This window comes from Mesorhizobium sp. M1D.F.Ca.ET.231.01.1.1, assembly GCF_003999155.2.
Taxonomy (GTDB): Bacteria; Pseudomonadota; Alphaproteobacteria; order Rhizobiales; family Rhizobiaceae; genus Mesorhizobium.
In genome coordinates this window covers 828,813-883,330 of record NZ_RZOZ02000001.1, presented here as the reverse complement: position 1 = coordinate 883,330, position 54,518 = coordinate 828,813, and the positions used below count along the sequence as shown (strand labels likewise).

General features: G+C 63.3%; 60 protein-coding genes, 3 tRNA genes and 3 pseudogenes (1 of these 66 only partly in view). 38 read left to right on the top strand and 28 right to left on the bottom strand.

The features are described 5' to 3' along the window. From rpsI to EN874_RS04480, 3 genes and pseudogenes are all read right to left on the bottom strand, one after another. Positions 1 to 73: the 5' portion of a 30S ribosomal protein S9 gene (gene rpsI, locus EN874_RS04490; protein ID WP_040969232.1), read on the bottom strand. It extends 404 nt beyond the left edge of the window; the window shows 73 of its 477 coding nt (coding positions 1-73); its start codon is at positions 71 to 73; its stop codon lies beyond the left edge, outside the window. Beyond that, positions 73 to 537 carry a 50S ribosomal protein L13 gene (gene rplM, locus EN874_RS04485; RefSeq protein ID WP_059184834.1) on the bottom strand — a complete coding sequence of 155 codons (465 nt, stop codon included), beginning with the start codon at positions 535 to 537 and terminating at the stop codon, positions 73 to 75. Before rplM ends, rpsI begins: the two co-directional genes overlap by 1 nt. 234 nt (positions 538 to 771) lie before the next feature. Then, positions 772 to 1,229: pseudogene (locus EN874_RS04480) on the bottom strand (PaaI family thioesterase). 154 nt (positions 1,230 to 1,383) lie between these two features. Between EN874_RS04480 and EN874_RS04475 the strand changes: the two are divergent. The 5 genes from EN874_RS04475 to EN874_RS04455 all read left to right on the top strand — a co-directional run bounded on the left by EN874_RS04475 (position 1,384) and on the right by EN874_RS04455 (position 5,333). Continuing rightward, positions 1,384 to 2,205 carry an enoyl-CoA hydratase gene (locus EN874_RS04475; protein WP_127424194.1) on the top strand — a complete coding sequence of 274 codons (822 nt, stop codon included), beginning with the start codon at positions 1,384 to 1,386 and terminating at the stop codon, positions 2,203 to 2,205. Between the two features lie 44 nt (positions 2,206 to 2,249). Beyond that, on the top strand, positions 2,250 to 3,026 hold the full coding sequence (locus EN874_RS04470; protein WP_127424193.1) for an AAA family ATPase: 777 nt from the start codon (positions 2,250 to 2,252) through the stop codon (positions 3,024 to 3,026). After that, positions 3,023 to 3,544: a CoA-binding protein gene (locus tag EN874_RS04465; RefSeq protein ID WP_127424192.1), complete on the top strand. Its 522-nt coding sequence runs from the start codon at positions 3,023 to 3,025 to the stop codon at positions 3,542 to 3,544. Before EN874_RS04470 ends, EN874_RS04465 begins: the two co-directional genes overlap by 4 nt. Positions 3,545 to 3,703: 159 nt before the next feature. Further along, positions 3,704 to 4,984, top strand: a complete 1,281-nt coding sequence (locus EN874_RS04460; protein ID WP_127424191.1) for an O-acetylhomoserine aminocarboxypropyltransferase — start codon at positions 3,704 to 3,706, stop codon at positions 4,982 to 4,984. A 4-nt stretch (positions 4,985 to 4,988) separates the two neighbouring features. Further along, positions 4,989 to 5,333 (top strand): cupin domain-containing protein, encoded by a 345-nt coding sequence (locus EN874_RS04455; protein ID WP_127424190.1) that lies wholly within the window; start codon positions 4,989 to 4,991, stop codon positions 5,331 to 5,333. A 254-nt stretch (positions 5,334 to 5,587) separates the two neighbouring features. On the opposite strand, the gene EN874_RS04450 is transcribed toward EN874_RS04455, so the two are convergent. Together EN874_RS04450 and EN874_RS04440 are read right to left on the bottom strand one after the other, a co-directional pair. Continuing rightward, entirely contained in the window at positions 5,588 to 6,826 is a 1,239-nt protein-coding gene (locus tag EN874_RS04450) for a cytochrome P450 (RefSeq protein WP_127424189.1), read from the bottom strand. A gap of 222 nt (positions 6,827 to 7,048) precedes the next feature. Next, on the bottom strand, positions 7,049 to 7,774 hold the full coding sequence (locus EN874_RS04440; protein ID WP_127424187.1) for a hypothetical protein: 726 nt from the start codon (positions 7,772 to 7,774) through the stop codon (positions 7,049 to 7,051). Between the two features lie 108 nt (positions 7,775 to 7,882). On the opposite strand from EN874_RS04440, the gene EN874_RS04435 reads away from it, so the two are divergent. After that, a complete protein-coding gene (locus EN874_RS04435) occupies positions 7,883 to 8,203 on the top strand; it encodes a hypothetical protein (protein WP_127424186.1) in 321 nt (106 codons plus the stop codon). 103 nt (positions 8,204 to 8,306) lie between these two features. Continuing rightward, entirely contained in the window at positions 8,307 to 8,834 is a 528-nt protein-coding gene (locus EN874_RS04430; protein WP_127424185.1) for a gamma carbonic anhydrase family protein, read from the top strand. Between the two features lie 34 nt (positions 8,835 to 8,868). Here the strand turns inward: EN874_RS04430 and EN874_RS04425 are convergent, their stop codons facing one another. The 4 genes from EN874_RS04425 to EN874_RS04410 all read right to left on the bottom strand — a co-directional run bounded on the left by EN874_RS04425 (position 8,869) and on the right by EN874_RS04410 (position 11,950). Continuing rightward, positions 8,869 to 9,444: an ankyrin repeat domain-containing protein gene (locus EN874_RS04425; RefSeq protein WP_245513451.1), complete on the bottom strand. Its 576-nt coding sequence runs from the start codon at positions 9,442 to 9,444 to the stop codon at positions 8,869 to 8,871. Between the two features lie 232 nt (positions 9,445 to 9,676). Next, the gene (locus EN874_RS04420) at positions 9,677 to 10,282 is read right to left on the bottom strand and encodes a transglutaminase-like cysteine peptidase (RefSeq protein WP_127424184.1); all 606 of its coding nucleotides are present in this window, start codon (positions 10,280 to 10,282) and stop codon (positions 9,677 to 9,679) included. Between the two features lie 234 nt (positions 10,283 to 10,516). Further along, on the bottom strand, positions 10,517 to 11,134 hold the full coding sequence (locus EN874_RS04415) for a PilZ domain-containing protein (RefSeq protein WP_126084181.1): 618 nt from the start codon (positions 11,132 to 11,134) through the stop codon (positions 10,517 to 10,519). 177 nt (positions 11,135 to 11,311) lie between these two features. Next, positions 11,312 to 11,950 carry a PAS domain-containing protein gene (locus EN874_RS04410; RefSeq protein ID WP_127424183.1) on the bottom strand — a complete coding sequence of 213 codons (639 nt, stop codon included), beginning with the start codon at positions 11,948 to 11,950 and terminating at the stop codon, positions 11,312 to 11,314. Between the two features lie 412 nt (positions 11,951 to 12,362). On the opposite strand from EN874_RS04410, the gene EN874_RS04405 reads away from it, so the two are divergent. Together EN874_RS04405 and EN874_RS04400 are read left to right on the top strand one after the other, a co-directional pair. Then, positions 12,363 to 13,100: a rhomboid family intramembrane serine protease gene (locus EN874_RS04405; RefSeq protein WP_127424182.1), complete on the top strand. Its 738-nt coding sequence runs from the start codon at positions 12,363 to 12,365 to the stop codon at positions 13,098 to 13,100. Positions 13,101 to 13,311: 211 nt separating this feature from the next. After that, positions 13,312 to 13,743, top strand: a complete 432-nt coding sequence (locus EN874_RS04400; RefSeq protein WP_126084178.1) for a CBS domain-containing protein — start codon at positions 13,312 to 13,314, stop codon at positions 13,741 to 13,743. Positions 13,744 to 13,769: 26 nt separating this feature from the next. On the opposite strand, the gene EN874_RS04395 is transcribed toward EN874_RS04400, so the two are convergent. Further along, positions 13,770 to 14,108 carry a DUF6455 family protein gene (locus tag EN874_RS04395; protein ID WP_245513450.1) on the bottom strand — a complete coding sequence of 113 codons (339 nt, stop codon included), beginning with the start codon at positions 14,106 to 14,108 and terminating at the stop codon, positions 13,770 to 13,772. 102 nt (positions 14,109 to 14,210) lie between these two features. On the opposite strand from EN874_RS04395, the gene gatB reads away from it, so the two are divergent. Then, positions 14,211 to 15,713: an Asp-tRNA(Asn)/Glu-tRNA(Gln) amidotransferase subunit GatB gene (gene gatB, locus EN874_RS04390; RefSeq protein ID WP_126084177.1), complete on the top strand. Its 1,503-nt coding sequence runs from the start codon at positions 14,211 to 14,213 to the stop codon at positions 15,711 to 15,713. Between the two features lies 1 nt (position 15,714). Then, a complete protein-coding gene (locus EN874_RS04385; RefSeq protein ID WP_127424181.1) occupies positions 15,715 to 16,203 on the top strand; it encodes a GNAT family N-acetyltransferase in 489 nt (162 codons plus the stop codon). Positions 16,204 to 16,226: 23 nt separating this feature from the next. On the opposite strand, the gene panC is transcribed toward EN874_RS04385, so the two are convergent. Both panC and panB read right to left on the bottom strand, forming a co-directional pair. Further along, on the bottom strand, positions 16,227 to 17,078 hold the full coding sequence (gene panC, locus EN874_RS04380) for a pantoate--beta-alanine ligase (protein WP_127424180.1): 852 nt from the start codon (positions 17,076 to 17,078) through the stop codon (positions 16,227 to 16,229). Further along, positions 17,075 to 17,914 carry a 3-methyl-2-oxobutanoate hydroxymethyltransferase gene (gene panB, locus EN874_RS04375; protein WP_127424179.1) on the bottom strand — a complete coding sequence of 280 codons (840 nt, stop codon included), beginning with the start codon at positions 17,912 to 17,914 and terminating at the stop codon, positions 17,075 to 17,077. The genes panC and panB overlap by 4 nt, the downstream gene beginning before the upstream one ends. A 224-nt stretch (positions 17,915 to 18,138) precedes the next feature. On the opposite strand from panB, the gene EN874_RS04370 reads away from it, so the two are divergent. From EN874_RS04370 to EN874_RS04360, 3 genes are all read left to right on the top strand, one after another. Continuing rightward, positions 18,139 to 18,537: an NADH:ubiquinone oxidoreductase subunit NDUFA12 gene (locus tag EN874_RS04370; protein ID WP_127424178.1), complete on the top strand. Its 399-nt coding sequence runs from the start codon at positions 18,139 to 18,141 to the stop codon at positions 18,535 to 18,537. Between the two features lie 118 nt (positions 18,538 to 18,655). Further along, a complete protein-coding gene (locus EN874_RS04365) occupies positions 18,656 to 19,216 on the top strand; it encodes a DUF2155 domain-containing protein (RefSeq protein ID WP_127424177.1) in 561 nt (186 codons plus the stop codon). Between the two features lie 56 nt (positions 19,217 to 19,272). Further along, positions 19,273 to 19,659 (top strand): hypothetical protein, encoded by a 387-nt coding sequence (locus EN874_RS04360; RefSeq protein WP_127424176.1) that lies wholly within the window; start codon positions 19,273 to 19,275, stop codon positions 19,657 to 19,659. A gap of 9 nt (positions 19,660 to 19,668) precedes the next feature. On the opposite strand, the gene aat is transcribed toward EN874_RS04360, so the two are convergent. From aat to EN874_RS04330, 6 genes are all read right to left on the bottom strand, one after another. After that, the gene (aat, locus tag EN874_RS04355; RefSeq protein WP_127424175.1) at positions 19,669 to 20,286 is read right to left on the bottom strand and encodes a leucyl/phenylalanyl-tRNA--protein transferase; all 618 of its coding nucleotides are present in this window, start codon (positions 20,284 to 20,286) and stop codon (positions 19,669 to 19,671) included. A 26-nt stretch (positions 20,287 to 20,312) separates the two neighbouring features. Further along, the gene (accC, locus tag EN874_RS04350; RefSeq protein ID WP_127424174.1) at positions 20,313 to 21,656 is read right to left on the bottom strand and encodes an acetyl-CoA carboxylase biotin carboxylase subunit; all 1,344 of its coding nucleotides are present in this window, start codon (positions 21,654 to 21,656) and stop codon (positions 20,313 to 20,315) included. Between the two features lie 19 nt (positions 21,657 to 21,675). Beyond that, the gene (gene accB / locus EN874_RS04345; RefSeq protein ID WP_127424173.1) at positions 21,676 to 22,143 is read right to left on the bottom strand and encodes an acetyl-CoA carboxylase biotin carboxyl carrier protein; all 468 of its coding nucleotides are present in this window, start codon (positions 22,141 to 22,143) and stop codon (positions 21,676 to 21,678) included. 26 nt (positions 22,144 to 22,169) lie between these two features. Beyond that, positions 22,170 to 22,604 carry a type II 3-dehydroquinate dehydratase gene (gene aroQ, locus EN874_RS04340; protein ID WP_127300631.1) on the bottom strand — a complete coding sequence of 145 codons (435 nt, stop codon included), beginning with the start codon at positions 22,602 to 22,604 and terminating at the stop codon, positions 22,170 to 22,172. Positions 22,605 to 22,748: 144 nt separating this feature from the next. After that, positions 22,749 to 23,552 carry a DsbA family protein gene (locus EN874_RS04335; RefSeq protein ID WP_126084166.1) on the bottom strand — a complete coding sequence of 268 codons (804 nt, stop codon included), beginning with the start codon at positions 23,550 to 23,552 and terminating at the stop codon, positions 22,749 to 22,751. A 57-nt stretch (positions 23,553 to 23,609) separates the two neighbouring features. Further along, positions 23,610 to 25,022 (bottom strand): M48 family metalloprotease, encoded by a 1,413-nt coding sequence (locus tag EN874_RS04330; RefSeq protein ID WP_127424172.1) that lies wholly within the window; start codon positions 25,020 to 25,022, stop codon positions 23,610 to 23,612. A 193-nt stretch (positions 25,023 to 25,215) separates the two neighbouring features. Here EN874_RS04330 and EN874_RS04325 point away from each other — a divergent pair, with 193 nt between their 5' ends. Together EN874_RS04325 and EN874_RS04320 are read left to right on the top strand one after the other, a co-directional pair. Next, positions 25,216 to 26,364, top strand: coding sequence for an aminotransferase class I/II-fold pyridoxal phosphate-dependent enzyme (locus EN874_RS04325; RefSeq protein ID WP_127424171.1), 1,149 nt, complete (start codon positions 25,216 to 25,218; stop codon positions 26,362 to 26,364). Between the two features lie 6 nt (positions 26,365 to 26,370). Continuing rightward, the gene (locus EN874_RS04320; RefSeq protein ID WP_127424170.1) at positions 26,371 to 27,300 is read left to right on the top strand and encodes a glutaminase; all 930 of its coding nucleotides are present in this window, start codon (positions 26,371 to 26,373) and stop codon (positions 27,298 to 27,300) included. Positions 27,301 to 27,506: 206 nt separating this feature from the next. On the opposite strand, the gene EN874_RS04315 is transcribed toward EN874_RS04320, so the two are convergent. Then, positions 27,507 to 30,458 (bottom strand): Rne/Rng family ribonuclease, encoded by a 2,952-nt coding sequence (locus EN874_RS04315; protein WP_127424169.1) that lies wholly within the window; start codon positions 30,456 to 30,458, stop codon positions 27,507 to 27,509. Positions 30,459 to 30,550: 92 nt separating this feature from the next. On the opposite strand from EN874_RS04315, the gene EN874_RS04310 reads away from it, so the two are divergent. The 9 genes from EN874_RS04310 to EN874_RS04270 all read left to right on the top strand — a co-directional run bounded on the left by EN874_RS04310 (position 30,551) and on the right by EN874_RS04270 (position 39,609). Further along, positions 30,551 to 30,805, top strand: coding sequence for a hypothetical protein (locus EN874_RS04310; protein ID WP_127424168.1), 255 nt, complete (start codon positions 30,551 to 30,553; stop codon positions 30,803 to 30,805). A gap of 350 nt (positions 30,806 to 31,155) precedes the next feature. Next, complete coding sequence (locus EN874_RS04305; protein ID WP_245513448.1) at positions 31,156 to 32,355, top strand: N-acetylmuramoyl-L-alanine amidase; 1,200 nt, start codon at positions 31,156 to 31,158, stop codon at positions 32,353 to 32,355. A 233-nt stretch (positions 32,356 to 32,588) separates the two neighbouring features. Next, positions 32,589 to 35,045 carry a penicillin-binding protein 1A gene (locus EN874_RS04300; RefSeq protein WP_127424166.1) on the top strand — a complete coding sequence of 819 codons (2,457 nt, stop codon included), beginning with the start codon at positions 32,589 to 32,591 and terminating at the stop codon, positions 35,043 to 35,045. A 129-nt stretch (positions 35,046 to 35,174) separates the two neighbouring features. Next, positions 35,175 to 36,306, top strand: a protein-coding gene (gene prfB / locus EN874_RS04295; protein ID WP_126084158.1) for a peptide chain release factor 2 whose coding sequence is annotated in 2 segments (ribosomal slippage) — positions 35,175 to 35,240 and positions 35,242 to 36,306 — 1,131 coding nt in all. Because the reading frame shifts where the segments join, the coding sequence is not laid out codon by codon here. Positions 36,307 to 36,344: 38 nt separating this feature from the next. Next, positions 36,345 to 36,770, top strand: a complete 426-nt coding sequence (locus EN874_RS04290) for a GFA family protein (RefSeq protein WP_127424165.1) — start codon at positions 36,345 to 36,347, stop codon at positions 36,768 to 36,770. Between the two features lie 298 nt (positions 36,771 to 37,068). After that, positions 37,069 to 37,446 (top strand): hypothetical protein, encoded by a 378-nt coding sequence (locus EN874_RS04285; RefSeq protein WP_127424164.1) that lies wholly within the window; start codon positions 37,069 to 37,071, stop codon positions 37,444 to 37,446. A gap of 137 nt (positions 37,447 to 37,583) precedes the next feature. Further along, positions 37,584 to 37,952, top strand: coding sequence for a GFA family protein (locus EN874_RS04280; RefSeq protein WP_127424163.1), 369 nt, complete (start codon positions 37,584 to 37,586; stop codon positions 37,950 to 37,952). Positions 37,953 to 38,110: 158 nt separating this feature from the next. Beyond that, entirely contained in the window at positions 38,111 to 38,761 is a 651-nt protein-coding gene (locus tag EN874_RS04275) for an OmpA family protein (RefSeq protein ID WP_127424162.1), read from the top strand. A 239-nt stretch (positions 38,762 to 39,000) separates the two neighbouring features. Beyond that, positions 39,001 to 39,609 carry a hypothetical protein gene (locus tag EN874_RS04270; protein WP_126084153.1) on the top strand — a complete coding sequence of 203 codons (609 nt, stop codon included), beginning with the start codon at positions 39,001 to 39,003 and terminating at the stop codon, positions 39,607 to 39,609. Between the two features lie 113 nt (positions 39,610 to 39,722). On the opposite strand, the gene EN874_RS04265 is transcribed toward EN874_RS04270, so the two are convergent. The 3 genes and pseudogenes from EN874_RS04265 to EN874_RS04255 all read right to left on the bottom strand — a co-directional run. Further along, entirely contained in the window at positions 39,723 to 41,282 is a 1,560-nt protein-coding gene (locus EN874_RS04265; RefSeq protein ID WP_168247352.1) for a DEAD/DEAH box helicase, read from the bottom strand. Positions 41,283 to 41,474: 192 nt separating this feature from the next. Continuing rightward, positions 41,475 to 42,248: an NAD kinase gene (locus tag EN874_RS04260; protein ID WP_127424160.1), complete on the bottom strand. Its 774-nt coding sequence runs from the start codon at positions 42,246 to 42,248 to the stop codon at positions 41,475 to 41,477. 433 nt (positions 42,249 to 42,681) lie between these two features. Further along, positions 42,682 to 42,828: pseudogene (locus EN874_RS04255) on the bottom strand (MBL fold metallo-hydrolase); the annotation flags it as partial. Between the two features lie 24 nt (positions 42,829 to 42,852). Between EN874_RS04255 and EN874_RS04250 the strand changes: the two are divergent. Continuing rightward, complete coding sequence (locus tag EN874_RS04250) at positions 42,853 to 43,014, top strand: hypothetical protein (RefSeq protein ID WP_245513488.1); 162 nt, start codon at positions 42,853 to 42,855, stop codon at positions 43,012 to 43,014. A 29-nt stretch (positions 43,015 to 43,043) separates the two neighbouring features. On the opposite strand, the gene EN874_RS04245 is transcribed toward EN874_RS04250, so the two are convergent. Continuing rightward, a complete protein-coding gene (locus EN874_RS04245) occupies positions 43,044 to 43,244 on the bottom strand; it encodes a DUF2905 domain-containing protein (protein WP_127424159.1) in 201 nt (66 codons plus the stop codon). A 185-nt stretch (positions 43,245 to 43,429) separates the two neighbouring features. Between EN874_RS04245 and EN874_RS04240 the strand changes: the two genes are divergently transcribed. The 4 genes from EN874_RS04240 to EN874_RS04225 all read left to right on the top strand — a co-directional run bounded on the left by EN874_RS04240 (position 43,430) and on the right by EN874_RS04225 (position 44,912). Further along, complete coding sequence (locus EN874_RS04240; protein ID WP_127424158.1) at positions 43,430 to 43,741, top strand: DUF3303 family protein; 312 nt, start codon at positions 43,430 to 43,432, stop codon at positions 43,739 to 43,741. 201 nt (positions 43,742 to 43,942) lie between these two features. Next, positions 43,943 to 44,018 (top strand) — tRNA-Thr (locus EN874_RS04235). A 75-nt stretch (positions 44,019 to 44,093) separates the two neighbouring features. Beyond that, positions 44,094 to 44,261 (top strand): hypothetical protein, encoded by a 168-nt coding sequence (locus tag EN874_RS04230; protein ID WP_127424157.1) that lies wholly within the window; start codon positions 44,094 to 44,096, stop codon positions 44,259 to 44,261. A gap of 339 nt (positions 44,262 to 44,600) precedes the next feature. Continuing rightward, entirely contained in the window at positions 44,601 to 44,912 is a 312-nt protein-coding gene (locus EN874_RS04225) for a BA14K family protein (protein ID WP_127424156.1), read from the top strand. Between the two features lie 250 nt (positions 44,913 to 45,162). On the opposite strand, the gene EN874_RS04220 is transcribed toward EN874_RS04225, so the two are convergent. Further along, a complete protein-coding gene (locus EN874_RS04220; protein ID WP_245513447.1) occupies positions 45,163 to 45,522 on the bottom strand; it encodes a hypothetical protein in 360 nt (119 codons plus the stop codon). A gap of 171 nt (positions 45,523 to 45,693) precedes the next feature. On the opposite strand from EN874_RS04220, the gene EN874_RS04215 reads away from it, so the two are divergent. Then, on the top strand, positions 45,694 to 46,053 hold the full coding sequence (locus EN874_RS04215) for a hypothetical protein (protein ID WP_126084140.1): 360 nt from the start codon (positions 45,694 to 45,696) through the stop codon (positions 46,051 to 46,053). Here EN874_RS04215 and bhcR read toward each other — a convergent pair whose 3' ends face one another. Beyond that, complete coding sequence (gene bhcR / locus EN874_RS04210; RefSeq protein WP_127424154.1) at positions 46,054 to 46,875, bottom strand: HTH-type transcriptional regulator BhcR; 822 nt, start codon at positions 46,873 to 46,875, stop codon at positions 46,054 to 46,056. It lies immediately after the preceding gene. 207 nt (positions 46,876 to 47,082) lie between these two features. Here bhcR and gcl point away from each other — a divergent pair, with 207 nt between their 5' ends. The 3 genes from gcl (at position 47,083) to EN874_RS04195 (ending at position 50,825) form a co-directional block, all read left to right on the top strand. Next, on the top strand, positions 47,083 to 48,864 hold the full coding sequence (gene gcl / locus EN874_RS04205) for a glyoxylate carboligase (protein ID WP_127424153.1): 1,782 nt from the start codon (positions 47,083 to 47,085) through the stop codon (positions 48,862 to 48,864). A 168-nt stretch (positions 48,865 to 49,032) separates the two neighbouring features. Then, on the top strand, positions 49,033 to 49,830 hold the full coding sequence (gene otnI, locus EN874_RS04200) for a 2-oxo-tetronate isomerase (protein WP_127424152.1): 798 nt from the start codon (positions 49,033 to 49,035) through the stop codon (positions 49,828 to 49,830). 107 nt (positions 49,831 to 49,937) lie between these two features. Next, positions 49,938 to 50,825 (top strand): 2-hydroxy-3-oxopropionate reductase, encoded by an 888-nt coding sequence (locus EN874_RS04195; RefSeq protein WP_127424151.1) that lies wholly within the window; start codon positions 49,938 to 49,940, stop codon positions 50,823 to 50,825. Between the two features lie 61 nt (positions 50,826 to 50,886). Here the strand turns inward: EN874_RS04195 and EN874_RS04190 are convergent, their stop codons facing one another. Next, complete coding sequence (locus tag EN874_RS04190) at positions 50,887 to 51,756, bottom strand: RNA methyltransferase (RefSeq protein ID WP_127424150.1); 870 nt, start codon at positions 51,754 to 51,756, stop codon at positions 50,887 to 50,889. A gap of 200 nt (positions 51,757 to 51,956) precedes the next feature. On the opposite strand from EN874_RS04190, the gene EN874_RS04185 reads away from it, so the two are divergent. Continuing rightward, positions 51,957 to 52,041 (top strand) — tRNA-Tyr (locus EN874_RS04185). Positions 52,042 to 52,110: 69 nt separating this feature from the next. Further along, positions 52,111 to 52,184 (top strand) — tRNA-Gly (locus EN874_RS04180). 77 nt (positions 52,185 to 52,261) lie between these two features. Here EN874_RS04180 and EN874_RS04175 read toward each other — a convergent pair. After that, on the bottom strand, positions 52,262 to 52,720 hold the full coding sequence (locus tag EN874_RS04175; protein WP_127424149.1) for a YidB family protein: 459 nt from the start codon (positions 52,718 to 52,720) through the stop codon (positions 52,262 to 52,264). 125 nt (positions 52,721 to 52,845) lie between these two features. Here EN874_RS04175 and EN874_RS04170 point away from each other — a divergent pair. Further along, positions 52,846 to 53,104 (top strand): annotated as a pseudogene (locus EN874_RS04170) (GlsB/YeaQ/YmgE family stress response membrane protein). Between the two features lie 111 nt (positions 53,105 to 53,215). Here EN874_RS04170 and EN874_RS04165 read toward each other — a convergent pair. Then, a complete protein-coding gene (locus tag EN874_RS04165; RefSeq protein WP_127424148.1) occupies positions 53,216 to 54,103 on the bottom strand; it encodes a DMT family transporter in 888 nt (295 codons plus the stop codon). Between the two features lie 286 nt (positions 54,104 to 54,389). On the opposite strand from EN874_RS04165, the gene EN874_RS04160 reads away from it, so the two are divergent. Beyond that, on the top strand, positions 54,390 to 54,518 hold a 129-nt coding region (locus EN874_RS04160), incomplete at its 3' end, for a GTP-binding protein (RefSeq protein WP_245513479.1).

The following is a 54,518-nucleotide window of genomic DNA, read 5'->3' as shown; positions in this document are numbered from 1 at the left end:
CGTGGACGGGCGCGGCCGGCTGCGCGGCGGCAGTGACAGTCCCGAGTTCTGCGAGCGAGGAAAGCTCAGCCATTACGAGGCCCTCTTGTTCTTGGAGTTCAGCTTGGCCACGTCGAGCGTGACGGGCTGCTGGGCGGCGTGCGGATGCTCGGCGCCTGCGTAGACGCGGAGATTCTTCATCTGGCGGCGGCCAAGCGGGCCGCGCGGGATCATGCGCTCAACGGCCTTCTCGACGACGCGCTCGGGGAAGCGGCCTTCGAGCAGCTGGCGCGCGGTGCGCTCCTTGATGCCGCCGGGATGGCCGGTGTGCCAGTAATAGACCTTGTCGGTGTATTTCTTGCCGGTGAACACCACCTTGTCGGCATTGATGACGATGACGTTGTCGCCATCATCGACATGCGGGGTGAAGGTGGGCTTGTGCTTGCCGCGCAGATGGTTGGCGATGACAGTGGCGAGGCGGCCGACGACGAGACCTTCGGCGTCGATCAGCACCCACTTCTTCACCACATCCGCAGGCTTCTGCGAAAAGGTAGCCATGGTTTTGCTCTCAGTTGGACCTTCCTCATCCTGCAAAGGACAGGGACAGGCGTTTCTTGTTGCTTGAATTGACAGGGCGGCTAAAGCCATCCGCCAATAACAAAACGGCGGCCGTTGCGGGCCGCTGCTTCGGGTGGGCTTATAGGCGAGGGCGTCAGGCGGGTCAAGGCCGCCGAAAACTATATCGGCGCGAATAATAAAGTAAAAACAATAGTTTGAGAAAGAGGTACTATTTTACCCCATTGCGGGTCGCTTTGGCGGGATCGAATAGGTGCCTGTGGCATGCGCCACGGTGTGCCCGTCCGGGCCGGCGACGATGTCGATATCGAACACCATCAGGCTCTTCCCGAGCTTCAGTATGCGGCAATGGCCGTCGATCGGCCCGGCCTCGGCCTTGCGGACAAAATTGATGTTGAGGTTGGTGGTCACCGAAAGCGCGTCGGGGCCTGCATGGGAGAGCACGCAGACATAGCCGCCGATATCGGCCAGTGTGAACAGTGACGGACCGGAGACCGTGCCGCCCGGGCGGAGGTGCCGTTCGTCGGCATTGAGACGAACCGTGCAGCCGCCGGGAAACACGTCCAGCGCCTGATAGATGTAAGCCGGTCGTTGAGTTGCGGGTATACACTCTCCATCAGCGCATTGACTTCCGCCGCGGTGAGCATCGGCTTCAGATTGCTTTGGGCAGGCATGCGCGATTTCCTATATGGAAAGGAGGCTCCAGGCGGTGAGCGTCTGGACCAAAGGGTGCGACGCAGAAAACACGCCTCGCGGCTGTTCTTCAACCGGCAGCGTGGTAGTTCTGTTGCTCCATGAGCCGCGGATGCCGATCGAGAGGTTATGCAAATGGCTGAAGTTGTCGCCATCAAGCCCGCCGTCACGGAAGGCCCCGTTCTCGCCAGCCAGGACAAAGGCGTGCTGCGCCTGACGCTTGGCAGCCCGCCCGCCAACGCGCTGTCACTGGCGACGATGGCGGCGCTGCAGGTCGAATTCGATCGGGCGAGGGAAGACAAGTCCGTTCGTGTCATCATCCTGGCGGCATCCGGAAAAGTGTTCTGCGCCGGCCACGACCTCAAGGAAATGACCGCGCACCGCGCCGATTCCGACCGCGGCAAAGGCTTTTTCGAAAAGACCTTTTCGGCTTGCGCCAACCTGATGCAGACGATCGTGCGCCATCCGAAGCCGGTGGTCGCCGAGGTCGATGGCCTGGCCACCGCCGCCGGCCTGCAGCTCGTTGCAAGCTGCGATCTTGCGATTGCCTCGCATGAGGCGACCTTCTGCACGCCTGGCGTCAACATCGGCCTGTTCTGCTCGACGCCGATGGTGGCGCTGTCGCGCAACGTCTCGCGCAAGCAGGCGATGGAGATGCTTTTGACCGGCGAGACGATTGATGCGGCGACGGCCAAGGAATTCGGCCTGGTCAACCGCATCGTGCCGCGCGAATATCTGAATCAGGTTGTCAACAAATACGCTCAAGCCATTGCTTCCAAATCATCTTTGGTCGTCAAGACCGGCAAGGAGGCATTCTACGCCCAGGCCGAGATGGGGCTCGCTGACGCCTATGCCTATACCGGCCGCGTGATGGTCGAAAACATGCTCGCACGCGACGCCGAGGAAGGCATCGGCGCCTTTATCGGCAAGCGCAAGCCCGAATGGACCGACGAATAGCCGACTTGAATGGAGCCGCGCCATCCCATCCCTGAAGGTTCGACGTGGTTGCCCGCAAGCAACTGACGCGGCTGAAAGCGCCCTACCTCAAGCGCATCCTGCTTGAGCCGTCGCGCGTCGCGGATTGGGACCAATATCCGTGGGATCTGCCGATCTTCCAAGGCCGCGAATTCGAGTTTGAATTCACGAATGCCATCACCATCATGGTCGGCGAGAACGGCACCGGCAAATCGACGCTGCTCGAAGGCATCGGCGCCCTGGCCGGCTATGACGAAGCTGGCGGCGGCAAAGGTTATATGCCCGTCGACCACTCCAGTGCCATCGACAGGAGCGGCGCGGCTCTTGCCGGCGCGCTGCGAGCCCACTGGCTGCCGAAGGTCACCGCGGGTTGGTTTTTTCGCGCCGAATCCTTCTATTCCGTAGCTCGCTACCTCGACCAGGCGGCGCTTGATTCCGGCGGAGCGCCGCCTGATTTCCTGTCATGGTCGCATGGCGAAGGCTTTATCCGCTTCTTCGAGGAGCGCTGCAGCCGCCAGGGCATCTACATCCTCGACGAGCCCGAAAGCGCGCTGTCACCGACGCGCCAGATCGAGCTGTTGAAGCTGCTTCAGCGGATGGATCGATCCGGCACCGCGCAGGTGATCATGGCGACGCATTCGCCGCTTTTGATGGCCTGCCCGAACGCGCGCCTCTTCCGCATCAGCCGCTTCGGCCTCGACCCGGTCGACTTTCAGGACACCGATCATTTTCGCATGATGCGCGACTTCTGCAGCGATCCGGCTGCCTTTCTCGCCGAAGCGCTGTATGAGGACGAGCCATGAATCACGACACCTACGACAATACCTACATCGCCGGTATCCTGAACTCGGTGAAGACGATCGCCATGGTCGGCGCTTCGCCCAACGACGTGCGGCCGAGCTATTTCGTGCTGAAATATCTTCTAGCCAAGGGCTTTTCGGTGTTCCCCATCAATCCGGGTCATGCTGGCAAGGAAATCCTCGGCCGCACCGTCTACGCCAGCCTGGCCGACCTGCCGCAGCCGGTCGACATGGTCGACATTTTTCGCGGGTCGGCCGCGGTGCCAGGCATCGTCGATCAGGTGCTGAAGCTCGACCCGCTGCCGAAGGTCGTCTGGATGCAGCTTGGCGTGCGCCATGACGAGGCCGCCGCGCGCGCCGAGGCCGCCGGCATCAAGGTGGTGATGAACCGTTGCCCGAAGATCGAATACGGCAAGCTGTCGGGCGAGATCGGCTGGACCGGCGTCAATTCCGGCGTGCTGTCGTCGAAGAAGCCCTTGATGCGGCAGGGCTTCCAGAGTTTTGGCGTGAGGCAGAAATAGGCCGATAACCAGGCGCGCAAAATTATTCTGGGAAGAAATGGATTTTCCCGGGCGTTCGCCGCAGATCGTACGCCGAAAGGTATTTTCTTCTTTGCATTCGCGACCGCGCTTCGCCAAGAATGCCCGGCGATTTCGAAAGGTTTAGAGAGGGAGGTTTCGATGACCCGCACGCCCGGTTTCAACACGCTCGCCGTCCATGCCGGCGCCAAGCCCGATCCGGCGACGGGCGCGCGCGCCACGCCGATCTACCAGACCACCTCCTACGTCTTCGACGACGCCGACCACGCCGCCTCGCTGTTCGGGCTGAAGGCCTTTGGCAACATCTACACCCGCATCATGAACCCGACGCAGGCGGTGCTCGAGGAGCGCCTTGCGGCTCTGGAAGGCGGGACGGCGGCGCTTGCCGTCGCTTCGGGCCATGCCGCGCAGGTGCTGGTTTTCCACAACCTGATGCAGCCGGGCGACAATTTCGTATCCGCTACAAAGCTTTATGGCGGCTCGATCAACCAGTTCGGCCACGCCTTCAAGAATTTCGACTGGCAGGTGCGTTGGGCCGACACCAACGATCCCTCGACCTTCGAGAGCCAGATCGACGACAGGACCAAGGCGATCTTCATCGAGAGCCTTGCCAACCCGGGCGGCATCTTCGTCGACATCGAGAAGATCGGCGACATCGCCCGCAGGCACGGCCTGCCGCTGATCGTCGACAACACGCTGGCCTCGCCCTATCTGGTGCGGCCGATCGAGCATGGCGCCGACATCGTCGTGCATTCGCTGACCAAGTTCATCGGCGGCCACGGCAATTCGATCGGCGGCGCCATCGTCGATGGCGGTACCTTCGACTGGTCGAAGTCGGGCAAATATCCGATGCTGTCGGAGCCGCGCCCCGAATATGGCGGCCTCGTCCTGCACGAGACCTTCGGCAACTTCGCCTTTGCCATCGCCGCGCGCGTGCTCGGCCTGCGCGACATCGGCCCGGCGATCTCGCCCTTCAACGCCTTCCTGATCCTCACGGGCCTCGAAACCCTCCCGCTGCGCATGCAGCGCCATTGCGACAACGCAGTGAGCGTCGCCGCATGGCTATCGAACCATCCGAAAGTTGCGTGGGTGAACTATCCCGGACTGCCGAGCGACAAGAACAACGCGCTGCAGAAGAAATACTCGCCGCAGGGCGCCGGCGCCGTCTTCACTTTCGGCCTCAAGGGCGGCTACGAGGCCGGCGTCAAGTTCGTCGAGGCGCTGGAACTGTTCTCGCACCTCGCCAATGTCGGCGACACCAAGTCGCTGGTCATCCATCCGGCCTCGACCACGCACCGTCAGCTTTCCGACGAGCAGAAGGTCAAGGCCGGCGCCGGGCCGGACACGGTCCGGCTGTCGATCGGCATCGAGGATGTCAACGACATCGTCGCCGACCTCGAACAGGCGCTCGGCAAGGTCTGACCCGATGTCGGCCTTCCTTGCCGTGAACGTCGACAGCGTCGAACCGGAGGCCGGCGCGCCGGCTCCGGACCGCGTGGTGTCGGGCGATCCCAAATTCCGCACCTGGAATGTCGAGGAACGGAACGGCGGCCTCTATGCCGGCATCTGGGAAGCGACGCCTGGCAAGTGGCGCATCGTCTATGACGAATGGGAGTTCTGTCACATCCTGTCCGGCGTCTCGGTGATCGCCGAGGACGGCGGCGAGGCGCGCACGGTCAGGGCCGGCGACAGTTTCGTGCTGCGGCCCGGCTTCAAGGGGACCTGGGAAGTGCTGGAGACGACGCGCAAGGAATATGTGATCCGGCTTTGAGTGGCTTGCGGTTGTCGTGCCCAGGCACGTTGGAGATTGGCCGAGGCACTTATCATTTCGTCATCCACGGGCGGAGCAAGGAGCGTAGCGACGCAGCGCAGACCCGAGGATCCATGCCGTGATGTTAAGGCTTTGCAACGGTTCAGAATTCTGCTCCGCTGCATCCTTCGACCAAGGTCACGGCATGGATCCTTGGGTCTGCGCTCCGCTCCGCTTCGCTACGCCCAGGATGACGAAGTCGGCTAGGCCTCAACTCAAAACACGACAGCAAGCCGCTCCAGCCCATGAAAGTGATAGCTGTCGCGGAAGCGCGGCTCCTCGGCCAAACGCAACTTTGGCAGGCGATCGAACAGCGCTCTCAAGGACACCTGCAATTCAAGTCTGGCCAGCGGCGCGCCGATGCAGAAATGGATGCCGGCGCCGAAGGAGACGTTCTTCTGGTCCGTGCGCGCCGGGTTGAAGATGTCAGGTCCGGCGAACGCCAGCGGATCGCGATTGGCCATGCCGAGCAGCAGTGCGACCATCTCGCCGGGCTTGACCGGAATGCCCGGCGCAACTTCGATCTCTTCATAGGCGTAGCGCAGGAACATGTGCAGCGGCGCGTCGTAGCGCAGGCATTCCTCGACCGTCGCGACATTCGCCTCAGGTGTTTCGAAGAAGCGGCGCGCGTCGCCGCCTTGCGCCAGGATCGAGCGCACCGCATTGCCGGTCTGGTGCACGGTTGCCTCATGGCCGGCATTGAGCAAGAGGATCGCCGAGGAAACAAGCTCGTCCTCGGAAAGCTTTTGGCCGTTGTCCTGGGCCTCGATCAGCAGTGAAAGCAGGTCGTCGCCAGGCCTCTTGCGGCGCTCGACTACATAGCTGCGCAGGAAATCGGAAAAATCGCGCGCGGCGCGGTTGGCCGTCTCCTCGGTTTCGCGGGTGCGGCCGTGCATGTACATGGCGACCATCCGATGCGACCAGTCGAGCAACTGCGGCCCCATCTCGGCCGGGACGCCGAGCATTTCGGCGATGATGGTGATCGGCAAAGGCGAGGCATAGGCGGGCAAAAGGTCGACTCCGCCCGGCTCAAAGCGGTCGATCAGCTCGTTGGCCAAAGCCTCGATGCGTGGCCGCAGCCGCTCTACCTGGCGCGAGACGAAGGCCCGGTTCACCAGCGTCCGCAGCCTGGTGTGCACCGGCGGCTCGAGCTCCAGCATCGAATTCGCCTCGATCGCGTCGAAGGCGGTGAGGTGCGAGCGGTCGTCACCGACGCCGCGGCTGTCGGGGATGCCGGCCGGGTTCTGGCGGCCGAAGCGCCGGTCGCGCAGCAGCCGGCTGACGTCGTCGAAGCCGCCAAAACACCAGAAGCCATAGTCTTCCCAGAAGAAGACATTCGAGATGCCGTGCAGGAGGGCATAGGCCTCATAGGGGTTCTGCACGAAGGCGGGCTGGTGCGGATCGAGCCGCAGGCGGCGGTTGGCGGGGTCGAAGGTGAGATAGTCTGGCGTCATGGCTGACCAATAGCGCGCCTTGTCGGCCCGATGCCAGACCGTATTCTGGCGCCCGTCGAGCCGATGCGTTGAGCCAGGCAGGGATAAACGGCGGCGTGCAAAGGGCTTCGGCGCCGCGCTTAATGCAAGTCGCCCAAATTGCGCGGCGGTTTTGGGAGAACGAGATGCATCAAAACAAAGGGTTGAAGCGCGTCGCCCGAACCCGTTTCTGCGCGGCGCGCTTTAATGTCCCGTCTTCAATATGCCGGCCACCTTGGCGGCGATCGCGGCGTCGAGCGCCTGCCAGTTTCCGAGGAGCTCGCGCGGAAAACGGTAGGTGAGGCTGAGATCGTCGCCCACCTGGATGTCGCGTTCGCAGGGCGCCAGCGACTCCTCGGCGTTCGGGCCGCTCAGGCAGCGGGCGACGAACGGGTCTTTCCCCAGGCGCTCGGCAACCGCCAGCACCTCATTGAGATAGCCTGATTTCTCGGTGAAGCCGTAGAGCGTCGTTCCGTCCGGGCCGGGCGTGCCCGGCTTGACGATCAGGGCGCTGTAGATCGGCGCGAAGCGGCCGCTCATGTCGCGCGACATCATCCGCGGCTCGAACGACAGGAAGATGATCTTCTTGGTCGAGGCATGGTTGAAGTCGTCGCGCGCGGCGGCGCTGTAGCCGTCCATCTCGGGATAGCGCAGATAGAGGTCGAGGCGCGAGGCTATGCCGTCGCGCCTGGCCTGGTCGAAGCGGATGAAGTTGGACGGCACGCCGATCACGTTGTTGCCCATCACCACCTGCCGGACGGTGGTGTCGTCGGTATAGCCGGCCATGGCGATCGACCGGCCGAGCCATTTGCCGCCGACGCTGATGGCCACCGAGAGCAGGGCGAGCGCCGCGAAGGCGTAGAACACCCGCTTCATTAACCTCGAGTCGACGACCTCGAACTCCGGGCTGGCGGCAGTTGCCTCTCTCATCGCGGTCCCCGATCCGTTCACCTGTCCTCAGGTGGCACAGCGCGCGCGGCATGGCTCTTGCAGCGCGATGGCACGACTGTGCGGTCTCATGGTAAACGGTTGGTAAAGATGGATCCGATGTTGCTCCCTCTCTACGCTTTTGCGGTCGGCCTGACGGCTTGCGGCCTCGCTGGCTCGGCGATGGAAATCCTCTGCGGCCGCCGGCTGGCCTTCGCCGAGCCCTATGTGTCGCCTGCCCACATCCTGCGCTCGCTCGCGGCGACGGCCTGCGCCGGCCCGTTCATGCTCGCCAATGATGCGCTGGCTGCCCGGCGCGAGGGGCGCATTGGCACGCTGGCGCTGCTTTCGTGTGGCTGCACGGCCCTGGCCTGGGCGCTGGCGCTCGGCGTCGTGCTGATCACCATTGCCTCCTGGGTGGCCGGTCTTTAGGTCTGATTTTAGGCATGTCTTTGTCCCGAAACCGCTGCACACTTTCGGGAGACATGCTTTAGGCTCTGCCGAGTTCTCGGCTTGAGACGAATCGGAGACAAGAATGCCGATCTACACGATCGATGGGAAAGCGCCTCGGTTCGAGGATGCCGAAACCAATTGGGTGGCGCCCGACGCCACGCTGATCGGTGATATCAGGATAGGCCGCAACGCTGGTTTCTGGTTCGGTGTCGTCATCCGCGGCGACGGCGAGCCGATCACGATCGGTGCCGATACCAACGTGCAGGAACATACGGTCATGCACACCGATCCGGGCTTTCCGTTGACGATCGGCGAAGGCTGCACGATCGGTCACCGCGCGTTGCTGCATGGCTGCACCGTCGGCGATAACAGTCTGATCGGAATGGGCGCCGTCGTGCTCAACGGAGCGAAGATCGGTAAGAATTCCCTGGTCGGCGCCGGCGCCCTGGTGACGGAAAAGAAGGTCTTTCCGGACAATTCCCTGATCGTCGGCTCGCCCGCCAAGGTGATAAGGGTGCTGGACGATGCGGCGATCGAGAGGCTGCGCGTCTCGGCCGCGCACTATGTCGCCAACGGCAGACGTTTCAAGGCCGGATTGAAGAACGCCTGAGAGCTTGCGTTCCCCGCGACGGCTTGCCATCGGCTTATCCGCTCCGGGACATCGCCTCGCGCAACAGCAACGCTCCCGCTTCGAAGCCGGCCTGGTCCGCACCTTCGAGCGCGGTCCCGTAGTCATCGATGCGCGTTCTGAGCGTCGGATCCGCGCCGGATGCCAGCAGCAGGCGGATCGCCTGCGCGTCGCGCTGTGCCACGGCATAATGGAGAGGCGTCCAGTCATTGACGCCGCGCATGTTCGGATCTGCGCCATGCTCGATCAGGATCCTGACGATCTCCAGCCTGTCCGGCCGCTCGGCGGACAGCGCCGCGATCAAGGAAGGAAAGCCGGCGTGGTCCTCGTAGTTCGGGTTCGAGCCGGCATCGAGCAGCGTCGAGATAAAGGCCAACGGGCTCCAATAGATGGCGTATTCCAGCGGATGGCCGAGGCCGAGCTCGAAGGGCATCCTCTCGTCGAAACAGCGCGCCGAGCCGCCGAGCGCCTTGCCAAGAACCTCGAAGTCGCCCACCTTGAAGGCATCGTCGATGGCCATGAGAAGCTTGGCGCGCTCGCAGCGGTCGTCCGGGATTTCCACCATCGCCTTCCATCGGAAATGGACAGCCATATTGCGCCCATTCCGCCACGACCGGAAAGGCCTGACAGAGCGAAGGCGAAAATGGCGGAGCCGGCCCGGGGACAGGGCCGGCTCCTAAAACCCGGTCGTTGGGGACGGGGAGGGTGGGGACTCGACCGGGCTTTTCCCTAAGCACGTCGCATGAATGCGACGTGCTTAATCTCTTTGTGCATGTCGTTGCCCCAAAACCGCTGCGCACTTTTGGGCGACATGCATCGGCGTCCTAGCGGACGCTGGCGACGGCGTCCTCGCGGCCGTCGCTGATCGAAACCCAAACGCCTGAGTTCTCGGTCGATTGACGTTTGAGGTAGGTGTAGACCGTGTCGTTCCAGGCGAGCACTTTCGGCTCGAGATTGTCGAGGATGAATTCGCCGAGGCTGGTGCGCACCGTCAGCACCGCATGGCCGTCGCCGTTCGGCTGCCGTACGACCGTCATCAAGAGGTCGCCGGCGGGGACGCCCACGGCCATCAGTTGGCGGCGCTTCTCCAGCGCATAGTCCTCGCAGTCGCCATAGCCGTTGTCGGGATAGGCCCAGTATTCCTCGACCCCGTAGATCTCCATGTCGGTGCGCGGCTTGACGCGGGTGTTCACCGAATTGTTGACGTTGATGATCGTCGCCCACAGCTTGCGGGTCAGGTCGACCGGCGTTCCCTTCGGGGTCTTCTCGATACATTCGACCGGAATACGCTGACAGAATTCATAGTGCCCGACCGGCTGGGTGGTGCGGCCACCCGTATGCATGAACACCGGTCCAGCGCTTGCCGTGCCCCAGGCGGAAAGCTGCATCGCCATTGCCAAGAGCAACAGCTTGCCCCTCGTCATTTTCATTATGGTAGTCTCCCCGTTTGCGAGAGACTGTGCCACGTTGGGATTTATTTGACGCAAAAACCCGAAGTAGATATTGAGTAAAACGCCCCTAGAATAAATATAAAACTTGAACTATCTCGATTTCGGATCGTTGAGATTTTGCTCGGCCGTGTGGCCCGCGGAAGGGCACCGGAGCGCCCAACAAAAAACCGGCCGCTGGCGGCCGGTTTGATGCATGCTTGAGTTCAGCAGCGATCAGGATCTCGGCGCGTTGAATTCCGAGTCCAGTGTCTCCGGCCGCTGGATGACGGCGAATTCGATGGCGACGCCGTCCTCGAAGTGACGCACCACCTGGCCGCGCATTGTTCCGAGCATCACCTGCACGCCGATTGCCGGCTTGACGTCGATCTCGATCGCTGCGCCAGAAAGCGACAGGTCGATGATGCGGCATTGGTACTGGCGCCCGTCGGTGAGCTGCAGCACGCTCATCGGATTGCGCGGCGCGACGCGCTCATGGCGCCGGTCTTCCGGCAGATCCAACTCATGCTTGTTGGCGAGCCAGGTGAGCTGCGCGGCGAGCTTGTCCTTCTTGCGGTCCGAAGCGATGACGGTCATGGCAAAACCGTCCTGCGAGGTCCGCGTCACGATGCCTTCGATGCGACCGATATGGTCGATATAGGCAATGACCTTCTCGCCCGGCATGCCGATGCGTTCGGTGCGCAAGGCGACGTTGCCGGGCGACATGTCGATCACCTGGCACGAATGCTCTGTGCGGTCCTCCAGCATGAAGCGTCCGTAGATTTTCACCCGGACACGCTGAAAATTGCGCCGCTCCACGCGGGACGGCGCGTAGTCTGCCGCCGCTGACCTCATGACTTGCCTACACCCCGTTGGCATTCCTCGCGACGATGCGAGGAATTTCACCGGAAAAGCTACAGCAAAGGAGGTTAACAAAGGGGAAAAAGCCGGCCTCAAATGGCTGGGAGACCGGACGCTCGAACAGCGCAAAAAGCGAGGCCGATCAGGGGTAGATAGGCCTCGCGATCCGTCCTACTCGTTGCGCCCGCCGTCGAAGACGACGAGATGCCGGATACGCCGCACGCGGCCGAGCGCCGAGATGGTCTCAGGCGCGTCGAACTCCGCCGGCACGAGCGACGGAACGTCGATCGCGGGCCGGTTTTTCAGGAACATCGGTTCCTTCTCGGGATCGATGACCCGGATCGCGTCGATCAGCGCATCGGCGAGCGGGTCGGCACCGAGCCAGAACGGTTTATCCACTGCACTGACGATGCCGAGGCAGCGAGGGCTCTCGACGCCGCCATCGAGCGGCAGCGCGAGCAGCTCGAACTTGTTGGAACGGCCGCTTCGGCTGAAGCCTTCATAGGTCAGAAGCAGCACCGATTTCTGGTCGAAGACGCCGTGGATGAGCCGCGACATCAGCCGCTGGTCCTTCTCGCGCCAGAGCGAGGGGAAGGAGAACCCCTTGAGCTCGCGGCCGTAATAGGCGCAGAGCCTGGTGCCCGCCAGGCGGAAGACGGCTTCTCCGCGTGTGTCGCGCTCCAGGATGAACGTGTCCGCCAAGAGAGACTTGATGTCCGCCGGCTCGACTTCCGAGCGCTTCGGGGCAGGGCGGCCATCACGCAGCTGGTTCCAATATTGGAACAGCGTGATTGATCCGATCTGATTCATTTCCATTCCGCTCCGGCAATCTGTCTTTTTGCTGTCCCATCGGCGAACAGACAGGGCGCCCTCCGATGACCTTCATGCGGTGCGAAGCAGGATGCGTGCCAGCATCGCCAACGTTTGTTCACGGGTCGGGGTCGTTAAGGTTAACAAGTGGTTTACATTGCGCGCCGGCAGGGCCTGTGGCACATCGAAAACCACTCCAAAACGGTCGTTTCGCAACGATCGGCAGCACTTTCAGTCAGGTTTACGGGGAGCAGGGGACTCGACCGGCCGTTCAAGGGAAACCTTGGACGGCTTTCTTTTTGATTCGCACCTATCCGATTCGGGCTGTGGCGATTCGCGGTTTGTGATTCGATCGCGCGTGAACTACATGCTCGGCCGAAAATTGAGTCTCCCAGCCAGCAGCAAGGGGCGCATGAGCGAACCGGTTAGCCCGACTGAACCCCAACCGCAGCCAGGCGAAGAGGCGCCGGAGCCGCGCCGCGAGCCGGTATTCAACCTGCCGCCGGTGGTGCTGGCGGTGATCGGGATCTGCGCGGTCGTCTTCCTGCTGCAGCAATATGTGCTGAACGACGACCAGCAAATGACGCTGCTCTATGACGGCGCCTTCATTCCGGTGCTCTACACCGGCCAGTATGGCTTCGACTGGTTCCTGTTCACGCGCCCCTTCACCTATGCCTTCATGCATGGGAGTGTCGCCCATATTGCCATCAACATGGTCTGGCTTGCAGCTTTCGGCTCACCGCTTGCCAATCGTCTTGGCGCGACCCGATTCGGGATGTTCTATGCCGCGACCGGGCTGGCATCGGTCGCGCTGTTCTGGGCAATGCACCCCCATGGCGAGATGCCGCTGGTCGGCGCTTCGGGCGCGATCTCGGGCATGATGGGGGCTGCGGCGCGTTACGGTTTCCGCATCGACCGCTCATCCGGCAGCGCGGCCTTCGCCGGTGAGCCGCTGCCGATCGCAATCGTACTGCGCCTGCGCGGCGTCATGACGTTCCTCGGCGTCTGGATGGTGATCAACCTCGCCACGGGCCTGCTCGGCCTTGCGCCGGGCATCGACGGACAGATCGCCTGGGAAGCCCATATCGGCGGCTTCGTCGCCGGCTTCTTCGGCCTGCGTTTTTTCGATCGCCCACAGCGGTCCGAGTAACGCTGCGGCGCACTTGAAATGCAACCAATCACGGCGCACGATGTTGCCATGCATGTCGCCCAAAACTGCGAAGCGGTTTTGGGAGAGCGAGATGCATCAAAACAAGGACTTAAAGCACGCCGCTGCGCGCTTTAAGTCACCCGGCGTCTTCCCATGGGCGCTGGGCTAGCCGGTTTGGCAGGAGCCGGCAGGCAAGGCTGAGGAGGACGCCATGACGGTTAAGGCAATTCTTGAAAGCAAGGGCCATGACGTGTTCACGCTCGGGCCTAATGAAAAGCTGAGCGAAGCGATCCGAATACTGACCGATCACCGGATCGGCGCTCTCGTCATCACCAACGGCGACCGCAAGATCGTCGGCATTCTCTCGGAGCGCGACATCGTGCGGGTGCTTGCCAGGGAAGGGGCGGCCGCGCTCGATATTCCCGTGCGTTCGGCCATGACGCCCAAGGTCAAGATCTGCAATGAGAGCCACACGGTCAACGAAGTGATGGAGATCATGACGAAGGGTCGCTTCCGCCATCTGCCGGTGGAAAAGGACGGCATGCTCGACGGCATCGTGTCGATCGGCGACGTGGTCAAGCGCCGCATCGAGGATGTCGAGCGGGAGGCCGAGGAGATCAGGGCTTACATCGCCACTGCGTAGCTGGTCCTCCGCTGGTCGCACCCGGGCTAGCGCAGGCCGGCTACATGCCGCAGACGTGCAATCAGGTCGGCGTTCCGACAATAATCCGGCGGGACGTCGGCTTGTTCGTGGCTGTCGAGCCAGGTCGAGCATTCGGCCTGATGGCCGCATGAACGGCAGCGGTCGGCAGCTCGATTGATAACGGCAATGTGGTCCGGAACAGTCTTCAGTTGCCGATCGACCCCCATCGTCTGCATCATGCGGCCCATCAGCGTGGTCCTGAGGTCGATTGAGAGCAGATAATCCAGTAAGCTCATATCGTCGCCACTCCTGCTTTTGTGGCAATCTCGGCCAAGACAGCAGGCGCATGCATTGATCTCGGTCAAACTGACGACTCCCTTGCCAGCCCGAGCCGATTGATCTAGCGAACGGTTGACAGCCTGCGCCGTCAGAGCGTGGGAACCCGGACAACAATCATCTGGACTACCATGAGCATCATCGATACCCGCACGCCCGATCCGAAACGCCTGATCTCCGGCGCCACCGGCGATTGGGAAATCATCATCGGGCTCGAAGTGCATGCGCAAGTGACGTCCGAGGCCAAGCTCTTCTCCGGCGCCTCGACCTCGTTCGGCGCCGCGCCCAACGCCAATGTCAGCCTGGTCGACGCGGCGATGCCCGGCATGCTGCCGGTGATCAACGAGGAATGCGTCAAGCAGGCGATCCGCACCGGGCTCGGTCTGAAGGCCACGATCAACCATAAGTCCGTCTTCGACCGGAAGAACTACTTCTATCCGGACCTGCCTCAGGGCTACCAGATCTCGCAGTACAAGCAGCCGATCGTCGGCGAGGGCAAGGTGATCGTTTCGGTCGGGCCGGACCGGCAGGGCGAGTTCGAGGATATCGAGGTCGGCATCGAGCGGCTGCATCTGGAGCAGGATGCCGGCAAGTCGATGCACGACCAGCACCCGACCATGTCCTATGTCGACCTCAACCGCTCCGGCGTGGCGCTGATGGAGATCGTCTCCAAGCCCGACATGCGCTCCGCCGATGAGGCCAAGGCCTATGTCAGCAAGCTGCGCACCATCATGCGCTATCTCGGCACCTGCGACGGCAACATGGACGAAGGCTCGCTGCGCGCCGACGTCAACGTCTCGGTGCGCCGCCCCGGAGGGGCCTTCGGCACCCGCTGCGAGATCAAGAACGTCAACTCGATCCGCTTCATTGGACAGGCTATCGAATCCGAGGCGCGCCGGCAGATCGCCATCCTGGAAGACGGTGGCGCGATCGAGCAGGAGACCCGTCTTTTCGATCCCAACAAGGGCGAGACGCGCTCGATGCGCTCCAAGGAAGAGGCGCATGACTACCGCTACTTCCCGGACCCCGACCTTCTGCCGCTGGAATTCGACCAGGCCTATGTCGATGATTTGGCGCAGCATCTGCCGGAACTGCCCGACGACAAGAAGGCTCGGCTGATCGGCTCGCTGGGGCTGTCGACCTATGACGCCTCGGTGCTGGTATCGGAAAAGCCGATCGCCGACTATTTCGAGAAGGTGGCGGCGGGGCGCGACGGTAAGCTTGCCGCCAACTGGGTCATCAATGACCTGTTGGGCGCTCTCAACAAGGCTGGAAAAGATATTGAAAATGCTCCGGTTTCGCCCGATCAGCTCGGCGCCGTCATTGATCTCATCAAGGAAGGCACCATCTCCGGCAAGATCGGCAAGGATCTGTTCGAGATCGTCTGGAACGAGGGCGGCGATCCGCGTCGGCTCGTCGAAAGCCGCGGCATGAAGCAGGTGACCGACACCGGCGCCATCGAGAAAGCGGTCGACGAGGTCATCGCCGCCAATCCGGACAAAGTCGAGCAGGCGCGTGCCAAGCCGACCATGGCCGGCTGGTTCGTCGGCCAGGTGATGAAGGCGACCGGCGGCAAGGCGAACCCGCAGGCGGTCAACGAACTGGTCAAGGCCAAGCTCGGCATCGAGGGCTAGCGTGTTCGTACGAACGGCGAGCGAACGCGATCTCGCTGCCGTCCGTGCGCTGCTTGTCGAGACCTGGCATGCCACTTATGACGCCATCTATGGTGCAAGGCGGGTTGCTGAAATCACGGACGACTGGCACTCGATCGCCTCGCTCAGGGCGCGGCTGACGCGCCCCAATTCGGAATTCCTGATCGCCGACGATGGCAAGCGCATCGGCGGCATGGCTTACGCTTCCGCGACCACGGACCCGAAGATAGTCCTCTTGAACCAGCTCTACGTGCATCCGGATTGTCAGCGGCAAGGGATCGGCCAGTCGCTGCTCGACGAGGTCGAGTTGAGCTTTCCGGAAGCCCGGATACTGCGCCTGGAGGTGGAAGCGGCGAATGCCCCGGCGATCGCCTTCTACGAAGCGAACGGATTCCGGCCCGCGGGCAGGACCGCCGATTGCGGCGGCGGTTCAGGAATACCCGCACTCATCCTGGAGAAGCGGCTGGGGTAGACCGCCGGGCGCGAACGCTTCGATCAGCCGCGAGAAATCTCGACATTGTCGATCAGCCTTGTCGTGCCGAGCCAGGCCGCCGCAAGCAGACGGCCATCGCGGTCGCGCCGCCAGGGGGCGAGCGTTACCGCCTCGCGCGCAGCGACGTAGTCGACTTTTCGAAAGCCCGCCCTGACGAGCGCTTCCGCCGCGTCGCGGGTAGCGCTCGCCTCGTCGGCGCCAGCGGCGAGCGCCGCCGCTGTCTGGCGCAGACCGACGTTGAGCTTGCGCGCAACAGCAAGTTCGGTCTCGCCGAGATAGGCGTTGCGCGACGACATGGCGAGACCGTGGTCGTCGCGCACTGTCGGCGCGCCGACGATCTCGACCGGCAGGTCGAGATCGCGGCACAGTTGTCTCACGACGCAAAGCTGCTGATAGTCCTTCTCGCCGAAGATCGCGCAGTCGGGCGCCGCCTGCAGGAAAAGCTTGGCCACCACCGTCGCGACACCGTCGAAGAAGCTCGGCCTGAAATTCGTTTCGAGGCCGGAAGCGGGGCCGCCGATGGAGATCCTGGTGGCGAAGCCCGCCGGGTACATTTCCGCGACGACCGGCGTGAAGGCGAGATGCGCCCCCGCCTCCCGCAGCCGGTCGAGATCGCGAGCCAGTTGGCGCGGATATTTGTCCAGGTCCTCGGTCGGCGCGAACTGGGTCGGATTGACGAAGATCGAGACGAGGCAGCGATCGGCCTTTTCGAGCGCGATCCTGACCAGCGAGATGTGCCCGTCATGCAGGGCGCCCATGGTCGGCACCATGGCGACCTTGAGGCCCTCCCGGCGCCAGTCCCGGATTTGCGCGCGAAGTGCTGCGACGCTGTCGACGACGATTGGCCCGCTCATGCCTCGTCCTTGCCCGATGTCGCCGAAAAGACGTGGTCTTGTCCCGGAAATTCGCGGCTGCGCACCTCGGCGGCGTAGCGCGCCGCCGCATCCGCAATGGTGTCACGCAAGTTTGCGTATTCCTTGACGAATTTCGGCACCCTGTCGACGGTCATGCCGATCATGTCGTCGATGACCAGGATCTGGCCGTCGCAGTCGCCGCTGGCGCCGATGCCGATCGTCGGGATCGAGATATGACGGGTGAGGTCCGATGCCACGGCTTCCACCGTGCCCTCGATGACAACCGAGAAAGCGCCGGCCCTTTCGACCGCTTCGGCGTCACGAAACAGCGCGGCAATGTTTTCCTCGGTCCGGCCCTTGATCTTGTAGCCGCCGTCCTTTTCCACGGACTGCGGCTGCAGGCCGATATGGCCCATCACCGGAATGCCTTCGGCGACGATCGCCGCGATCTGCGCAGCCATGTCGACGCCGCCTTCGAGCTTGACCGCCTGGCACCCGGTCTCGCCGACGATGCGCCTTGCCGAGGCAACTGCGTCCCCCGGGGAGGCCTCGTAGCTGCCGGCAGACATGTCGACGACGACGCAGGCTTTTGTCGAGCCGCGCATCACCGCCTGTCCATGGGCAATCATCATCTCCAGCGAGGCGCCGAGTGTCGTGGCATGGCCATGCAGAACCATGGCGACGCTGTCGCCGACCAAAAGCAGGTCAACATGCGGATCGAGCATGCGGGCGATCGGATATGTATAAGCGGTAAGACAGACGATCGGCACGCCACCCTTGCGGCGGCGAATGTCTTCGGCGCCGATCCTGTTGCCGGTAGATCGTTCTGGGGCCAATCGTCACCTCCCTCAACCGGCTTGGGCCAACTAGCCGCTTGCCGGGCGTGCGAGCTTTAGAAACACGGGCAACGCTTGGCAAGCAGGTTGCCGCGCCTTGCGCGCCTGTATCGATTTAGCGCAGAAGCATTTACCATCGGCCGGCGCGGCAAAGCCCTTGCCTTCGCGATGACCTGACGCCATAAGCAGGAAACGGCGCGGCCGCTGCCGCCACGAGGATCCGGATGAAGACTTTCCTGTTGCAGTTTTTCACCTGGTGGAACAGCCAGACGCTGGGCACGCGCTTCCACACCTGGCGGTTCGGCAAGAAGGTGGGAGAGGACGAGGCCGGCAACGTCTACTACGAAGGCGGCATCGATTCGGAAGGCCGCACCCGCCGCTGGGTCATTTATCGCGATTACTCCGAAGCCTCGAAGATCCCGCCGGGCTGGCACGGCTGGATCCATCACCGCGTCGACACGCCTCCGCCGAGCGAGAGCTACAAGGCTCGCGACTGGCAGAAGCCGCATCGGCCGAACCTGACCGGAACGCCCGGCGCCTATCGCCCGCAGGGCTCCATCCTGACCGACCAGCATCGCCCGCAGGTGACCGGCGACTACGACGCCTGGACGCCCGGTTCGTAACTGCGGTTTTCGGTCCTTTGTCGCCACAATTGGCGTTTAGCTGCTTGCTGATATCGCAGCCATGACTAGCCTTGGGCGATTGAAAGAATCACCCGGGCGCAACCACCGGTATCCTTGCATGAACTTTTTCGGCCGACTTTCGACGGGACTGTTCGCGGCAGCTTCTGTTCTGGCCGCCTCGACGGCGGTGTTCGCCGCTGCGCAGGAGCCGGCGGCGCCGGCAGTCTCCGACCGCATCACCAACCCGGTCGCCGAATTCGCCGGCATCGACAAGATCACCGGTCGCATCATCACCTTCGACGTCTATATCGATGAGACGGTGCAGTTCGGCGCCCTGCAGGTGACGCCGCGCGTCTGCTATTCGCGGCCCGAGACCGAACAGCCGAAGACCGATTCCTTCGTCGAGGTGGACGAGATCACGCTCGACCGCAAGATCCGCCGCATCTTCACCGGCTGGATGTTCGCCGAAAGCCCCGGCCTCAACGCCGTCGAGCATGCGGTCTATGACGTCTGGCTGAAAGGCTGCAAGCAGAAGTCTGACGTGCCGCCGCCGACCGCAGCCAAGGCCGATACGGCCAAGCAGAAGCCAAATGCCGCCAAGCCGAAGGCGGCCGCCCAGGAGCAGCCGGCGGACGCAGCACCCGCACCGGACGGCACCGACACCACCGACCAGAACTGACTTCGGAACTCTCGTTTTCGCAATCCGTTGGTAGACGGCAACGGGAGGATTCCACCATGGCAAAGATCAGGCCGATCGCGGCCAGCAAGAAAGAGCTTCTCGATCTCGAGAAAGGGTTCTGGACCGGTGATTCCGCATATTTTGCGGCTCATGCCGATGTGGAGTGCCTCGTCGCTTTTCCGGAGATGGCGAAAGCGATGGCCAACGCCGATCTGGCCAAGACCGCCACGAAGCCCAACCGCTGGCGCGATCTAGACATCCGGCTGAAAGGCATGGTCGAGCCGGGCAGCGATATCGTCATGCTGACCTACGAGGCTCATGCGACGAGGGAAAGCGGCGAGCCCTATGCCGCTCTGGTCAGCACAGGCTATGTCCATCGCGCCGATGGATGGAAGATGATGTTCCACGCCCAGACGCCGATTGAAACATCGACCGACCAATGACGGCTGCCCTCAGGGATAGAAGATCGCGTCGCCCTTCAAGGCCTCGGCCAGCATCTTCTCATAGCGGCTGCGCGGCACGTCGATCGCGCCGAAGCGCTTGAGGTGCTCGGTGGTGAACTGCGTGTCGAGGAGCGCGAAGCGACGCTCGTTCAACCGCTCGACCAGATAGTAGAGGCACGTCTTCGAGGCGTCGGTTTCCCGGGCGAACATGCTTTCGCCGAAGAACACGCGCCCGAGCGAAACGCCATAGAGGCCGCCGACCAGCCGGCCCCCGCGCCACGCCTCCACAGAATGACAGTGGCCCAGCCGGTAGAGCTCGACATAGGCTTCGCGAATCGGCGCGTTGATCCAGGTCGAGCGGCGCTCGTCGCGCCTTTCGGCGCAGCCGTCGATTGTCGCCTCGAAATCGAAATCGAAGCGGATGTCGAAAGGGTGCCTGCGGATCGTCTTCTTCAGGCTGCGCGGCGTGTGAAATCCGTCGAGCGGGATGATGCCGCGCGTTTCCGGCCGCACCCAGAACACTTCCGGGTCGGTCGCGCTCTCGGCCATCGGGAAGACGCCCGAGGCATAGGCTTTCAGCAGCAGGTCGGTCGGAATGCGATAGCCGGGCGCGTAGGGGCGGGTCATCGCGGCATTATAGCTGCAAGTTGAGCCTAGTCCTCCTTGGCCAGGTATTTTTCCAGCCAGTGGATGTCGTAGTCGCCATTGGCGATATCCGGATTGCCGACGAGGTCGCGGAACAGCGGCAGCGTCGTCTTGATGCCGTCGACGACGAACTCGTCCAGCGCCCGGCGCAGCCGCATCATGCATTCGACGCGGTTGCGCCCATGCACGATCAGCTTCCCGATCAGGCTGTCGTAGTAAGGCGGGATGCGGTAACCGGAATAGACGCCGGAATCGACGCGGATGCCGAGGCCGCCGGGTGTGTGGAAATGCGTGATCGTGCCGGGCGACGGCGTGAAGGTGCGCGGATCCTCGGCATTGATGCGGCACTCGATGGCGTGGCCGTTGAACTTGATGTCTTCCTGCCTGACCGACAGTCCGCCGCCGGAGGCGACGCGGATCTGCTCATGCACGAGGTCGATGCCGGTGATGGCTTCCGTCACCGGATGCTCGACCTGCAGGCGGGTGTTCATCTCAATGAAATAGAACTCGCCGTTCTCGTAGAGGAATTCGATGGTGCCGGCGCCGGAATAGCCGAGATCGGCGATCGCCTTGGCGCAGATGCCGCCGATGCGCGAGCGCTCCTCGGCGTTGAGCGCGGGCGAGTTGGCCTCCTCCCACACCTTCTGGTGGCGGCGCTGCAGCGAGCAGTCGCGCTCGCCGAAATGCACGCCGTGGCCGGCGCCGTCGCCGAAAACCTGCAATTCGATATGGCGCGGCTTCTCCAGATATTTCTCGATGTAGACGGCATCGTCGCCGAAGGCGGCGCCGGCTTCCGATTTGGCCGTCTGCAGTGCCACTTCGAGATCGGCCTCGGTGCGGGCCACCTTCATGCCGCGGCCGCCGCCGCCGGCCGAAGCCTTGATGATCACCGGATAGCCGATCTCGGCCGCGACGCGTTTCGCTTCCTTCTCATCGGTGATCGCGCCGTCGGAACCGGGCACCACCGGGATACCGAGGCGCTTTGCCGTGCGCTTGGCCTCGATCTTGTCGCCCATGATGCGGATATGGTCGCCCGACGGGCCGATGAAGGTGATGTTGTGAGCGGCGAGGATGTCGGCGAACTTGGCGTTTTCCGACAGGAAACCGTAGCCCGGATGCACGGCATCCGCGCCGGTGATCTCGCAGGCGGCGACGATCTGGTGGATGTTGAGATAGCTTTCGCGCGACGGCGGCGGGCCGATGCAGACGCTTTCGTCGGCTAGCCGCACATGCATAGCGTCGGAATCGGCCGTCGAATGGACCACCACCGTCTGGATGCCGAGCTCCTTGCAGGCGCGCAGCACCCGGAGCGCGATTTCGCCGCGATTGGCGATGAGGATTTTTTGGAACATCTGCCCGCTGTTCCCGGCTCTACTCGATGACCACGAGCGGCATGCCGTATTCGACCGGCTGGGCGTCCTCGATCAGGATCGCCGTCACCGTGCCGGCGCGCGGCGAGGGTATCTGGTTCATCGTCTTCATCGCTTCGATGATGAGCAGCGTCTGGCCTTCCTTCACCTTCTGGCCGATCTCGACGAACGGCTTGGCGTCGGGCGAGGGCGCCAGATAGGCGGTGCCGACCATCGGCGAGGGCACGGCGTTCTTGGAGGGGTCAGCTATTGTCGCAGGTGCCGCGGCTGCCGCCTGGGCCGGCGCGGCAATCGCGGCGGCTGGAACAGGAAGCGGAGCCGCGACCGCGTGGACGGCCTGCGACTGACGCGACACGCGCACCTTCAGGTCGCCGAGCTCGACCTCGATCTCGGTCAGGTTGGTGTCGTTCAGTATGCCCGCCAGATCGCGGATCAGCTGCTGGTCAACACCGTTCTTCTTTATCGACATTTTCGAGCCTTCTGTTTGGGAGCCGGTCACAGGCGTGCCGCCAGTGCCTGCAGCGCAAGCGTGTAGCCGAGTGGCCCGAACCCGCAGATCATGCCGACAGCGACCGGCGCGACCATGGAGACGTGGCGGAAAGGCTCCCGCGCGTGGATATTGGAAAGATGGACTTCAGCGACGGGCAGCGGCGCGACGGCGCGGATGGCGTCGTGGATGGCAATCGAGGTGTGGCCGTAGGCGCCGGGATTGATCACGATGCCAGCGGCCTTGTCGCCGGCCTCCTGGATCCAGTCGACCAAGTCGCCCTCATGATTGGACTGGCGGAAATCGATCTCCAGCCCGAGCGCCGCGCCGGCGGCCTTGCAATCCTCGGCTATGGCGGCAAGCGTCTTGCCGCCATAGATCCCCGGCTCGCGCTTGCCGAGTGCATTGAGATTGGGACCGTTCAGGACGAAAATCGTTTTCAAATATGCCGACCTCTTCGGCGCCGGCCTCAAGCCGGCGCGCCGGACCTCTATAATGGGCATAGCCGCCGGCGAAAAGAGCGCAAGTGCGTTCTTTCGCTGTCCACAACAGGCGGAAATCCGCCCGTTGTCGCGACCCGAGACGAACTAGAGCGCGCTCTTGGCCTGCTCGATCTTTTCCGCCAGGACCTGCTGTCCGAGCGCGCCGAACACCACCTCGTTGCCGACCACATAGGACGGCGTGCCGGTGATCGACAGCTTGGTGGCGAGGTCGTAGGTTCGAGACAGCGCTTCGTTGATGCTCGGATCCTTCATCTTCTCGCGCAGCTTGGCCTCGTCGGCGCCGAGCGAAAGCGCGACCTTCATGGCGGTGGATTCGGTGGCGCGGCCCTGGCCGCCGAGCAGCGCGGTGTGGAACTCGCCGTACTTCTCCGGCATCATCAGGTGGAAGGCCATCGACACCACGCTGGCTTTTTGCGAATCGGGGCTGAGGATCGGGAATTCCTTCAGCACGAAGCGCAGGTCCGGATCGGCCTTGGTCAGCGCCTTCATGTCCTCGATGGCGCGTTTGCAGAAGCCGCAATTGTAGTCGTAGAACTCGACGATGGTCACCTTGCCCTTCGGGTTGCCGACGACGCCGTCGAAGGTGGAGTTGAAGATCTCATCCTTCGCGTCCTTGATGACGCCGAGCGCGGCGAGCCGCTGCTCCTCCTTCTGCTTGGCCTCGAGCGCGTCCTGAACCTCGAGCAGGACTTCCGGGTTCTTCAACAGATAGTCGCGGATGATGCCTTCGACCTCCTTGCGGTCGATCTTGCTGTCCGTGGAGGCCACCTGGATGGCTTGCGTCGTATCGGCCTTGGCGGCCTGCGGGCTTCCTGCCACGAAGCCGAATGCCAGCATGCCGAGCGCTACCGCCACGCCGGCGCTGCCGAGCAGGATTGCCTTGTTCATGACCAGTTCCTTCTGCCTGTACCGGTCCGCCTTAGTCGCCGCGCGCGGCCGGGACGTTCATTTGAGTTTGTTCGATGGCGTGTAGTTTATGATATCCTGCGCGCGAAGCCAGCCTGGCTCGCCGCGCTTCAATTTCTGTTGAGCGCGCATGGCGAAGATTTTCGCGTTCTTGTAGTCGGCCGAATAGAAATGACCCTCGGCGGTCGCAAGGTCGGCGGCCGGGATTTGCCCCAATTCGCCATAGGCCTGCGCCAGATAGCGATAGGCTTCCGCATTCTCCTTGTCGCGCCCGACGCCGTTGTTGAGCTGCGTCACCGCCTTCTTGATCGATTCCGGCGTGCCGACCGCCATAAGCGCCTGCCCGAGCGAGACCAGGAGCAGCCCGGACCGCGCCGGGTCGAGGCTGACGGCCTTGGCATAGGCATCCGCGGCATCCTTGGGCTTGTTGACCTTCATCAGGATGTCGCCGCGCAGCTCCTGGAAATAGGGGTTCTTCGGCTGTTCCTTGATCAGCGCCGCGGTCTTTGTCAGTGCGGCGCCCGGATTGCCGTAGAGATAGGTCTGCTGCGCGTCGCCATAGCGCGCGGCGAGGCTGGTCGGGTTCTTGCGCATCAGCCGCGCCACGGCCGCCTGGCCCTGCATATAGGCGGCGATCTTGATGCGCATCATGTCGTGGCGCTGCTGCAGCGCCGGCGGGTCGACCTGGTTGACGTACGGGCTCGCCTTGACCAGCACTTCGAGGTTGGCGATGCGTTCTTGCGGCATCGGATGGCTGATCCGGTAGGGATCGAGCTGGGTGCCCGACAGCGAAAGCGCGCTCTGGAAGCGGGCGAAGGTCTTCAGCATGCCCATGCCGGACTGACCGGTGGCATTGAGATAGGTGATCGCCGAGCGGTCGGCGGTGATTTCTTCGCCTCGCTGATAGGCAAGGATGCTGCGCTGTGCCATCTCACCGCCGCCGGCGGCGACGCCCATGCCGGCGCCGGCAAGGCCGCGGCTGTTGGTCGTGGCGCCGGCGACCATAGCGCCCGCGCCGAGCAAAGTGGCGATGATGGCCATGGTCTTGGCGCGGTCGAGCTGGTCGCGCAGCTTCTGCTGGTGGCCGCCGGCAATATGGCCGGCCTCGTGCGCGATGACGCCGATGATCTCGTTCGGCGTTTCGGCCGTCACCAGCGCGCCGGTGTTGATGAACAGGCGGCGGCCCGTCACGAAGGCGTTGAAGCTCTGGTCGTTGACGAGAACGATGTCGATGCCGTCATTGGCTAGGCCCGCCGCCCTGAAGATCGGCCGGGCATAGTCGCGCACCAGCGCCTCGATCTCGGCGTCGCGCACCACCGGGACGCCCTGTGCGAAGGCGTTCACGGAAGCGGATACCGCAACGGCGGCGGCAAGCAGGAGTGTCGCGAATCCGCGCGCGGTTCGCCCTATCGCGGTCGATCTGTCAATTATCGTTCGGGGTCGGCTCAACATGGCAGGTCCACTGGTAGACGAGCGGGCGAAGGATGAAAAGTCGGCGCCGATAACTTCCTGCGCGCTTGTGATCCCCACATCAATCGGGCATTTGTGCGGCGCTGCCGCCAACCCAGGCAATTCCAAGGAACCGCGCGGCGGTTTCGGCCCGGAATTGCTCCAGAAAACAAAGGCAGGCTGAACGAGAGGTCAGATGGTCGTTTCGCTTTCACGCCGCGGCGAGGTCGAGCCGTTCCACGCCATGGATATCCTGGCCGAAGCCAACCGGCTGAAGGCCACCGGCGTTCCCGTGGTGTCGATGGCGGTCGGCCAGCCGTCGGACCCAGCGCCGGCCGGCGTCCGAGAAGCCGCGGCTCTTGCCCTTAAGCACGGTCGCATCGGTTACACCGATGCTTTGGGGCTGGCAGAACTGCGCAAGGCGATCGCCACGCACTATGGCGAGCACTACGGAATCGATGTCGCCCCGGCCCGCATCGCCGTCACCACCGGCTCGTCGGCAGCCTTCAACCTGGCTTTCCTGGCGATGTTCGATCCGGGCGACCGTGTCGCCATTGCGGCGCCCGGCTATCCGGCCTACCGCAACATCATGGCCGCGCTCGGCATCGAGATCGTCGAGATCGAGCTCGGCTCGGATGCCTATCTGCACGCCGAACACCTGAAGGCCGCGCATCGCGAAAAGCCGCTGAAGGGCGTGCTGTTCGCCAGCCCCGCCAATCCGACGGGCGCGGTGATCCCTGCGGAGGAGCTCGCGGCGCTTGTGACGACAGCCGAAGAGCTCGGCATCGCCGTGCTGTCGGACGAGATCTACCACCGGTTGGCCTATGCTGCGCCGGATACGACCGCGCTTTCCTGTGGCGCCAGCGTGACCGTGATCAACTCGTTCTCGAAATACTACTGCATGACCGGCTGGCGCATCGGCTGGATGGTGCTGCCGGAAGAGCTGGTGCGGCCGGTCGAGCGCATCGCCCAGAGCCTCTACATCTCGCCGCCGGAACTGTCGCAGGTCGCGGCGATCGAAGCTTTCAAGGCCACGGAAGAGCTGGAAGCGGTGAAGGCCCGCTATGCCTGGAACCGGGACTTGCTGATGAAGCGTCTCCCGGAGCTCGGTTTCGCGCTCGCGGCGCCGATGGACGGCGCTTTCTACGCCTTCTGCGACGTTACCCGGCACACCAACGACAGCATGGCCTTCGCGCGCAAGATGCTGGCCGAGGCGCATGTGGCGGCCACTCCCGGGCGCGACTTCGATCCGCTGCAGGGCCACCGCACCATGCGCTTCTCCTATGCCGGCAGCCATGACGAAATGGTCGAGGCGCTGGCGCGCATCGAACGCTGGCTGAAATAGACGCCCATGCCGGAACTCGAGCAAGCGCTGGCCGATGTGGCCGCCGAAATGGCGGAACGCACCGATCGCGGCAATGTCGCCACCTATATCCCGCAGCTCGGCAAGGTCGATCCGAGGAAATTCGGCATTGCCGCCGTCACCAATGACGGCCGCGTCCTCCTTGCCGGCGATGCCGACCAGTCGTTTTCGATCCAGAGCGTCTCGAAAGTGTTCACGCTGACGCTGGCGCTGGGCAAGGTCGGCGATGCGCTCTGGCATCGCGTTGGCCGGGAGCCCTCCGGCAATCCGTTCAATTCGATCGTCCAGCTCGAGCATGAGAACGGCATCCCGCGCAATCCGTTCATCAATGCCGGCGCCATCGTCATCTCCGACATCCTGCTTGCCGGCCATCAGCCGCGCGAGGCGATCGGCGAGATCCTGCGCTTCGTCCAGTTCCTCGCCGACGACGAAACGATCATCATCGACCGCGACGTCGCTGCCTCCGAGCGCGCCACCGGCTACCGCAATTTCGCCCTGGCCAATTACATGAAATCCTTCGGCAATCTCCACCACGAGCCGGAGCTGGCCTTGGGCGTCTACTTCCACCATTGCGCCATTGCGATGAGTTGCCGGCAGCTCGCCATGGCCGGCCGCTTCCTCGCCAATGGCGGCAGGAATCCGGCGACCGGGCACTCCGTGGTGTCGGCCGAGCGGGCGCGCCGCATCGGCGCGCTGATGCTGACCTGCGGCCACTATGACGGCTCCGGCGACTTCGCCTTCCGTGTCGGCATTCCGGGAAAAAGCGGCGTCGGCGGCGGCATTCTTGGCATCGTACCCGGCGTCGCCTCGCTCGCCGTCTGGTCGCCGGGTCTCAACGAGAACGGCAACTCCAAGCTCGGCTCGATCGCGCTGGAAAAGCTCGCCAGGATGATGAACTGGTCGATCTTCGCGCCTTGACCAATGCGTATCGCCCAAAAGCGTGGAGCGGTTTGGGAGAACGACATGCATCAAACAAGGTTTCAAAGCGCGGCGCCTGAATGCGCTTCGCCACGACGCGATTAAAAGTTCAGGACCTCGGAATTGAAGGCGTCCGAAAAAGAAAATCCCGCGCCGAACGGCGCGGGATTTTCTTGTTAAAAGATCAGCTTAATCGGCTGAAAATCCTAGAAAAAGCCTTTTCGCTGCCACCAGCCGGCGCGCTTCGGCTTTTCCTCGGCCTTGGCCTCGTCGGTGACGCTGGACGAAACGACCGGGACGACCGGCGCGTCGGTCGACTGGGCCTTGCGCCGCGTCGGGTGCGCATTGACGGGCGCTTCGGCCTCGGTCGGAGCCGAAGCAGCGACTGCCGGTTCCGGTTCGGCGGCCGCAGGTTCGGCGGGAGTTTCCGCCGCCGGTTCGGGCGCTTTCTCGGAGACCGTTTCCTCGGCGGCCTTCTTTGATCGCGATGCACGGCGCGGCTTCTTCGGCTTCTCCGCCTCCGGAGCATCGTCATTGGCGGGCGAGGGCGCCGCCTGCTCTTCGGCTGCCGCGACCGGCGGCGCGCCTTCGGGAGCTTTGACGTCCGCTTCATCGCCTGCGAGGTCATCGCCGGCGATGGCATCCGCAGCGGTTTCGCCGTCCTCGCGGCGATTGCGCTTGCCGCCGCGCTTGCCGCGCCGGCGCTTCTTGCCGTGATCGTCCTCGGCCGCTTCCGCCTCGGCCGGTGCTTCAGCCGTGACCTCGGCTGTTGCTTCGTCCGATGTCACTGCCGCATCCGCCGACGCGGGGACCGAAACGGCATCGCCATGGGGCTGGTGCTCGCGGTCGCGATCCTTGCCGCCGCGCCGCCGGCGGCGCTTGCGACGCTTGCGGCCTTCGCCGTCCTCGGACCTTTGCTGCTGCTGTCCCTGCTGCGGATGGCGCGGCTGTTCGGCTTCGACCGATACCTCTTCCTCCTCCTCGACGACGATCTCGTCCTCGGGCTCTTCCGGCTCGACATAGGTCGGCAAGCTGCGCACCTCGACAAAGCCTTCAGGCTTCTCCGCCACGGCGCCGCGGAAGATCGCGTAGTGCTGCGAGCCCAGCGTCTCGTCGGCTTCGAGCGTGATGGTCAGGCCGAACCGGGCCTCGAGCTCGACCAGATTGGCGCGCTTGTGGTTGAGCACATAGAGCGCGGTCGCCGCTGGCGTGCGCACGATGATGTGGCTGCGCGAATCCTTGAGCAGGAATTCCTCGATCGCCCGTACCACCATCAGCGCCACCGAAGAGTCGGAGCGCACATGGCCGGTACCGCCGCAATGCGGGCAGGGCTTCATCGTCGATTCCAGCACGCTGGCGCGGATGCGCTGGCGCGACATCTCCATCAGGCCGAAATGCGAGATACGGCCGACCTGGATGCGGGCGCGGTCGTTCTTGAGGTGATCCTTCAGCCGCTTCTCGACGGAGCGGTTGTTGCGGTTCTCCTCCATGTCGATGAAGTCGATGACGATCAGGCCGGCAAGGTCGCGCAGCCTCAGCTGCCGGGCGACTTCCTCGGCGGCCTCCAGGTTGGTGTGGAGCGCGGTATCCTCGATCGAATGCTCCTTGGTGGAGCGGCCGGAGTTGACGTCGATCGAGACCAGCGCCTCGGTCTGGTTGATGATGATGTAGCCGCCGCTCTTCAGCGTCACCTGCGGCTGCAGCATGCGGTCGAGCTGCGCTTCGATGCCGTTGCGCACGAAGATCGGGGTGGTGTCGCGGTAAGGCTGCACCACCTTGGCATGGCTCGGCATGAGCATGCGCATGAAGTCCTTGGCCTCGCGATAGCCGTCGTCGCCGGAGACCAGGATCTCGTCGATATCCTTGTTGTAGAGGTCGCGCACCGAGCGCTTGATCAGGCTGCCTTCCTCATAGACCAGGGCCGGGGCCGTGGACTGCAGCGTCAGGCTTCGGACGTTCTCCCAAAGCCGCATCAGATATTCGTAGTCGCGCTTGATCTCGGCCTTGGTGCGGCTTTCGCCGGCGGTGCGCAGGATGACGCCCATGCCCTGCGGTACCTCAAGATCGGCGACGACCTCCTTCAGCCGCTTGCGGTCCTGGGCATTGGTGATCTTGCGCGAGATGCCGCCGCCGCGCGCGGTGTTGGGCATCAGCACCGAGTAACGGCCGGCGAGCGACAGATAGGTGGTGAGCGCCGCGCCCTTGTTGCCGCGCTCTTCCTTGACGACCTGGACCAGAAGGATCTGGCGGCGCTTGATGACTTCCTGGATCTTGTACTGGCGGCGAACCGGCTTGCGGCGGTTGCGGACCTCTTCCAGCGCATCCTCGGCGCCGACCGACTCGATCTCGTGCTCGTCCGAATGCGCGGACTGCACCTCCTCGAGCATGCCGCGATCGCTGTCGCTGGGAGCGGCTTCGTCGGACGGAGCGGTCTCGCTGGCGGATTCAGCCTGCGGCACCGCTTCCGAAATCACATCCGCTTCGATGCTGGCGGCCATCGAGGTGGGGCCGCCCTCGGAAGGCTTCTCGCTTTCGGCGGCGTCACTGTTGTCGGTGTCGCTGCCGGCCTTCGGAGCCTCGTTCTCGTCTTCGCCGGTTGTCTCTGTTACGGCCTCGACCGTCCCGGAGACTGTTTCGGCGGCCTCCGTTGTGGCATCGGCTGCCTCGCCGAGCTCGTTGACGGAGGCACTGGCAGCGGCGATGTCTTCGGCGTTTTCGCTACTTTCATCGGTGCCGGCAGCATCGGCGCCGCGCTTCTGCTCGGCGCGGTCGCGATTCTTGCCGCCACGGCGGCGGCTGCGGCGGCCGCCGCGATCGCGCGCCTGCTGCTCCTCGCCGGCCTCAGCCTCCTCGTCGTCTTCGTCCTCGGCCTCCTGCGCCTCGGCGCGCAGCAGGGCCTGACGGTCGGCGACCGGGATCTGGTAGTAGTCGGGATGAATTTCACTGAAGGCGAGAAACCCGTGACGGTTGCCGCCATATTCGACAAAGGCTGCCTGGAGGGAAGGTTCGACGCGGGTTACGCGGGCGAGATAGATGTTTCCTTTGAGCTGCTTCTTGTCCTGGGATTCAAAGTCGAATTCTTCGATGCGGTTACCGCGAACGACGACAACGCGTGTTTCCTCCGGGTGGGAGGCGTCTATCAGCATCTTGTTGGGCATTATTTCGTTTCCTCCCGGCAGCCATCAGCCGCAGCTGGCAGGGCAGACCCCGCCGCTGTGTGCCTGGATTTGTGTGGATGCCGGATAATTGAATGTCCGCCGGCCGCTGCTTCAACGCGATGGCGGTGCCGCCCGCAGCCACAATGGCGCGGTTCGATGCGGACCTTTCCATGATTGCGCTTGAAGCCATCGGCACCCAGCAGAACCTTTTGAACCAAAGCCCGGGCTTGGCCGGACCAGCTTGTTTGCTCACACAGAGCCGGCGCGGGACATCCCGGCCGTTTTCATCGCGCAAGCGATTCCCCCGCCACGGGAGCACGCCTGCGAAAATCGTCGCGATCGCCTGAAACCCGGAAGCGCCTTCACATCTTACCCCTGGCGGGAAACTGCAGGGGCGGGCGGTTCCAGGATTGCAGTGATCCAATGTCGCTTTTATGATTTGGCGGGGTGGAAGGCAACCCCGATTTCGGATGCCGGCAAAAAGCGCTTCCGTTGGGGAAGATTGCGCTCCACCCACCGTATGAAAAGGCTTGGTTAACCTTCTCTGGATACCAATCGTTAATCGAGTTGGCTGCCAGACAGGCCCTTCTACGAAACAAGGTCGGCGCAAGGCGCCAAACCGGGAGCGACTGGGGTAGAGATGGGACTGGCAGGCACCGCAGACAAGTGGCGTGGCGCCGCCGGGCATCTCCAGTTGATGGCAAGGGCCCTTCTGCTGCTGGCGGTCCTGCTTGGCGCGACCGCCGCCTCGCGGGCCGACGGACTGCTTGGCGCGACCGGCTACAAGATGGCCGGCGACGCCACCAAGATGCGGATTGTCGTGACCTTCGACCGCGAGCCGGACGTGAAGTGGTTCCTGCTGCGCGGTCCCAACCGCCTTGTGGTCGACCTGCCGCGCACGCGATTCGCCCTCAGCGCCAAGGACGCAAAGCCGCGCGGGCTGGTGCGTGCCGTCCGCTACGGCGATCAGGGCAAGGGCTCGCGGCTGATCCTCACCGGCAAGGGGCCCTTTGCCGTCGACAAGCTCGACGTGCTGAAGAATGAAGACGGAAGCGGGTATCGCATCGCCATCGACATGTCGGCCGCGTCCGAACGGGAATTCGACGAGGCGCTTGCCAACCAGTCTCTGACGACCGGCTCGACCGTTTCCACCGACAAGGGCGGCCGCGTTGGCACCGGGCCGGTCTCGGCGCCTGGACACCGCTTCACAGTCGTCGTCGACCCCGGCCACGGCGGTGTCGACGGCGGCGCGGAGAGCGCCGGCGGCACGGTCGAGAAGAACGTCACGCTCGCCTTTGCCACCGAATTGCGCGACAAGCTGGCCGCGGTCGGCAAATATGATGTGTTTATGACGCGGGAGGGCGATGTGTACCTGCCGCTCGACGAGCGCGTGCGTATCGCCCGCCAGCACGAAGCCGATCTTTTGATCTCCATCCATGCCGATACGATCGCCGTCAAGGGCCTCCGCGGCGCCACCGTCTACACGCTCTCGGACAAGGCCTCCGATCCCGAGGCCCAGGCGCTCGCCGATCGCGAAAACCTGTCCGACCAGTTCGCCGGCATGAAGATCGAGGACGACAACAAGGAGGTCACCGACATCCTGATCGACCTGATCCGCCGCGAGACCCACGGCTTTTCAATGAGCTTTGCCCACACGCTGGTCGGCGAACTGTCGACCAGCGTCGGCCTGATCAACAACCCGCAGCGCTCGGCGGGTTTCAAGGTGCTGAAGGCGCCTGACGTTCCCTCCGTGCTGGTCGAGCTTGGCTACCTCTCCAACAACAAGGACGAGGCGCAGCTGCTCAGCGCCGACTGGCGCGGCAAGGCGGCCCAGAGCATCACCAATGCCGTCGCCTTGTTTGCCGCGGCGAAAGCCGGAGCCAGGGCTGGCGGCTGAAGGGACTGCGCTCGCCCACAACCAATGAGCCATGCTGCAACCACAAGCGGCGTTGCACGACGACAACACGTGGCGTTATTATTTAACGGACCGAGCCCTGAAATTTCGCGCTGCCGTATTTTGTCCACATGGTCGCGACATGGGTTTTCCATTGCGGATTGGGACCGCCCCGTGAAGCTTGCGCGACTGTCGGCTTCGTTTAGGAAAATCCCGAACCTCGGACTGGAGCGGGCATGATTCGTCTCATCGGCTATTTCTTCGGCATCGGCACCACGCTGGCGCTGCTGGTCGCTGCAGGCCTTGCCATCTACATCAGCCACCTGACGAAGGACCTGCCCGACTACGAAGTTCTGGCCAAATATGAGCCGCCGGTGACGACGCGCATCCATGCCTCGGATGGGTCGCTGATGGCCGAGTACGCCCGCGAGCGGCGCCTGTATCTGCCGATCCAGGCAATCCCGGACCGCGTCAAGGCCGCCTTCATGTCGGCCGAGGACAAGAACTTCTACAACCACCCCGGCGTCGATATCACTGGCCTTGGCCGCGCCATCATCGTCAATCTGCAGAATTTCGGCTCCGGCAGGCGCCAGGTCGGCGCCTCGACGATCACGCAGCAGGTTGCGAAGAACTTCCTGCTCACCTCCGACCAGACCTATGAGCGCAAGATCAAAGAGATGATCCTGGCCTTCCGCATCGAGCAGGCCTATTCGAAGGACCGCATCCTCGAGCTCTATCTCAACGAGATCTTCTTCGGCTTCGGCGCCTATGGCGTCGCCGGCGCCGCGCTCACCTATTTCGACAAATCGGTCAACGAACTCACCGTCGCCGAAGCCGCTTACCTCGCTTCGCTGCCCAAGGGCCCCAACAATTATCATCCGTTCAAGCACGCCGACCGGGCGCTCGAGCGCCGCAACTGGGTCATCGACCAGATGGTCGAGAACGGCTACGTCACGCGCGAGGAAGGCGACAAGGCCAAGGCCGAGCCGCTCGGCGTGAAACCGCGCCGCAACGGCTCCTATCTGTTCGCGGGCGAGTTTTTCACCGAGGAGGTGCGCCGCCAGATCATTGCCCGTTACGGCGAGAACGCGCTCTATGAGGGCGGCCTGTCGGTGCGCACGACGCTCGATCCGCAGATCCAGCTGATCGCCCGCAAGGCGATGCAGAACGGGCTGCTGAAATACGACATGCTGCGTGGCTATCGCGGACCGGTGACCCATATCGACATTTCCGGCGACTGGGGCGTCCCTCTCGGTGCCGTCAAGGGGCTGGAGGACGTGCCGGAGTGGACGCTGGCCGTCGTGCTCGACAGTACCGCCGATGGCCTTACGATCGGCATTCAGCCGTCGCGCCAGGTCTCCGGCGACCTCGTCAAGGACCGCGTCGAGGGAACCGTCAGCAAGGACGACATGGGCTTCGCCATGCGCCATTTCGTCAACGGCAAGTCCGTGCGGGCGAAATCTCCGGCTGAAGTGCTTGAGCCCGGCGACGTCATCTTCGTGCAGAAGAACGATGGCTCCGATAATGCTTACAGCCTTCGCCAAGCGCCCGAGGTCGAAGGCGGCCTCGTTGCCATGGACCCGCATACCGGCCGCGTGCTGGCCATGGTCGGCGGCTTCTCCTACGCCCAGTCGGAGTTCAACCGCGCCACGCAGGCGATGCGCCAGCCCGGCTCCTCCTTCAAGCCGATCGTCTATTCGGCGGCGCTCGACAACGGCTACACGCCGGCGTCCGTGATCATGGACGGCCCGATCACCATCCAGAGCGGCAACACCACCTGGACGCCGAAGAACTATGACGGCACGGTCGCCGGCCCGGCTACGTTGCGCTCGGGCATCGAGAAGTCGCGCAATCTGATGACGGTGCGGCTCGCCAACGACATGGGCATGAAGCTTGTCGTGGAATATGCCGAACGCTTCGGCGTCTACGATCATCTTGCGCCGTACCTGCCGATGGCCCTGGGCTCGGGCGAGACGACGGTGATGCGCATGGTGTCGGCCTATTCGATCATGGCCAATGGCGGCAAATCGATCAAACCGTCGCTGATCGACCGCATCCAGGATCGCTACGGCAAGACCGTGTTCAAGCAGGACGAGCGCGGCTGCGAGGGCTGCAACGCCAGCGAATGGAAGAACCAGGCCGAGCCGGAACTGGTCGACAATTCCGAGCAGGTGCTCGATCCGATGACCGCCTACCAGATCACCTCGATGATGGAGGGCGTGGTGCAGCGCGGCACCGGCGCCACCATCGCCGAGCTCGGCCGCCACATCGCCGGCAAGACCGGCACGACCAATGACGAGAAGGACGCCTGGTTCATCGGGTTCACGCCGAACCTCGTCGTCGGTCTCTACATGGGCTACGACACGCCACGCGGCCTCGGCAAGGGCGCCACGGGCGGCGGCCTCGCGGCGCCGATCTTCAAGGACTTCATGCGCGTCGCGCTCGACGGCACGCCCAATGTCGACTTCCAGGTTCCGGAAGGCATGAAACTGATCGCCATCAACCGCAAGACCGGTATGCGCGCGGCCGAGGGCGATCCCAATACCATCATCGAGGCATTCAAGCCCGGCACCGGCCCGGCCGACAGCTATTGGGTCATCGGCATGGGCGCGGACGGCTCCAACGGTGCCGGCGGCACGCTGTCGCCGCAGGCCAATCAGGCCATCCAGGACGGCGGCGGCGGCCTCTACTGACGTTTCCCAGGACTTCGGAAATAGGCCGGCGGCTAGCGCCGGCCATTTCGCTTTACAGGCGGCGGTGCCGTGCCTATGTATCGCGCCTATTCCGAAAAGACCGAGAAGAACAGGACAGAACGAAGGCCCATGCGCGCGGAAACGCTCAACATTGTCGACGAGATCAGGCAGGCGATAACCCTGCTGAGGAGGCATCTTTGACTGGGATCAGGCCATCAAGCGGCTTGAATACCTGAACTCGCGCGCCGAGGACTCCAGCCTCTGGAACGACCCCGCGGAAGCGCAGAAGCTGATGCGGGAGCGCCAGAGCCTCGATGAGGGCATCGCGGCGGTCAAAGGGCTGACCCAGGCACTCGAGGACAATATCGGCCTGATCGAGCTTGGCGAGGAAGAGGGCGACGACGGCGTCATCGCCGAAGCCGAAGCGGCGCTGCGTTCGATGCAAGGCGAGGCCAAGGCCCGCCAGGTCGAGACCCTGCTCTCAGGCGAAGCCGACGCCAACGACACCTATCTCGAAATCCATGCCGGCGCCGGCGGTACCGAGAGCCAGGACTGGGCCTCGATGCTTCTGCGCATGTACACGCGCTGGGCCGAGCGGCGCCGCTTCAAGGTCGAGGTGCTGGAAGTCCACGAAGGCGAAGAGGCCGGCATCAAGTCGGCCACCGTGCTCATCAAGGGCCACAACGCTTATGGCTGGCTGAAGACGGAATCCGGCGTCCACCGCCTGGTGCGCATCTCGCCCTATGACAGCAATGCGCGCCGCCACACCTCCTTCGCCAGCGTCTGGGTCTATCCCGTCATCGACGACACGATCGAGATCAACGTTTCCGAATCCGACGTGCGCATCGACACATATCGTTCGTCCGGCTCGGGCGGCCAGCACGTCAACACGACAGACTCGGCGGTCCGCATCACCCATCTCGCGACCGGCATCGCGGTTGCCTGTCAGGCCGAACGCTCGCAGCACAAGAACCGGGCCAAGGCCTGGGAGATGCTGCGCTCCCGGCTCTACGAGGAAGAGTTGAAGAAGCGCGAGGCGGTGGCAAACGCCACCGAGGCGTCGAAGAGCGACATCGGCTGGGGCCACCAGATCCGTTCTTACGTGCTGCAGCCCTATCAGTTGGTGAAGGATCTGCGCACCGGCGTCGAAAACACCAGCCCGTCAAGCGTGCTGGACGGCGACCTCGACGAGTTCATGGAGGCTTCGCTGTCGCATCGCATCGAGGGCGGCGCCGGCGAGGCGGTGGCTGACCTCGACTAAGACCTTCTTGCGGGTGGCGGCTGACTGGGAGAGAGACCTTGGCAAATCCAGAACGGGCAGGCCCTCATAAGCTCGCCGGAAAATGCTTCTGCGGCCAGGTCCGCTACGAGGTGGCCGATGAATTCGTCTACGCGGCCAATTGCCATTGCTCAAACTGCCGGCGCACTACCGGCTCCGCCTTCAAGCCTTTCGCCGGCATCGAGCGCGACAAGTTTCGTCTCTCCGCCGGTGACGACGGATTGCTGATCTACGGCGACGCCAACGCTCACGACGCGCATTACGGGCAGTGCGGCTCGCTGCTCTATTCGCTGGTGCGCGAGGGCGCCTATGTCCATGTCGCGATGGGCACGCTGGTCGACGCGCCGAGCATCCGCCCGACCGCCCACATCTTCGTCGGCTCGAAGGCGAAATGGTTCACAATCACCGACGACCTGCCGCAGTATGATGGGCATGTTTCCGGCTGAACGGCTGGAACCAGCTTGAGCCGAATCCCGTTGTCCGGCACCGGGCTCGTGCCGCTAACCGCGCGTTAAGCGAGCCGGCGCACGATTCTGGATGGCAAAGGCTGGCGCGAGGCGAGGCACCGCCGAAGCGTCAGATTTCTTGCGCCAGCCAAGGAATCAGCCCAGCATTCGGGTTGGGGGATAGAAGCATTTATGTCCGGACGCGGCGTATCTGCGACTGACGATCCGGCCAACTGGGAAGACACGTTCCGGGAACGGGCAAGCGAAAAAACGCTTGATGCTCGAAAGGAACGCTTCGATGTCTGCTGCCAAGTCAAGATCGGCCCGAGCCGTTCGCCCGGCCGGCCGACTCCTGTTTTCCCTGTTCGCTGCTGGAGCGGTGATGGTGCTGACCGCGCCCGCCTTCGCACACGACGCCAAACCCACGGCGGCGCTGCCGCAAGGCTGGAGCTACCCGTTTGCCTGCTGCGCCAACTATGATTGCCGTACGGCCCATACCGGTGAAGTCCTTGAGAAACCGGAAGGGTATGTGATTGCCGGAACCGGGGAGGTTGTTCCCATGACAGACAAGCGTGTGAAGGACAGCCCCGACGGTGAATTCCATTGGTGCGCGCACCAGGCTGGTCTCGACGCAGGCAAGACGATCTGCTTGTTCGTGCCGCCGCGCTCCTACTAGGCTAGGACGACGTGAAAAGTCCCTAGCAGAGTCAGCAATGGATGAAGAGCCACTGACGGCAGTTGTCAGGACTGCATCTTTATGTTGCCTTGCCGCCAGCGTATTCGGGGAGGGGCGGCGGACAATGGAGGACAGTCATGGCGATCAAGGGAAGCTGCCACTGCAAGGCGACCACATTCGAGGTCGCCGAAGCGCCACAGACGGTGACGCGATGCACATGCTCCTTCTGCTCGAAGCGTGGCTCGCTTTGGGCATACTACGTTCCCTCGCAATTCAAGCTCACCAGCCCACCTGAGAACATCTCGTTCTACCAATGGGGCTCAAAAACCGTCAAACACGGGTTCTGCGCCACATGCGGCTGCGGCACCTTCACCGAAACGCCGGATTGGTCGACCGGCAAGCCCGACTTCGATAACCCGAAGATCAGCGTCAATTCCCGCCTGTTCGACGATTTCGATCTCGACAAGGTTGAGGTCGTGGTCATCGACGGCAAGAACCTTTGGTAGGCGGAACGATTGCTTGGCGCAAAGGCGCGTTGATGGATCGCCGGTAAAGCATTCTCGGCCGCTTTCCTGTTCCGCTTTTCGCCGCATTTCATGCTACAAGGCGTCCGGAAGGGCTGATTTGGCACGGCACAGGCCGTGAATTGGAGAGGGACCACCTTATGAAGAAAACCGTGCTCGTCGTCGTGGCGACGGCTGTGCTCGTGAGCGCCTGCACCACCACCGATCCGTATACCGGCGACCAGAAGATCTCCAACACCGCGGCCGGCGCCGGCCTTGGTGCTTTGGCGGGTGCCAGCCTTGGTCTGCTGGCCGGCGGCAATGACCGCCGCAACGCGCTGATCGGCGCAGGCATCGGCGCGCTTGCCGGCGGCGCGATCGGCGCGACGATGGACCAGAACGAGGCCGAGCTGCGCCGTCAGCTGCAGGGCACCGGCGTCAGCGTCACCCGCAGCGGCGACCAGATCATCCTCAACATGCCGTCCGACATCACCTTCAACGTCGACCAGGACGCGGTGAAGCCGGGCTTCTACCCGGTGCTGAACTCGGTGGCGCTGGTGTTGAACAAGTTCCGCCAGACCACGGTCGACGTCTTCGGCCACACCGACTCGACCGGCGGCGACGAGCACAATTTCGACCTTTCGCAGCGCCGCGCGCTGGCCGTCGCCAACTACCTGTCCGGCCAGGGCGTCGATTCCCGCCGCTTCGCCGTCACCGGCTTCGGCAAGACGCGCCCGATCGGGTCCAACGCGACTACTCAGGGCCGCGCCCAGAACCGGCGCGTCGAGATCCAGCTTTCGCCGCTCACCTGAGAGAATACCACTCGCAGCTAAGCAAAACGGCCCCGTGCGGGGCCGTTTTTGTTTGCGCGATCCCAATTTAGGTCAAAAGTCTTAGGCCATTAGCTTGCTCTAATTGATACTTTCCCGGAGTCCTGGAAAGGACTAGCATCGAAGCTGTTCCAGAGGGGATGAGGCGGTAACCGGCCGCGCAATCAACATTTTTTCCGCCTCGGTCTTGCACGGCCAGATTAGAAATCTGGGAGGAATGCATGACAAGAATGGCTCGCCTTAGGCGCTGCGGCGCCCTCGTTTTGACCGGTCTTTTGGGTGCGTGGCTTGGCGGCGCCACCGCTCAGGCCGAGGACGCCAACAAGGCCGACATCGAGGCTCTGAAGAAATCGCTTGCCAAATATGAGGATTACACGGCCGCTTTGCGGGACCTCTATCTGTCGACCGAAGGCTGCGTCTACTACAGTGGCGAGAAGATACCGGGCACGATGGATTATCCGAAGGGCGCCATGGGCGTCCATTTCGTCAACGTCCCAAGTATCGGCAAGAAACTCGACCCGATGAAACCCAACGTCCTTATTTACGAGCCGACCAAGAAAGGCCTGAAACTGGTCGGGGTGGAATGGCTGGTGCCGCTGACGCCGGACGTCAAGGAAGTCCCTACGCTATTTGGCCAGAAATTCATGGGGCCGATGGAGGGGCACTATCCGCTGATCCCGAAGGAATTCGTGCACTACGACCTTCACGCCTGGCTGTTCAGCGACAATCCGAACGGCATGTTCAGTCCGACGAACCCGAAGGTGAAATGCAACAAGGCCGAGTTCCCGATGCTGGAGAAACCGACCAAGATGATGCCGGGACCGATGTAAGCGGCAGCGGCACAATCCGGGAAAAGTGCTTGGCTAAATCCTTCAAGCGAAGCGATAGCAAAAAAACGGCCCCATTTGGGGCCGTCTTCGTTTCTGCCGACGTTGTATGAAGGTCAGACCTTGGCGACGATCCGCATGAAGGCCGGCACGTCGTCGCCGAAGCCGACCGTGGCATCGTCCTCTTCGCGGCGATGGCGGGCAGGGCGGTTGTGGTCGCGCTGAGGACGGGCATCGCCGCGCTGCTCGTTGCGGTTGGCGGAACCCTTGCGGTCGTTCTCGGAGCGGATCGCGTCCTTGCGGGCGCGGCGCTCGGCGATGTCGGCGACCTCGGCGACCGGCTGCTCCTCGCGTGGCGTCTCCGGCGTCTCGTCCTCGCCATGCCTGGCCTGGCGGTCCGCGCCTCTCCTGCGCTCGCCCCGGCCCTTGCGGTCCTCGTCCTTGCGGCCGGCGCGGCGCGGCGCGCCGCGGCCGCGGCGGGGCGCATCCTCGCCTTCGCTCTCGGTGACGGTCGACAGGTCGCCGTCATGCCATTCGATCTTGGCGCCGATCAGCTTTTCGATAGCGTCGACATATTTGGTGTCGGAGCGCGTCGCGATGGTGAAGGATTTGCCGGAGCGGCCGGCCCGGCCGGTGCGGCCGATACGGTGGACATAGTCCTCTGCATGGATCGGCACGTCGTAGTTGAAGACATGGCTGACGTCCGGAATGTCGAGGCCGCGCGCGGCGACGTCCGAGGCGACGAGGTAGCGCAGCTTGCCGTCGCGAAAATTGGCGAGCATCTGCATGCGGGCGCGCTGGTCCATGTCGCCATGCAGGGCGCCGGCATCGAAATCATGCTTCAGCAACGAGCGGAAAAGCTCGGACACTTCGACCTTGCGGTTGCAGAAGATGATGGCGTTCTTCAGCCCATCGCTCTCGGCCTTCATCAGGTTGCGCAGCGTCTCGCGCTTCTCCCATGGCTTGGAGCCTGATTTCACCAGGCGCTGCGTGATGCTGGTTGCGGTGGAGGCGGCCTTCGACACCTCGACACGCACCGGCGCGTGCAGGAATTTTTCGGTGAGCTTGGTGATTTCCGGCGGCATGGTCGCCGAGAAGAACAGCGTCTGGCGCGTGAACGGGATCATCTCGCAGATGCGCTCGATATCGGGGATGAAACCCATGTCGAGCATGCGGTCGGCCTCGTCGATGACGAGGATCTCGACGCCGTTGAGCAAGAGCTTGCCGCGCTCGCGGTGGTCGAGCAGTCGGCCGGGCGTGGCGATCAGCACATCGGCGCCGCGCTCCAGCTTCTTGTCCTGCTCCTCGAAGGAGACGCCGCCGATCAGCAGCGCGATGTTGAGCTTGTGGTTCTTGCCGTATTTGATGAAGTTCTCCTCGACCTGCGCCGCCAATTCGCGCGTCGGCTCGAGGATCAGCGTGCGCGGCATGCGGGCACGCGCACGCCCCTTTTCCAGCCGGGTCAGCATCGGCAGCACGAAGGAGGCGGTCTTGCCGGTGCCTGTCTGGGCAATGCCCAGCACATCCTTGCCAAGCAGCGCATGCGGGATTGCGCCGGCCTGGATCGGAGTCGGCTTGGCATAACCGGCATCGGTGACTGCGGAGAGGACCTTCGGCGAGAGGCCGAGGTCTGTGAACGTCAACGCTTCTTGAGCGGTCTGGGTGTCTGCGGACAAGTGATGGCTGTCTTTGGCTGGTTCGGGAAAAAATCGCAACATACGTTGCGGCAAGCGCCGGGCGCCTGCGAGATCGCGGTTGCAGTTAGGCGCAAGTCCGCGATTTGTCAACACAAATGGCCGGAAATCCGGCAATTGTGAAGACTAACCTTAATCGGGACGCTTAATCGGTGTCATTCTCCTTGCGCCGGCTCAATAGCGGAATTGCTCGGCAAGAATACGCTCGTTCCATGAATGATTGGGGTCGAACAGCAGCGTCGCCGTCGCCGTCGGCGATTCCCGCACCGTGACCGAGGCAATCGCCTTGACCTCGGTGTGATCGGCGGCGGCGTTCACCGGACGCTTTTCCGACTCCAATATGTCGAAGCGCACGGTCGCTTTGTTGGACAGCAGCGCGCCACGCCAGCGCCGGGGCCGGAAGGGGCTCACCGGCGTCAGCGCCAGAAGCGGCGCGTCCAGCGGCAGGATCGGCCCGTGCGCCGACAGATTGTAGGCGGTCGAACCGGCCGGCGTCGCGATCATCACGCCGTCGCAGTTCAGCTCCTCCAGCCGCACCTGCTCGTCGACGGTAATGCGGATTTTGGCCGTCTGATAGGACTGGCGCCAAAGCGCCACTTCATTGATCGCGAGCGCCGAGACCGTTTCGCCCTCATGGGTCACCGCCTGCATCTCCAGCGGGCGGATCGTCTCGGATACCGCTCTCGAGATGCGCTCCTCGAGGCCGCCGGCGCGATATTCGTTCATCAGGAAGCCGATGGTGCCACGGTTCATCCCGTAGACCTTCTTGCCCGTGCTCATCGTGTCGCGCAGCGTCTGCAGCAGGAATCCGTCGCCGCCGAGCGCAATGACGATCTCCGCCTCGGCAACAGGTATTTGCCCGTAGCGCGCCGACAACGTCTCCAGCGCCGCGCGGGCGTCGTCGGTGTCGGAAGAGACGAAGGCGAAACGGCTGGCTTCTTTGCTCATGGGTCCCGAACGGCGACCGCTACCGCCTGTCGGGTCGCGCCGGCGACGGCGTAGCATGCGCCGCCCGCATCTGCAAAGGGCGGCGTGCCGTACCAAGCGGCCAAGGAACGGCGCTCGCGCATCGTGACAGCCATGCAACGAATGTGATGGCTGCAATGGTTAAGACGAAGCTTAAGCACTCGTAAAGCCGGATCGATCATGTTAGCCGGCAGTGGATGGGTGGCGGGGGCTAGCCAGTCGAGAGACCTGTCTATTGCCGGTGACGCGTCTGATCATAGTCTTCCTGATGATGGGAAGTTTCGCCCTCATGTTCGCCGAATTGGTGCGTCATTCGGAAGAGATGAGCCAGCGGCCGCAGCCCACGATCTCCCGCTGCGGCGATGCCGCCGGAACGCCTTGTCCGCAAAGGGCGCTTTAAGCCGATCCGGTCGCCTCAGCGGCTCGGCTGCAGATGGCAGCCGGCCTTGCGCTTCTGCGCCAGATACTCGTCGATGAGCTGGCGGTAGCGCACCTTGCCGAAGCTCGGGAAATGGCCGCCATGCACGACCGACACGTCGATGTCGCGCATGGCAAGCAGCGTCTCCGCCTGCAGGAGATCGGCCTGGTGCGCGCCGATATCGACGGACCGGCGGTTGGTGAGCTCATTTTCAATAACATGAACATGATGTTCATCGAGTTCGTGAAGCGAGACGAGGCGATGATACCGGAGCTGCGCGCGGCGATAACGCGGCAGAACCGGGTGCTGGTGGCGGCGATCGGGGTGTGAGACGAACGAGGCCGGGGTCGGAGCATTCCCTAACGGTTGATCAGCCATAGGATGGCTGAGAGCGCGACGCCGATCAGTATTCCCGTGGTGATGGGAACATAGAGTCTGAAGTTCTCACACTCGATCACGATATCGCCTGGCAGCCTGCCAAGGCCGATCCGGGTCACCCAGGGCCACAGCAGGCCTACGGCAACTATGCTGAGACCAACGACGATCAGTGTGCGCGACATGGCGGCATCCTGCCGGAGAATGGCATCTGCCCGAAATATAGTGGCAACGGGCCTTGCAGGCAGTGCTCCCACCTTCATGGCGTGATGCCTACCTCTATTGGAGCAGACGAGGGGATGATCGAAAGTCCGCCTCGGGGGCTACAATGCCGCTTTGGGTTTCGCGATCACCCGAGACGGAGGAGATTATGAAATACCTGGTCAATTGGAATGAGCGGCCACAGGGGTCGGCGATCGAATACGAGAACGTCCAAAAGCGCATCCTGAAAATCTTCCAGCACTGGGAAATACCCAGCGAAGTCAAGGTGCATGCCTTCGTGGTGCGCGTGGGCGAATGGGGCGGAAGCATGCTGCTCGAGGTAGAAGACGCGCTGATAGTCCACAAAATGTGTTCGACCTTCCCGGCGTTCCAATTCGACGTCCATCAGGTCATCGACGTTCCGGACGCGGTCCGCGTCGAGATGGAGGCTATCAAATGGCGGGATGAACTTCCTTCGTGAGCGGCCGCCGATGCCGCATATTCGAGGCGTAGCGCAATCTACGGCTGAATGGTTTGTCGCGCGGGACATTAGCGTCGAACGAGCGATCGGGATGACGCCCCGAGGTTCGCAACTCTGCCGGCCAAGCCGCGGGGTCCATTAGCAACCCAAAACAGAGTTTTTGTCTTTACTGGCGCATCAGATGTGCTACCGGAGCGCCGTGCCCTTGTAGCTCAGCTGGTAGAGCAGCGGTTTTGTAAACCGAAGGTCGCGGGTTCGATCCCTGCCGGGGGCACCAGTCTGTACATGCTGAAAAGCCGCGCGACGCTTCCTACATCTCTGTCAGGTGCAATTGCACCATACGGGGTGCCGCATGATCAGATTCGTCATCATCCTGCCGCTCATCGTCGTGACCTGGCTTCTCCTGGTGAAGGCCGTCAGCGATTTGAAGAAAGCCAACATCGACTGGACCGGCGTCACCGCCATCATCGGCTTCATCGCGCTGGCTTTCTGGCTGAGGCACATCACGGGGATGGGTTGAGGGAGTGAATGGTGAGTGGTGAATAGTGAATGGACGGATCCCTTTGGGCCATTCACCATTCACCCAGATCGATCGGACCTTTCGCCGCTTCGCCACACGGCAAGGTGACCATCTTCCTTTGACGAGAAGACCTTTTGCCTTGAAGGGCGGCCGCATGGCCGCCTTTTTCGTTCGATCCATGACCGCCTGCGTCGAGTTGGACGCGCCTAGCTGAAAGAGGCCATTTCTTCGGCCTCTCGAAAAATCTCAAAAAAACGCCTCGAACCTTTTTCCCGGTCGCCGCGACAGATGATCAAGAGGCGGATGGATCGCCTCGGTCACGAAACCAAGGAGATCATCATGTTCAAGCGCACGCTCGTTTCGACCCTTATCGCCACCGCCGTCGCCGCCGGCACTCTGGCCGGCACCGTTCAGCCCTCGGCCGCCCACGGCCATCATCACCGCCGCGAACTCGGCATCGGCATCGCCGCCGGCGTCGGCGGGTTCGTCCTGGGCAGCCTGCTCGCCCAGCAGCCGCCGCGCACCGTCTATGTCGAGGAAGATGGCGGTTCCTGGCATGTCCGCCGCTGCCTCGCCCGCTACGACAGCTACGATCCGGGCTCGGACACCTATATCGGCTACGACGGCTATCCGCACTACTGCCGCCTCTAGAGCATGATCCTGAAAAGTGGGGACCGGTTTTCGGAGAAGATCATGCTCCAACAAAGAGTTAGATCAGGATGGCGATTCAACGACGCCATCCTGATCTAAGAACAGGGCGACCGTCCCAGCAATCGGAAGAGGGGCCTTCGCGGCCCCCTTTTTCGTTCAGCGCTGGAGCATGATACTGGCCCGAAGGTCAGCAAAAGCAAAAGGCGGGAACCGGTTTTCGGAGAAGATCGTGCTTCAACGAAGAGTTGGATCATGTCTCGATCGCCAATCCGGCGGCGCGGCAGGCGGCGGCAACGGCAAGCCCGGCATTCGGCGCTTCATCGCCCATCGCGACGAACTCGAAGCTGTTTCCGGCATCCGGGTAGATCTTGGCAATGAAAGGTTCGCCGGAGCCGCCAGACGAACGGCTGGCGTCGACATGGCCGCACGCCACGATCTCCCTGCGGCCGTTCAGCGTCCGCTCACCGGCAAGCATCGTCCCGAACTTGGCGGAGACAGGATCCTTCAAGTGCTGGCGGACCCCGGCGGTGATGATCTCCTCGAGCGCGAGCGAGATCGGTACGGGATCGACACGCTGGCTGCCGGCATCCGGTTTGGGTGTCGCCGCCACGCATCCGCAAAGTGAAGCGGCGAGTAAGAGTAGAACCGTTTTCCGCATCCAGGCCCTTTCGCATGCATTCGAACGCCGCGGCAAGACGCTCAGGCCCCATGCAGCCTCTGGTGTACAGTGATTTTGGGAACGTTTAGTCTGGTGCCCGATGGGCAATCAGGGGAGGGAGCCTTGGACAATCACGATCCGAAGGATGACCTGATCGAGCCGGTTTTTCGCAACGGCACGGTCACCACTGTCGGCATCCTGCTGGCTTTCTCGCTGGGCTTCATCACCCATTGGGCCGCCAACCCGATCCCCTGGCAGACCTATCACCTGATCGCGGTTCTACCGATCCTGGCCGGCATCGCCCTGCAGATGCGGGCGCTGGCCATGCTGCTCGACACGAAATCGCTGCAGCGCCCGGTCTATGCGCGTGCCAACCGCATCTTCATCAGCGGGCTCGTTTTCACGGCCAGCGGTGTCGGGCTGGCGATCTTGCTCGATTTCTTCGACATTGCGACCAAAAGCGCCCTGCCGGGCGCCTCCTGATCAGCCTGCCACCACGCCGCCAATCATCTTGGTCACCTCGGCCGCGGCCTCGCGCACCAGCGGGCCGATCTCGGCCAAACGCTCCGGCGTCACCCGCACCGTCGGGCCGGAGACCGAAACGCCGCCGATCGGCTCGCCGAACTCGTTGAAGATGGCTGCGGCCACGCAGCGCATTCCGGGATGGCGTTCCTCGTCGTCGACCGACCAGCCGCGATGCTTGATGGTCGCGAGATCATGGGCGAGCGCCGAAATGTCGGACAGCGTCCTGTCGGTGTAGCGCTGCAGGCCGGCCTTGCGCAGGATGGCGGCGACGCGTTCCGGCTCGAGATGCGCCAGCACCGCCTTGCCAATGCCCGAAGCATGGAAAGTACTGCGCGTGCCCGGCCGGAAGAAGGCGCGGATCGCCTGATGCGTCTCGACCTGGCTGACGAAGACCACGCAATCGTCCTCGGCGACGCCCAGATTGGCGGTCTCGCCGGTCTTCTCCATCAGTTCCTGCATGACGATGCGGGCGCGGTCGACCAGTTTTCTGCGACGCAGGAAGGCCGCGCCCATGCGGTAGGTCTCGACGCCGATCGACCAAAGCTGGTCGGTCGTATCGAATTCGACCATGCCGTGGTTGTCCAGCGTCGTCAGCATGCGATAGGCGGTGGAGGCGGCGATGCCGCTGCGGGCCGCGATCTCGCTTAGCGACAGGCCGCTGGCTTCCGCGACGATCGCCAGGATGCGCAGCGCCCGGTCGAGCGACTGCACCGAGGCCGCCTCCGACGGGCCGTTGAAGGCGCGCGGCCGCCCGCGCTGGCGCTTTTCCGTGGGTTCCACGCGCATATTCTGGCCGATTTCCTGCGTGACGCAATGAAAAAGTTTTTCACTGCTTTCCTGTGACGCTTTCTGGAAAACGGAAAGCGCCGCAAAATCAATGAATAAGTGCCATTTTCTAGAAATGAAAAAATATTCTGAAAAAGTTGAAAAATCGGAAGCTCGCTGGCATTCTCAAGCCAACCAACGAAAACGAAGTGGAGGCTTGACATGGCCAGGATGCGCGCTGTCGACGCTGCGGTTCTTGTTCTCGAAAAGGAAGGCATCACCAATGCCTTCGGCGTGCCGGGCGCGGCGATCAACCCGCTCTATTCAGCGCTGAAGGCGCGCGGCACCATCCGCCACGTGCTTGCGCGCCATGTCGAGGGCGCCTCGCACATGGCCGAAGGCTATACGCGGGCCAAGGCCGGAAATATCGGGCTCTGCATCGGCACCTCCGGTCCTGCCGGCACCGACATGATCACCGGCCTCTATTCGGCCTCGGCGGACTCCATTCCGATCTTGTGCATAACGGGCCAAGCTCCCCGCGCGCGCCTCAACAAGGAGGATTTCCAGGCCGTCGACATCGCCGCGATCGCCGCGCCTGTCGCCAAATGGGCCGTCACCGTCATGGAGCCTTACCTGGTGCCGATGGCGCTGCAGAAGGCGTTCCACCTGATGCGCTCGTCGCGGCCGGGTCCGGTCCTCATTGACCTGCCGGTCGATGTGCAGATGGCCGAGATCGAATTCGACATCGACGCCTACGAGCCGCTCGCCCCCTTCAAGCCGGCGATGACGCGCGCCCAGGCCGAGAAGGCGCTGACGATGCTCAATCAGGCGGAAAAGCCGCTGATCGTCGCCGGCGGCGGCATCATCAATGCCGACGCGTCGGACCTGCTGATCGAGTTCGCCGAGGTCACCGGCGTGCCGGTCATCCCGACGCTGATGGGCTGGGGCTCTATCCCCGACGACCATCGGCTGATGGCCGGCATGTGCGGCCTGCAGACCTCGCACCGCTATGGCAATGCGACGTTGCTGGAAGCCGACTTCGTCTTCGGCATCGGCAACCGCTGGGCCAACCGCCACACCGGCTCGGTCGACGTCTACACCAAGGGCAAGAAATTCATCCATGTCGACATCGAACCCACCCAGATCGGCCGCGTCTTCGCGCCGGATCTCGGCATCGTCTCGGATGCCGGTGCGGCGCTGAAGATTTTGCTCGATGTCGCCACCGAGTGGCGGACGGCCGGCAAGCTGCGCGACTGGTCGGGCTGGGCCAAGGAATGCCAGGGCCGCAAGAAGACGATGAAGCGCAAGACGCATTTCGAACAGGTGCCGCTGAAGCCGCAGCGCGTCTATGAGGAGATGAACAAGGCTTTCGCCCGCGACACCACCTATGTCACCACGATCGGCCTGTCGCAGATCGCCGGCGCGCAGTTCCTGCATGTCTACAAGCCGCGCAACTGGATCAATTGCGGCCAGGCCGGCCCGCTCGGCTGGACGCTGCCGGCCGCGCTTGGCGTGCGGGTCGCCGATCCGGACCGGGACATCGTCGCGCTCTCCGGCGATTACGACTTCCAGTTCATGATCGAGGAACTGGCCGTCGGCGCGCAGCACAAGCTGCCCTACATCCATGTCGTGGTGAACAACGCCTATCTCGGCCTGATCCGCCAGGCGCAGCGCGGTTTCTCGATGGATTACGAGGTGAGCCTCGCCTTCGAGAACGTCAACCGTGCAGACGATCCCGACGCCGGCTACGGCGTCGACCATGTCGCGGTCGCCGAGGCGATGGGCTGCAAGGCGGTCAGGGTGAGGAAGCCGGAAGAGTTCGCCGGCGCCTTCAAGGAGGCGCAGCGGCTGATGAAGGAGCATCAGGTTCCGGTGGTTCTCGAATTCATCCTCGAGCGCGTCACCAACATTTCCATGGGCACGGAAATCGACAAGATCACCGAATTCGAGGAGCTTGCCGAACGCAACGAGGATGCGCCGACGGCCATCATGATGTTGGACTAGGCGTGCTGATATTCAGGTGAGGCAGGCCTGCAAACGGCGCCTTCCTGCGCTTCCGGTGCTCACGTACAGAAAGTATGCTCCGCTCCGGTTCTGAGAAGTCACCGTTTTCGGCTCTGCCTGACCTGTATCTCAACACGCCAAGGGCAGGCCGAACGAAGGAGAAAAAGAATGCCGCGTTTTTCAGCCAATCTTTCGATGCTCTTCGGCGAGCATGATTTTCTCGACCGCTTCGATGCCGCCGCCCGCGCCGGCTTCAAGGGCGTCGAATATATCGGGCCCTACGACCATGCGCCGGACGTCGTTGCCGCGCGCCTGAAGAAAAACGGCCTGACCCAGGTGCTTTTCAACCTGCCGGCGGGCGACTGGGCAAAGGGCGAGCGCGGCATTGCCGCGCTGCCTGACCGGGTGCCGGAATTCCGCCAGGGCGTCGCCAAGGCGATCACCTATGCGCATGCGCTGGGCTGCGAGCAGATCAACTGCCTTGCCGGCATCGCGCCGCAAGGCGCCGATCGCGCCGTGCTGGAAAACGTCTTTGCCGAAAACCTTGCCTTCGCGGCCGAGAAGCTGGAGCAGGCCGGCATCAGGCTGCTGATCGAGCCGATCAACACCCGCGATATTCCGGGCTTCTTCCTGAACTACACCGACCAGGCGCTGGCGCTGATGGACCGCATCGGTTCGAAGAACCTGTTCCTGCAATACGACATCTATCACATGCAGATCATGGAGGGGGATCTCGCCCGTACCATCGAGGCAAACCTCGGCCGCATCGCGCATATCCAGCTTGCGGACAATCCCGGCCGTCACGAGCCGGGGACGGGCGAGATCAACTACCCCTTCCTCTACGAGCACATCGACCGTCTCGGCTATTCCGGCTGGATCGGCGCCGAATACAAGCCGAAGGCCGGCACGGATGCGGGACTCGGTTGGTTCGGGCAATTCGCCGGGCAGGGGAGTGCGGCGGCTTAAGAGCCGGCGCCGAAACTGCCGATCTCCCCACCTGTGGGGGAGATGGCCGGCAGGCCAGAGGGGGACGCGAAGGAAAGCGACCTCGGTAAATTTGACGGAGAACCACAATGGAAACCATCGGCTTCATCGGGCTGGGCATCATGGGCGCGCCGATGGCGGGGCATCTGCTCGACGCCGGCTACCCGGTCGTCGCCAGCGACCACCGCTCGAAGCCGCCGGCCGACCTCGTCGCCAAAGGGCTGAAGACCGTCACCGGCCATGACGCGGTGGCCAGGGCCGCCGATATCATCATCACCATGGTGCCCGACACGCCGCAGGTTGCCGACGTGCTGTTCGGCGAGAGCGGCGTTGGTTCGGCCCTGACCAAGGGCAAGCTCGTCATCGACATGAGCTCGATCTCACCTATCGCCACCAAGGAATTCGCGAAGAAGATCAACGATCTCGGCTGTGACTATCTCGACGCCCCGGTGTCGGGCGGCGAGGTCGGCGCCAAGGCGGCGTCGCTGACGATCATGGTCGGCGGCGAGGAACAAGCCTTCGAGCGCGCAAGGCCGGTGTTCGAGAAGATGGGCAAGAACATCACGCTCGTCGGCCCGAACGGCGTCGGACAGACGACCAAGGTCGCCAACCAGATCGTCGTTGCGCTCACGATCGAGGCGGTCGGCGAAGCCCTGGTCTTTGCGTCAAAGGCCGGCGCCGATCCGGCGAAGGTCAGGCAGGCGCTGATGGGCGGGCTCGCCGCCTCGCGCATCCTCGAAGTCCATGGCGAGCGCATGATCAAGCGCACGTTCGCGCCCGGCTTCCGCATCGAACTGCACCAGAAGGACCTCAACCTGGCGCTCGAAGGCGCGAAGGCGCTCGGTGTTGCGTTGCCCAACACCTCGACCACCCAGCAACTGTTCAATTCCTGTGCGGCCAATGGCGGGGCGAAGGAGGATCACTCGGCGCTGGTGAGGGCGCTGGAGCGGATGGCGGGGCATGAAGTGGGTGAATAGTGAATGGTAAATGGTGAATGGGATGGCGCCCCGGCCATTCACCCCGGCCATTCACCATTGACTATTCACCATTCACTTTCTCCAAAAATTTCCTGGCCGCATAAAGACTGACCGCCGCCGCATTCGACACGTTGAGCGAGCGGATCGCGCCGGGCATGTCGAGCCGGGCAAGCGTTGTCACCGTCTCGCGCGTCTTCTGGCGCAGCCCTTTGCCCTCGGCCCCAAGCACCAGGGCGATCTTGTCGCCAGCGAATGTGTTCTCAAGCTCGGCTGGCCCGTCCGAATCGAGGCCGATGGTCTGGAAGCCGGCTTCATGCAGCTGTCCCAGCGCGTCAGCCAGGTTCTTCACCTCGATCTGGTCGATATGCTCAAGCGCGCCGGAGGCGGATTTCGCCAGCACGCCCGATTCCTGCGGGCTGTGGCGGGCCGTGGTGATCAGCGCGCCGGCGCCGAAGGCAACCGCCGAACGCAGGATGGCGCCGACATTGTGCGGATCGGTCACCTGGTCGAGCACCAGCACCAGCTTCGTGTCGCCGAGTGCGTCGAGGCGTTTCGGCTTCAATGGTTCGGCCTCGATCAGCACGCCCTGATGCACGGCGTCCGATCCGGTGATCCTGTCGATATCCTTCGGCTCGACCAGCTCGGCCTTGAAGGGCAGGGCGGCAAGATCGCCAATCGCCAGCCGTTCGGTCGCATTGCGCGTCACCAGCATTTTTTTGATCTTGCGCCGCGGATTGTCGAGCGCCGCCCGCACCGTGTGCAGCCCGTAGAGCCTCACCAGTCCGTCGGCGGGTCCTTCGCCCGGCGGCACCGGCTGGCGCGGCCGGAAAGCGGGTGCGCCGCCCGCCTTCTGGTCGCGATGCGCGCGCCTCAGCTTGGCGTAGTGGGTGTCCTTGCGCGTGCCGGGCTTGTCGCTTTTGTTGTCGCTCATGCCGGCCTCTATAGCCGTCCCGTCCGGCTAAGGATATGGCTTGCGGCAATGAATGCCGAACATCCTCGAAAAACCCTGGCCGCGCCGGTTGACACCCACCGACCTTGCCGCCATAAGGCGCATCGCTGATTTCGGAGAAGATCCTTACTCGGGCTCCGGATCGGCGTGAACGCCTCGTTGCATGGCTCCGGCGGCAGACTGGAGAGGTGCCCGAGTGGTTAAAGGGGACGGACTGTAAATCCGTTGGCTTAGCCTACGTTGGTTCGAATCCAACCCTCTCCACCACTGCCGGCCCGGAAGCCCTGAAACGAAAAAGCACCGGAAGTGTGCCGCTGTTTTCCGATGCGATCGCAAGCGGGTATAGCTCAGTGGTAGAGCAGCAGCCTTCCAAGCTGAATATGCGGGTTCGATTCCCGCTACCCGCTCCAGATTTCCATCCGCATCGCCAGTCGCACGAAAACGCCGCGCGCCGCGGCGCGCAGCGCATCCTGTTTGGTCCTGCCGCCTAGCTGTTGAAGGCCGAGGCGACCTGATGGTTCTGCGGGATCTGGCCGTTCGGCGTCAGCTTGTCGACGATGCCGGGCAGTGCCGCCGACAGTTGCTGCAGCAGCTCCTGTTCGTTCAAACCCGTGCGCTGCGCAATTTCGCGGATGACCTGCGGCCCGATCGCTGAGCCGAGGTCGTTGGCATTGATCGGCTGGTTCTGACCGGTGCCGACCCAGGAATCGGCAACGTTGCCGTGCCCCGCGTCTTTCAGCTTGTCGAGCAGCCCGCCCAGTCCGCCGAGCAGGCCGCCGTCAGGGGAGGTTCCGGTATCGGCCGGGGTCGGGGCCGGAGCTTGCGGTTCGGCCGGCTGTTCCTCGCTCCCGCCGCTCAGCATCTTGCCGACGAGCAGCGCGCCGAGCGCGATCATCAGGGGTTTGGTGATGTTGCCGCCGGGAACGGCGTTGTCAAAAAGGCCCATCATGGATCTCCTATCAACCAAGTCCGCCCGGCGCCAGAATGGCCCAACCGGGGGGAATTTCAAGCTGTCTTGAGCTTTTGACAATCATATGAAAATGATTGGCACGGCGGGGATTGGAGGGAAAAATGGGCATCATCAGCTGGATCATTCTCGGCGTCGTCGCCGGCTTCATCGGCAGCAAGATCGTCAATAAGTCCGGCCAGGGCATGATCATGGATATCGTGCTCGGCATTGTCGGCGCCATCGTCGGCGGGGTGATCTTCAGCGCCTTCGGCGCATCGGGCGTCACCGGCCTCAACATCTGGAGCCTGATCGTCGCCGTCGTCGGCTCGGTCGTCGTGCTCTGGGCCCTACCACCAGTTCTCCGGCAAGCGCACGCTGTAGCAGCATAGACGAAACCCGCAGCCGCTTCCGCCGCGCAGGCGCCAGTTGGGCCGGTCGCGGCGTGCGATCGCGATGGCGATATTGGCATCGGATCGGCGCGATCCGGCAGCCTCAGGCGACGACCGCCAGGCGCCGCCGCCTTTCGTCGAGCGACACGATCGCCAGGCCGCTGCCGATGACCAGCAGGATGCCGCAGACGGCGAGCGCGTTCGGGAATTGGCCGAACACCAGCAGGCCGGAGATCACCGCCCAGACGGTGAAGCAGTAGTAGAACGGCGCCACCGCGCTCGTCGGTCCGACGCGATAGGCCATGAAGATGAAGAAATGGCCGAAGATCAGGAACAGGCCGGCGCCGGCGATCAGCAACAGATGGCGGCCTTCCGGCACCACCCACTGCTCGGAAACGAGATGCGCGACGCCTGAGCCGGCCAGCACGACCACGACCGCGGAGATGGCCACGATCATCCCGGGCACCTCGGCGTCCACCTTGCGCCCGGCGAGATCGCGCGCCGCGGCCAGGGCCGCGTTGCCAAGCGCCAGCAAGGCATAGGCGGAAATGCCTTGCATCGTCGGCTGCGCGACCATGACGGCGCCGGCAAAGCCGAGGCCGATCAGCGCCATGCGCGCGGCGCCGATCTTTTCGCCGAACAGGATCGAGGATCCGACCAGCACGATAAGCGGCGTGATCTGCCCGAGCGCCGTCGAATCGGCGATCTGCATGTTGGCCAAGGCCACGACGTAGCAAAGGATAGCGGCCAGCTCGCAAAGGTTCCGGCGCAGCACCTTGCGCTCGAAAAGCAGCGGGAGCTTCTTGCCGTAGCCCAGCATGAAAAGCAGCGGCATGCCCCAGAGCGTGGCGGCCGCGCCGCGCAACAGCAGCACCTCATAAGGCGGCAGCCCCGCGGTCGCGAGCTTCATCATCGTGTCGTTGACGAGGTAGGATCCCGTCGAGACGATCATGAACAGCGGGCCGCGGATATTTGCCGGAATGAACTGCATTCGCCGAAGAAATCAGAGGCGTGTCGCGGCGGCAATGGGCCAGTTCCGGCCGATCGGGCGTCTATCCGCGCGAAGCTGTCGATGAGGCAGCCGAGGCGTCAAGCCGCGACCATTTGAATTCGCCTGTCGCGATCCTATATCCGCGCTATATCCCTGAAATCGGATCGTTGGTTCGGGTCGAGCAAAAGAAGGCTCAGCCACAAGGCACTTGTGTTTTTCGGCCGTTGTCGCTAATCGCCCCGCATTCGACTGAACTGAAGGTCAAGGCCGCCCAAGGAAAGAGACTATGGCAAAAGGTAAATTCGAGCGCACCAAGCCGCATGTGAACATTGGCACGATCGGGCACGTCGATCATGGCAAGACGTCGCTGACGGCGGCGATCACGAAGTATTTTGGCGAATACAAGCGCTATGAC

Coding starts and splice junctions, on each gene's coding strand:
- EN874_RS04440 (WP_127424187.1), bottom strand. CDS start 7,774: ATGAGAGAGGCAACTGCCGCCAGCCCGGAGTTCGAGGTCGTCGACTCG.
- EN874_RS04280 (WP_127424163.1), top strand. CDS start 37,584: ATGGCGATCAAGGGAAGCTGCCACTGCAAGGCGACCACATTCGAGGTC.
- EN874_RS04465 (WP_127424192.1), top strand. CDS start 3,023: ATGAATCACGACACCTACGACAATACCTACATCGCCGGTATCCTGAAC.
- EN874_RS04230 (WP_127424157.1), top strand. CDS start 44,094: ATGATCAGATTCGTCATCATCCTGCCGCTCATCGTCGTGACCTGGCTT.
- EN874_RS04450 (WP_127424189.1), bottom strand. CDS start 6,826: ATGACGCCAGACTATCTCACCTTCGACCCCGCCAACCGCCGCCTGCGG.
- EN874_RS04425 (WP_245513451.1), bottom strand. CDS start 9,444: ATGGCTGTCCATTTCCGATGGAAGGCGATGGTGGAAATCCCGGACGAC.
- EN874_RS04420 (WP_127424184.1), bottom strand. CDS start 10,282: ATGAAAATGACGAGGGGCAAGCTGTTGCTCTTGGCAATGGCGATGCAG.
- EN874_RS04175 (WP_127424149.1), bottom strand. CDS start 52,720: ATGGGCCTTTTTGACAACGCCGTTCCCGGCGGCAACATCACCAAACCC.
- EN874_RS04415 (WP_126084181.1), bottom strand. CDS start 11,134: ATGAGGTCAGCGGCGGCAGACTACGCGCCGTCCCGCGTGGAGCGGCGC.
- EN874_RS04240 (WP_127424158.1), top strand. CDS start 43,430: ATGAAATACCTGGTCAATTGGAATGAGCGGCCACAGGGGTCGGCGATC.
- EN874_RS04370 (WP_127424178.1), top strand. CDS start 18,139: ATGAAGACTTTCCTGTTGCAGTTTTTCACCTGGTGGAACAGCCAGACG.
- EN874_RS04310 (WP_127424168.1), top strand. CDS start 30,551: ATGTCCGCCGGCCGCTGCTTCAACGCGATGGCGGTGCCGCCCGCAGCC.
- EN874_RS04435 (WP_127424186.1), top strand. CDS start 7,883: ATGGATCCGATGTTGCTCCCTCTCTACGCTTTTGCGGTCGGCCTGACG.
- EN874_RS04195 (WP_127424151.1), top strand. CDS start 49,938: ATGGAAACCATCGGCTTCATCGGGCTGGGCATCATGGGCGCGCCGATG.
- EN874_RS04400 (WP_126084178.1), top strand. CDS start 13,312: ATGACGGTTAAGGCAATTCTTGAAAGCAAGGGCCATGACGTGTTCACG.
- EN874_RS04225 (WP_127424156.1), top strand. CDS start 44,601: ATGTTCAAGCGCACGCTCGTTTCGACCCTTATCGCCACCGCCGTCGCC.
- EN874_RS04455 (WP_127424190.1), top strand. CDS start 4,989: ATGTCGGCCTTCCTTGCCGTGAACGTCGACAGCGTCGAACCGGAGGCC.
- EN874_RS04475 (WP_127424194.1), top strand. CDS start 1,384: ATGGCTGAAGTTGTCGCCATCAAGCCCGCCGTCACGGAAGGCCCCGTT.
- accB (WP_127424173.1), bottom strand. CDS start 22,143: ATGTCGATAAAGAAGAACGGTGTTGACCAGCAGCTGATCCGCGATCTG.
- EN874_RS04275 (WP_127424162.1), top strand. CDS start 38,111: ATGAAGAAAACCGTGCTCGTCGTCGTGGCGACGGCTGTGCTCGTGAGC.
- EN874_RS04430 (WP_127424185.1), top strand. CDS start 8,307: ATGCCGATCTACACGATCGATGGGAAAGCGCCTCGGTTCGAGGATGCC.
- EN874_RS04405 (WP_127424182.1), top strand. CDS start 12,363: ATGAGCGAACCGGTTAGCCCGACTGAACCCCAACCGCAGCCAGGCGAA.
- EN874_RS04315 (WP_127424169.1), bottom strand. CDS start 30,458: ATGCCCAACAAGATGCTGATAGACGCCTCCCACCCGGAGGAAACACGC.
- accC (WP_127424174.1), bottom strand. CDS start 21,656: ATGTTCCAAAAAATCCTCATCGCCAATCGCGGCGAAATCGCGCTCCGG.
- EN874_RS04245 (WP_127424159.1), bottom strand. CDS start 43,244: ATGTCGCGCACACTGATCGTCGTTGGTCTCAGCATAGTTGCCGTAGGC.
- EN874_RS04300 (WP_127424166.1), top strand. CDS start 32,589: ATGATTCGTCTCATCGGCTATTTCTTCGGCATCGGCACCACGCTGGCG.
- EN874_RS04410 (WP_127424183.1), bottom strand. CDS start 11,950: ATGAATCAGATCGGATCAATCACGCTGTTCCAATATTGGAACCAGCTG.
- EN874_RS04320 (WP_127424170.1), top strand. CDS start 26,371: ATGCCGGAACTCGAGCAAGCGCTGGCCGATGTGGCCGCCGAAATGGCG.
- EN874_RS04335 (WP_126084166.1), bottom strand. CDS start 23,552: ATGAACAAGGCAATCCTGCTCGGCAGCGCCGGCGTGGCGGTAGCGCTC.
- EN874_RS04270 (WP_126084153.1), top strand. CDS start 39,001: ATGACAAGAATGGCTCGCCTTAGGCGCTGCGGCGCCCTCGTTTTGACC.
- EN874_RS04305 (WP_245513448.1), top strand. CDS start 31,156: ATGGCAAGGGCCCTTCTGCTGCTGGCGGTCCTGCTTGGCGCGACCGCC.
- gatB (WP_126084177.1), top strand. CDS start 14,211: ATGAGCATCATCGATACCCGCACGCCCGATCCGAAACGCCTGATCTCC.
- EN874_RS04285 (WP_127424164.1), top strand. CDS start 37,069: ATGTCTGCTGCCAAGTCAAGATCGGCCCGAGCCGTTCGCCCGGCCGGC.
- otnI (WP_127424152.1), top strand. CDS start 49,033: ATGCCGCGTTTTTCAGCCAATCTTTCGATGCTCTTCGGCGAGCATGAT.
- aat (WP_127424175.1), bottom strand. CDS start 20,286: ATGACCCGCCCCTACGCGCCCGGCTATCGCATTCCGACCGACCTGCTG.
- EN874_RS04330 (WP_127424172.1), bottom strand. CDS start 25,022: ATGTTGAGCCGACCCCGAACGATAATTGACAGATCGACCGCGATAGGG.
- EN874_RS04360 (WP_127424176.1), top strand. CDS start 19,273: ATGGCAAAGATCAGGCCGATCGCGGCCAGCAAGAAAGAGCTTCTCGAT.
- panC (WP_127424180.1), bottom strand. CDS start 17,078: ATGAGCGGGCCAATCGTCGTCGACAGCGTCGCAGCACTTCGCGCGCAA.
- rplM (WP_059184834.1), bottom strand. CDS start 537: ATGGCTACCTTTTCGCAGAAGCCTGCGGATGTGGTGAAGAAGTGGGTG.
- EN874_RS04165 (WP_127424148.1), bottom strand. CDS start 54,103: ATGCAGTTCATTCCGGCAAATATCCGCGGCCCGCTGTTCATGATCGTC.
- EN874_RS04460 (WP_127424191.1), top strand. CDS start 3,704: ATGACCCGCACGCCCGGTTTCAACACGCTCGCCGTCCATGCCGGCGCC.
- EN874_RS04190 (WP_127424150.1), bottom strand. CDS start 51,756: ATGAGCGACAACAAAAGCGACAAGCCCGGCACGCGCAAGGACACCCAC.
- EN874_RS04325 (WP_127424171.1), top strand. CDS start 25,216: ATGGTCGTTTCGCTTTCACGCCGCGGCGAGGTCGAGCCGTTCCACGCC.
- EN874_RS04260 (WP_127424160.1), bottom strand. CDS start 42,248: ATGAGCAAAGAAGCCAGCCGTTTCGCCTTCGTCTCTTCCGACACCGAC.
- gcl (WP_127424153.1), top strand. CDS start 47,083: ATGGCCAGGATGCGCGCTGTCGACGCTGCGGTTCTTGTTCTCGAAAAG.
- EN874_RS04365 (WP_127424177.1), top strand. CDS start 18,656: ATGAACTTTTTCGGCCGACTTTCGACGGGACTGTTCGCGGCAGCTTCT.